Below are 57,671 nucleotides of genomic sequence, written 5' to 3'. Positions count from 1 at the left end.
GGTATGCGATCGGGCAGGCGTTGCTCGAGGACCTGCCCACCGCGATCTTTGCCTCGAACGACCACATGGCGCTGGGGCTGTTGCGGGCCTTCGCCGAGGCCGGCGTGCACGTGCCCGGACAGGTCTCGGTAGTCGGCTTCGACGACGTGACCGGGTCCGATCACTACTTCCCGCCGCTGACCACGGTGCAGCAGGATTTCACCGTGCTGGGCAGGCGTGCGCTGGAGGCGCTGATCGACCTGATCGTGGGGGTTCCGGTGAACACCGAGCAGGTACCTCCGACGCTGGTGCCACGGGCCAGTACCGGTCCGGCGCGCAGGTAAGCTCCACGCGTCGTCGCCGGTCCGGCCCGAACCCGGACCGCGGGCGCGCACTGCGGCGCGCGCCCGCGCAGCGGCTCGCCTCCGCGCCCGAACAGCCCAATTGGATGGTTGTGGCGGCCGTGGGTGCCGGGGTGGCGCTGTACGCGCGCAATTGGATGGTTGTGGCGGTCATGGTCGCCAGGGTGGCGCTGTGCGCGCGATTGGGTGGCTGCGGCGCACGGGGTGCGGGAGCGGCTACCCGCGTGCGACCTGATGTAGCCGAACCGGTGCGTCATGTGTGACGTGCGGCTGGTGCGACGGATCGAGTCCGGAGCGTGATCCTGGAACCTTTGACCGTTGAATCGTTTTATTGCTATGTTCTCGCTCACAACGGTAAACGCTGTCCAGCGGCAGGGTCGTCGCTCGGCGGGAGAGTGCCCGACCGAGTCCCAGGTTCGAATCGCCAGTCGGCCCCGGCCCGCGCTCGACAGATGTCTCACGAAGAGGTGTTCCCAATGGCCAGTCCGACCCGGGCGAATGCAGACCGCGCCTTCGGCGTGGGGCGCGCGTGGGAGTTTGCCGACACGGTCCTGTTCACCGCGCTCCTGAACCTGCTGGTGCTCGTGATGACCCTGGCCGGTGGCGTGCTGTTCGGACTGGCCCCGGCGCTGACCGCGGCGGTCATCTGCGCACGCGCGCGGCTTCGCGGGGAGGTGCACCCCTGGGTGCGCACCTTCGTGCGGCACTGGCGTACCCAGTTCGGCCACGCCAACCTGTTGCAGGCACCTGCGCACCTGGTGCTGGTCCTGCTCGCGGTGAACCAGGTCACCCTGGGTCGCAGCAGCGGTCCGTTGACGATCGCCATCGCGGGTACCGCCGCCCTGACCGTCGTCTACCAGGTGCTGGTGGTGACGATGGATGCCCACTACGAGGTGCGGCGCCGGGACTGTCTGCGCCTGGCCGGGCAGTTCCTGGTGCGCTTTCCCGGGGCGCCGTTGCTGCTGGCGGCCACGCTCGCCCTGATCGGCGTGGGCACCTACCTGGTCCCGGGCCTGCTCCCGGTGCTGTCCGTCGGGGTGGCGCTGTATCTGTGCACCGCGCTGTGCCTGTCCTTCTTCGCAGCCAACGACCGCGGCCTGGCGGCCCAGCCCGCCGGCACTCCCGATCCCGTCGCCACGGGCATCTCGGCTCGAAACACCCATCAGCACCACCCGGCGGACCCTGCCGCGCAGAACCCTGCGCGCACGCCGGCAGCGACACCCACGATCTGACACACCCCAGACGTCAACGACGGCGTCGACGAGAAAGGAAACCCATGCGTTATCGACACACAACAGCAGTGGCCACTGCGGTGGCCGGTGCACTGGTGCTGGCCGCCTGCGGCGGTGGCAACGGCAACGGAGGCGGTGAGAACGGGGAGGCCGGCGGCAGTGGCGAGGCGGCCTCGCTCGACTCGCTGACCATCATGGCTCCGTTCTTCTCCCCGACCGCGCCCGAGCCCGGGGGCGAGATCGAGGAGGCCCTGACCGACCTGACCGGCGTGGACCTGAACATGCGCTGGGTGCCCAACTCCAACTACGGCGACCAGACCAACGTGGTGCTGGCCAGCGATGACATCCCCGATGTGATGGTCATCCAGGACAAGAGCCAGGGCTTCATCCAGACCGCTGAGGCCGGCGGCTTCTGGGAACTGACCGACTACCTGGCCTCCGGGGACTTCCCCAACCTGGTCACCGAGAACCCCGAGGTGCAAGAGGCCTCCGGGGTGAACGGACAGGTCTTCGGCGTCTACCGTGCCCGGGACGTGATCCGCCACTCGATCATCCTGCGGGCGGACTGGATGGAGAACCTCGGTCTGGAGGACCCCGAGACCCTCGACGACCTCGCCGAGATCGCCCGGGCCTTCACCGAGGACGACCCCGACGGCAACGGTCAGGACGACACTTATGGCCTGATCGTTCCGGAGTGGCCCGCGGCAGTGGGCACCGGCAGCCCCTGGGATGCGATCGACGTCTGGCACGGAGCTGGCAACGTGTGGCGCGATGACGGCGGGGAACTGACCGCCACCTGGACCACCGACGAGTGGCGCGACTCGCTGCGCTTCCAGCGCGACCTGATCGACTCCGGCTACGTCAACCCCGACTTCGCCACCATGCCACCGGAGGACTGGAACCAGCGGTTCATGAACGGCGACGGCGGCATCATCATCGACGTGCAGTCCCGTGCGGCCGAGTTGATCAACCTGTACCGCCAGAACGACCCGGACGACTTCGACTCCTACGTTCGTCTGGTCGGACAGGTGGAGGGCCCGAACGGCAAGTTCTCCCTGCCCACCGCCGGCTACGCCGGGTTCCTGGCTGTGCCGCGCTCCTCGATCGAGACCGAGGAAGAGCTCCTCGCCGTGCTGCAGGTCCTGAATGACCTGAACAGCCCGGAGGCGCAGGTCCTGCTGAACAACGGGATCGAAGGCCACAACTTCGAGGTCGAGGACGGGTACGCGGTGACCGACCCCGACATGCAGGAGTTCACCGACTTCGTCACCGGCGCCTGGGCGCAACTGGGCACCAACGTGGCCGGGCAGCACTTCTACACCCCGCTGCCCCAGACCGACTATGACGTGGAGATCTTCGAACTGCGTGAGGAACTCCAGGAGGAAGACCTGCAAGATGCGGTGTTCAACCCCGCCCTCGGGCTGATCTCGGAGACCTACGTCACCAACGCCACCCAGCTCGACACCCTGATCGCCGACGCCCGGATCCAGTACCTGGCCGGGCAGATCGACGAATCCGGGATGGACGAGGCGGTGGAGCGCTGGCGCTCCAGCGGCGGTGAACAGGTGGACGCCGAGGTCAACGAACTCTACTCCCAAGCAGGCTGATCTCCGCTGGTGGGGGCGGGCGCTGGCGCAGTCCCGCCCCCACCAGGCAGACCACCCACGAAAGGACCCGCGGTGAGGGTTGCAACCCAGACGCCACCCGTGGCGATCGCCCCCGGCCCCGCGCCGGCCCGGCGCCGACGCGGCCTGGGCACCACGATGGTGCGCTACCGGTGGCTGTTCCTGTTGATGCTGCCCGGCATCATCTATTTCCTCGTCTTCCGGTTCTGGCCGATGTACGGAGCGCAGATCGCGTTCCGCAACTACGTGCCGTTCCTGGGCATCGAGGGCAGCCCCTGGGTGGGCTGGCAGCACTTCGAGGTGTTCTTCACCAACCCCGACTTCCCCCGCATCCTGGCGAACACCCTCATCATCGCGGCGATGAGCCTGTTCATCGCCTTCCCACTGACGATCGTGCTGGCGTTGCTGCTGAACGAGATGCGGCTGCAGATCCTCAAGCGCACCGTCCAGACGCTGGTCTACATCCCCCACTTCCTGTCCTGGACGGTGGTGGTCTCCCTGACCGGGCTGCTGTTCACCATGGGCACCGGCCCGTTGTCGGCCTTGCTGGACTCGGCACTGGGTGGCACCACGAACTACCTTGCCGATCCGTTCTGGTTCCGGCCCCTGATCCTGCTGCAGGAGATCTGGAAGAACACCGGATGGGGAACCATCATCTTCCTCGCCGCCCTGGCCGGGGTGGACCAGGAGCAGTACGAGGCCGCGATCATCGACGGCGCCGGCCGCTGGCAACGAATGTGGAACATCACCATCCCCTCGATCCAGCCCACCATCATCGTGTTGCTCATCCTGCAGAGCGGGCAGATCCTCAACACCGGGTTCGAGCAGATCTACCTGATGTCCAACGCCCTCAACCGCTCGGTGGCCGATGTGTTCGACACCTACGTGTACTTCGTGGGCATCCAACAGGGCGCCTACTCCTACGCCACCGCCGTGGGCCTGGCCAAGGCGATCGTCGGGTTGATCCTGGTGTTCGGGACCAACTGGCTGGCCAAACGGTTCAACCAGCAGGGGATCTTCTGATGGCACTGCACTCCACCCCCGTCACGCTGCCCGCAGAGCACGACACCTCGCCCGCGGTACCGCAGCGCCCGCGCGCCAACAAACAGCGGTACCGGTTCAACACCCGGGCCGGGAAGGTCTTCGACGTCGTCAACGGCGCCTTCCTGATCGTCGTGGGGTCGGTCGCGATCCTGCCGTTCCTGTACGTGCTGGCCGGGTCCTTCGCCACCGAGTACGAGATCACCACCCGGCCCTTCTTCTTGTGGCCGAGCGAGTTCATCACCACCTCGTACGAGTCGATCCTGGGTTCGCGGGCGTTCGTGCGCTCCTTCATCACCACCGTGGTGGTCACCGGGGTGGGCACGCTGATCCAGCTGGTCCTGACCGCGCTGATGGCCTACCCGCTGTCCAAGGTGGACCTTCCGGGCCGGCGCACCATCTTGTCCCTGGTGGTCTTCACCATGGTCTTCAGCGCCGGCATGATCCCCACCTTCCTCGTGGTGCGGGACCTGGGCATGTTGAACACCTACTGGGCACTGATCCTGCCGATGGCGATCAACCCCTTCAGTCTGATCATCATCAAGAACTTCTTCCAACAGTTGCCCGATGAGCTGGAGGAGTCGGCCAAGATCGACGGCGCCAACGAACTGCGAATCCTGCGCAGCGTGATCGCACCGCTATCCAAACCGGTGCTGGCCACCTTCGGGCTGTTCTACGCCGTGGGGATCTGGAACGACTACATGTCCCCGTTGCTCTACCTGTCCGACCAGTCGATGTGGACCCTGCAGATGGTGCTGCGCCAGGTGACCGCCGCGGCCTCGCTGACCGCTGACGACCTGGCCACCGACGTGCCGCCCCCGGTCGAGGGCATCAAGTTCGCCGTCATCATCGTGGCCACCATTCCGGTGCTGCTGGCCTACCCGTTCCTGCAGAAGCACTTCGCCAAGGGCATCCTGATCGGCAGCGTGAAGGGGTGAACTCGATTCACCTGGCCGGGGACTCCACCGTGGCCCCGGGGCCCCTGGACGGTACGGGTGTGATCGGTTGGGGCGGCGTGCTGCACGAATTCATGACCCAGCCGGTGCACAACCGCGCCGTCGGCGGGGCCACCACCGCCTCCTTCGAAGCAGAAGGACGCTGGGCAGACACCCTCGCGGCGATCAAGCCCGGTGATCTCGTGGTGACCCAGTTCGGGCACAACGACCAGAAGGAGACCGAACTGGCCGCGGCGGGCGGCTACCGGAACAACCTGGCCCGGTTCGTCGAGCAGGTCCGCGCCGCCGGCGGTCGACCGGTGCTGGTCACCAGCGCCGAGCGGTGCCTGTTCGACGACGACGGCGACCTGCGCGTCTCTCACGGCGGCTACCCCGCCGCGGTGCGAAACCTGGGCGACCAGTTGGACGTCCCCGTGATCGACCTGAACGCATTCACCCGGTGGTTGTACACCTGGCTGGGAGAGCGGGGCTGTGCCGACCTGTTCCCGCACGCGGTGCCCGAGGACGGCGAACGCGACACCACACACTTCGGCCTCGCCGGTGCACGTGCGGTGGCCGGGTACGTGGCCCAGCATCTACGGGCCCTGCAGGGCCTGGATGACCAGCATGAACCGATCGGGAAATGGGGAGTGAGTCCATGACCATCCAGCACGTGGACGTACCGTTGCGTTGGCTCGACGATGCGGCACCGGCCAGGTTGCCCGCGGGCGCGACCCTGGGTGTGCCACTGCCACGGGGTGCGATGGCGGCCCCGGAGGGGCTCGCGGTGATCGACGACGACGGTGCACCGGTCCCGGCGCAGACGTGGCCCCTGGCCACGTGGCCGGACGGGTCGGTCAAGTGGGCGGGCATCGGACTGGGCAGCACCGCGGCACCGGCCGCGGCCTACCGGGTGGTCACCGCGGGGGAGCAGGGAGGCGCCGCCCGCCCTGCCCCGGCGAGTCCGGATCCGGCTGCTGAACGCGCCACGGTGCGCGTCGAGCCGGGCGCCGCGGAAATCGTGGTGCACACCGGCCCGTTGCGGGTGGTGGTGCCCCGCTCGGGGGCCGCGCTGGTCGGCGCGGTGCACGTGGACGAGCGCCTGGTCGCGACCGGTGCGCACCTGGTCTCGGCACGCCAGGACCACCCCGAACCTGCCCACCGCGACCGGACCGACGCCGTCGGGCACCACACCGAGGTCGAGGTGGAACAGGACGGGCCGGTCCGTGCGGTCCTGACGCTACGCGGACGCCACCGGGACCAGGTCCGGGATGAGGCCGGGCCCGGGGAGCAGCGCCGTGCCTGGCTGCCGTTCACGGTGCGGCTGTACTTCACCGCCGGGGCGCGGACCTTCCGGATGGTGCATACCTTCACCTATGACGGCGATCCGGAGCAGGACTTCCTCGCCGCCCTCGGGGTTCGCTTCGCGGTGCCGTTGCGGGCCGCGTGCCACGACCGGCACGTCCGCTTCGTCGGGGCGCAGCAGGGGGTGCTTCGCGAGGCGGTCCAGGGCCTGACCGGGCTGCGCCGCGACCCCGGTGAACAGGTCCGCCGGGCGCAGGTGCAGGGCCGGCCCACCCCGGACCCGCAAGAGTGGCAACGCGACGTGGGGGACCTGCTCACGTGGGTGCCGCGCTGGCCGGACTACACCCTGCGGCAACTCGGCCCGCAGGGGTACTCGATCGCCAAGCGCACCGCCGCCGACCGGCCCTGGATCGACGTGGCCCACGGGGACCGCGCCGCCGGGTTCGCCTACCTGGGTGATATCGATGGTGGCCTCGGTGTGGGATTGACCGACTTCTGGCAGTCCCACCCCACCGGCATCGACCTGCGCGGCGCCGACACCGACTCCGGTGAGGTGACCGTGTGGCTGTGGTCCCCGGACGCGGGCCCGATGGACCTGCGCTTCTACCACGACGGCCTCGGTCAGGAGACCTACCCCCAACAACTCGAGGCGCTGGAGATCACCTATGAGGACTATGAGCCCGGCCTGGGCAGCGCCCACGGGATCGCCCGCACCCACGAGTTGGACGTCGTCGCCTACCCCGCCACCCCGGACCTGACGACGCTGACCGCCGACGCGGCCCACACCGGGCAGCGCCCCCGGCTGGTGCCCACCCCGCAGGCGCTGGCCCGGGCCGGGGTGTTCGGGGACTGGGACGTTGCGGACCACTCCAGCCCTGCCCGCGCGGAGTTGGAGCAGCGGCTCACCGCGATCGTGGACTTCTACCTGACTCAGGTCGAAGAGCGGTCCTGGTACGGCTTCTGGAACTACGGCGACGTCATGCACTCCTACGACTTCGACCGGCACACCTGGAAGTACGACATCGGCGGCTACGCCTGGGACAATTCCGAGTTGGCCACCGACCTGTGGCTGTGGTCGATGTTCCTGCGCACCGGCCGGGCCGATGTGTTCCGGAGGGCCGAGGCGATGGCCCGGCACACCGGGGACGTGGACGTGTACCACTGCGGCGACCACCGCGGCCTGGGCACCCGGCACAACGTGCAGCACTGGGGGTGCAGCGCCAAGCAGGTGCGCATCGGATCCCCGGCTTTCCGCCGCCCGCACTACTTCCTCACCGCCGATGAGCACTCGCGCGACCTGCTGCTGGAAAAGGCCGACAGCGACGCGGCCCTGGCCGTGCTGGAACCGACCCGGAAACTGCACGGCGACGACGACGCCGCACCGCTGGACCGTAACCGGCTACGGGTAGGACTGGGCACCGACTGGGGCGCCTTGGCCGCGACGTGGTTGGCGAACTGGGAGATCACCGGCGATGTCGCCGCCAGGGACCGGCTCCTGGGCACGATGGCCGACATCGGAGCCTTTCCGAACGGGTTCCTGCACGGGGAAGCCTTCTACGACCTGGACACCGGGCGCTTCACCGCCCCGGCGCGTGAGGTGGCGGTCTCCCACCTCTCGGCGATTTTCGGGTTGGTGGAGATCTGCTCGGAGTTGATCGACCTGGTGGAGGTGCCCGGGTTCGAGCGTGCCTGGCTGCAGTACTGCCGGCTCTACCTGGCCGATCCTGCCGAGCAAGTGGCCGAGGTGGGACAGGAACTGACCGGCAACAACTTCCCGCAGTGGCACTCCCGACTGCTGGCCTACGCGGCGCACCGGCTCGGTGATGAGGCGATGGCCGACCGGGCCTGGGCGGCCTACCGCTCCGGTGGTGAGCACACCCCGATGGAACTGGGACCGGTGCGCACGATCAGCCCACCGGAGGTGCTCACCGAGGTTAGCGAGGTGTTCATCTCCACCAATGACGCGGCGCAGTCCAGCCTCGCGGCGATCCAGAACCTGGCCCTGATCGGGCACCGGCTCGACTGAGGGCGCGGCTGGCCGCCTGACCGGGGCCAGTGGGCTGCCCGACGAGACCGATTGTCACGATTCAGCAACGAAAACGATTTCTTGAGAAACGTGATGTAGGACACCCCTTGTCAGCCTGAATGGATTCAACCTAGCGTGTGATCACCCCCAACGTCGGGGGCTCCGCGAAAGGAAGTCCAATGGCTGCAACGTTGCAGAACAACAAGAGAACTCTCATCGCACTCAGCGCCGGTCTTTCGGCCGGTCTGGTTCTGGCCGCATGTTCGGACAGCGCAGCAGGAGAGGGGTCGGCGGAGATCGACTTCCTGGTCGACAACCAGCCCCACACCATCGCGCTGGCCGAGGCGCTGGTCGAGGCCTTCACCGCCGACAATCCTGATGTCACCATCTCGGTCGACTCCCGTCCCGGCGGTGGCGACGGCGACAACATCGTCAAGACGCGCCTTTCCACCGACGAGATGGCGGACGTGTTCATTTACAACAGCGGGTCGCTCTTCCAGGCACTCAACCCCGATCAGATGCTCGTGGACCTGAGCGATCAACCGTGGGTGGGGGAGCTGGATGAGGACTTCGTCACGACCGTCAGCACCGAGAACGGCACCTACGGCAACGCCTGGGGCGCCACCTTCGGGGGCGGCATCATCTATAACCGCGCCGTCTATGACGAACTCGGCCTCGAGGTTCCCCAGACCTGGGATGAGTTCATGGAGAACAACGAGGTGATCGCCGAGGCGGGGATGACCCCGGTGATCCAAACCTACGGCTCGACCTACACCTCCCAACTCTTCGTTCTCGCCGACTTCGCGAACGTGGACTCGATGGACCCGGACTGGGCGGAGGAGTACACGGCGAACAACCGCAAGTACGCCGATGAGCCCGCCGTGCAGGCTTTCCGGAACCACGAGGAGGTCTACGAGGCCGGCTACTTCAACGAGAACTTCCCCTCGGCCACCGATGCCGACGGCGCCCGGATGCTCGCCGAGCGCGACGGGGTGCACTACCCGATGCTGTCCAACCTGATCACGCACGTGCGCCAGGACAACCCCGAGGCACTGGAGGACATCGGCTTCTTCGCGATCCCGGCGCAGGAGGCCGAGCACACCCAGGCCACCATCTGGCAGGCCGCCGGCATCTACATCCCGCAGACCACCGAGGGCGCCGAACTGGAAGCGGCCAAGGACTTCGTGGCCTTCATCACCTCCGACACAGGGTGCGAACTCAAGGCGGAGTACCTCTCGATCGCCGGGCCCTTCCCGGGCACCTGTGACCTGCCCTCGGATGCCGCGCCGATCCTGACCGACCTGGAGCAGTACGTCGATGAGGGCCGTACGGCACCGGCGCTGGAATTCCTGTCCCCGGTGAAGGGGCCGAACCTGGAGCACATCATGGTCGAGGTCGGCTCCGGCATCCGTTCGGCTGAGGACGCGGCGGCCTACTACGACGACGACGTGGTGAACCAAGCCCGCCAGCTCGGCCTCGACGGCTGGTGAGTACTGCGGGGACCCGCCCGGGCACCCCGGCGGCCGAGACGCGACGCTCCTGGACCAGGGGGCGCGTGCCGAGGCCGGCCGGGGAGGCCGGCCGGGGCCGGTCATCGGGTGTGTGGCGCCACGCCTATCCGATGTGGTTCTACCTGCCCGCAGGGCTGCTGTACGTCGTCTTCTTCGCCATCCCGACCTTCGCCTCCTTCTACTTCAGCCTGACCCGCTGGACGCTGTTCAGCTCGGAGTTCATCGGGATGGAGAACTACGTGCGGTTCTTCACCGAGCCCCAGTTGCGCCAAGGGTTCATCAACACCTTCATCTTCGGGGTCACCACCTCGGGTGCGAAGGTGGTGATCGGACTGGCCCTCGGGGTGCTCCTGGTCTCGAACATCTTGGCCCGGGGCTACCTGCGCTCGGTGGTGTTCTTCCCGGTGCTGGTGTCCACCATCGGGGTGGGCGTGATGTTCACCGCACTACTGGATCCCTTCGACGGCATGGTCAACTCCATCCTGGCGGCCGTGGGGATCGACGGCCCGGGTTGGTTCACCGATCCGAACATCGCGCTGCTGACCATTGCCGGAGTGGACATCTGGAAGGGTCTGGGCATCGCGACCCTGATCTACATCGCCGGCCTGGTAGCCATCCCGCGGGAGTACTACGAGGCAGCCCAGATCGATGGGGCGGGCGCCTGGCAGCAGTTCCGACGGATCACGTTGTCGCTGGTGATGCCGGCGACCGGGACCGTGATCATCCTGTCCCTCATCGGTGGGCTGCGCACGTTCGATCTCATCTGGGCCACCACCGGTGGTGGCCCGGGCTTCGCCTCCGATGTGATCGCCTCAGTCATCTACAAGCAGTACCAGGCCGGCTTCTACGGTCTCTCCACCGCCGGGAACGTGGTCCTGTTCCTCACTGTGACCGCGATCATGGTGCCGATCACGATCATCATCAACCGCAAGGCGGTGGAGCGATGAGGTCGGCACGCAAGTGGACCGGCGGCATCGTCGCGATCGTCGCCTCGTTGATCATCTTCCTGGTGCCGTTCGTGTTCGTGATCCTGCAGGCGATGAAGACCCCCGCCGAGGCCTCCCGGTTGGAGTTCTCCTGGCCGGAGCAGATGGCGTTCGTGGAGAACCTGATCGAGGTGCTCACGATGCGCAACGGCGTCGTGCTGCGGGCCTTCGTCAACAGCACGATCATCACCGTCGCCGCAGTGACCCTGATGGTGATTGTCTCGGCGATGGTGGGGTACGTGCTGCAGCGGCGGGTGAGCAAGATCAACCCGGTGGTGAACTTCTTCGTCCTGGCCGGTCTGATCGTGCCGCCGGCCGTGGTGCCCACGGTGTGGCTGCTGCAGGCGCTGGGTCTGTTTCGCACCATGCCGGGGCTGGTGCTGGTGCAGGCCACCTTCGGGATCTCCTTCTGCATCCTGTTGTTCCGGGCGTTCGTCGGCACCATCCCGAGAGAGTTGGATGAGGCCGCGGTGATCGACGGGTCCGGCCCGGTACGGCTGTTCTTCACGGTGATCCTGCCGTTGATGAAGCCCACCGTGATCACCGTGATCGTCGTGCAGGCGGTCAATGTCTTCAACGACTTCGTCAACCCCCTCTACTTCCTGCCGGGCGAGCGCAATGCCACGGTCCAGTTGACGCTCTTCAACCTGATGCAGCAGCAGGCGGCCACACAGTGGAACCTGCTCTTCGCCAACACCCTGCTGATCACGATCCCCCCGCTGGTCATGTACATCTTCTTCAACCGCCAGATCGTCGCCGGCATGACATCGGGGGCGGTCAAGGGCTGAACTCACTATCCCCAGCGCGGCGCGCCGGGCGCGTCCGCCCCCACTCCGGATCTTCAGCAAGCAAGCAAGGAAGCGAGCATCACGACGATGTCCATTGAGGTTCTATCTGTCCGCATCGAACGCCGCCGGGACGGCCACTACGCCGACACCTCGACCCCGCGCCTGTCCTGGACGGTGCGCACCGACGTGCCGAACTGGAACCAGGCCGGTGCCGAGGTGCGACTGGACGCCGAGCACGTGGTGGAGCTCGACGGCGCGGACTCCGTCTTCGTGCAATGGCCGTTCGCGCCCCTGCAGCCCCACGGTCGGCACGCGGTGGAGGTGCGGGTACGGGGTGGCGACGGCGAGTTCTCACCATGGAGTGAGCCGGTCACCGTGCGTGCGGTGTTCCTGGGTGAGGGGGAGTGGCGGGCCGAGTTCGTCGGACTGGCCGAGCCGGTCGGTGAGGCGTGCCCCGGGCTGGTGCGGCGGGAGTTCGAGGTGAACGGTGATCTCGCGTCCGCCACCCTGTACGCCACCGCCCAGGGCGTCTACCAGGTCTCGGTCAACGGCAGCGACGTCGACACGGACGTGCTCAAGCCGGGGTGGACGAGTTACCAGTACCGGATCGAACACGAGGCAACCGACGTCACCGACTTGCTCAGCACCGGACGTAACGCCATCGGCATCAGGTTCGCCGGCGGCTGGTTCACCGAGAAGTTCGGGTTCCACGGCGAGGGCCGAGCCTTCTACGGTGACCAGCCGGCCGTCGCCGCCCAGTTGCACCTGCAGTACCTGGACGGCCGCACGGAGGTGCTCAGCACCGATTCGCAGTGGCGCGGCGCAGCCGAAGGCCCGGTGGTGCACAGCGGAATCTACGACGGCGAGCGCATCGATGCCCGCCGCCAGCTGTCGGGCTGGGACCGGCCCGGATTCGACGACGGTGGCTGGCCGGCCGTGGCGGTGCGCCGGAGCGAGGTGGTGCCGGAGCCGATGAGTAGTGAACCGGTGCGTCGCACCGATGAACTCCCCGTCCGGGAGGTGCTGACCACCCCGTCCGGCAAGACGGTGGTGGACTTCGGGCAGAACCTCGTGGGCTGGGTACGGGTGCAGGTGCAGGGAGAGCCCGGGCACGTCATCTCCCTGCGCCACGCCGAGGTGCTGGAGCACGGCGAGTTGGGTGTGCGCCCGCTGCGGCATGCCAAGGCGACTGATGAGTTCGTGCTCTCCGGCGGCCACGACGTTTTCGAGCCGCAGTTCACCTTCCACGGGTTCCGCTACGCCGAGGTGAGCGGGTGGCCCGGCGAGCTCGACCCGAGCGCCCTGACCGCCGTCGTCGTCCACAGCGATATGCGTCGCACGGGGTGGTTCGAGTGCTCCGATGAGCGGGTGAACCGACTGCACGAGAACGTGGTGTGGGGGATGCGGGGCAACTTCCTGTCCATTCCCACCGACTGCCCCCAGCGCGATGAGCGGCTGGGTTGGACCGGGGACATCCAGGTGTTCAGCCCCACCGCCACCACGTTGTTCGACTCCGGTGCGTTCCTGGCTGCCTGGCTGAAGGACGTGGCCGCCGAGCAACGAGGCCTGGGCGGGGTGTGCCCGTTCGTGGTGCCCCAGGTGCTTCCCGATGGCGGGCGTCCCGCGGCCGCCTGGGGTGATGCGGCCACGGTGGTGCCGACGGTGCTGGCCGAGCGCTTCGACGACCGGCGCGCACTGGCCGAGCAATACCCCTCCATGCGCGCCTGGGTGGACGTCATGGCCGAGCGGGCCGGGGAGAACCTGCTGTGGCAGGGCGACTTCCAGTTCGGCGACTGGCTGGACCCGGACGCCCCGCCGGAGAGCCCCGGCGACGCCAAGACGGAAAAGGACCTGGTGGCCAGCGCGCACCTGATCCGCTCGGCCCGGATCGTGGCCGAGACCGCCGAGCTGCTCGGTGACGCCGACGGGGCATCCCGTTACGCCGACCTGGCCGAGCGGGCCCGGCAGGCGTTCCTCGCCGAGTACTCAGTCCCTGGGCATCGGTTGACCTCGGATACCCAGACGGCCTACTCGATGGCGATCTGCTACGAGCTGGTCGACGGCGATGCGCGCCAGGCGATGGGAGATCGGCTGGCCGAGTTGGTGGCAGAAGCGGGCGATACTATCCGCACCGGTTTCGTGGGTACCCCGATCATCTGCGACGCCCTGACGAGGACCGGGCACGCTGACACGGCTGGGCGGCTGCTGCTGCAGACTTCGGTGCCATCCTGGCTCTATGCCGTCACGATGGGGGCGACCACCATCTGGGAACGCTGGGACTCCATGCTCCCGGACGGCACGATCAACCCGGGCCAGATGACCTCCTTCAACCACTACGCCTTCGGAGCGGTGGCGGACTGGCTCTACCGGTGCCTGGCCGGTCTGGCACCGGCGGCACCGGGTTACCGCCGGATCCGGATCGCCCCGACTCCCGTCGCCGGCATCGACGACGCCTCGGCTCGCGTGGAGACGCCCTACGGGATGGCCGAGGCGGGATGGGTCGTCCGGGACGGGATGCTCACGGTGCGCGCCACGGTGCCGCCGAACACCTCCGCCACAGTGGCGCTCCCGGGCGAGGCCGAACGGGAGGTGGGATCGGGCACGCACGAATGGAGCGTTCCCGACCCGCGCCGCAGCGCCTGAACCCGCAGCGCCTGAACGTTGAAGCCTGCCGCCGCATGCCCGAGGACGACGCCCGTCGTCATCGTCGAGTGGCCGGCCCGTCGCCTTGGCCCATGCCCGTCGCCTTCGGTGCTGGGTGGAGGCGATGGGGCCGTGGCGTCGCCGGGACGACGGCGGTGCTCAGCCCAACTCGAGGCGCACCGTGGCGTAGGAGTGCGGGGGCAGGGTGATCCGCACGTGCTGTGCCTCGCCGGTCACCGGGTGCTCGCGGGGGGCCACCTGCTCGGCGTCCCCGGGTGTGTTGTGGGCATGGGGCGCCGCACCGCTGAGCACCTGGGCGCTCGCGGACGTAACGCCCCGCCCACGCAGGTCCAGGGTCACCTCATGGTCGGAACCGGCGTCCAGGTTCGTGAGCGAGACCAATGCCACCCCGTCCTTGACGGAGGCGGAGCTGGAAATGAGGGGCAGTTCCTTCCCGCCCACCTCGCGCACCGGCACCTCACCCAGCAACGGTGCCTCCAGCGCGGCGGCGTCGTGGTGGCCGGCATTCATCGCGAACACGTGGAAGGTGGGTGTACGCACCAGCGCGCCGGAGTCCGGATCGGTGAGGATCATCGCCTGCAGCACGTTGACGGTCTGGGCGATGTTGGCCATCGTGAGCCGGTCTGCGTGGCGGTGGAAGGCGTCGAAGTGCACCGAGGCCACCAGCGCATCGCGCAGCGTGTTCTGCTGGTACAGGAAGCCCGGGTTGGTGCCCGGTTCCACGTTCCACCAGGTGCCCCACTCATCCAGCACCAGCCCGACCTTCTTCTTCGGGTCGTACACGTCCATGACCGCGGCGTGCCCGGCGATGAGTTCCTCCACCCGGGCCGCGGCCGCCATGGTGCGGTAGTACTCGTCGTCGGTGAAGTCGGTGGCGCTGCCCTTGTCCGCCCACTCACCGGACATCGTGTAGTAGTGGAAGGAGACCGCCTGGAAGATGCCCCGGGGCTCCTTCTGGCATCCGAAGCAACTGATCGCCTCCATCAGCGCCCTGGTCCAGGCGTAGTCGTCGTCGGAGGCACCGGCGGCGATCCGGTACAACTCGTTCCCGTCATGGTTGCGCAGGTAGGTGGCGTACTGGCGGGCCAGGTCGGCGTAGGCCTGGGCACGCATGTTGCCCCCGCACCCCCAGGCCTCGTTGCCGATCCCCCAGAACGGGACCTTCCAGGGTTCCTCCCGACCGTTGGCCTTGCGCGCCGCCACGGCCGGGGAGTCCCCGGTACGGGTCAGGTACTCCACCCACTCGCTCATCTCCTGGACCGTGCCGGAGCCGACGTTGCCGTTGACGTACGGCTCGGCGCCGAGCATCTCGCACAGGTCCATGAACTCGTGGGTGCCGAAGTGGTTGTTCTCCTCCACGTTGCCCCAGTGGGTGTTGACCATGCGGGGCCGCTCCTCGCGCGGGCCGATCCCGTCGCGCCAGTGGTACTCATCGGCGAAGCATCCCCCGGGCCAACGCAGGTTCGGGATCCGTAGCTCCCGCAGTGCCCGCACCACATCGGTGCGGATACCGCGCTCGTTCGGGATCTCGGAGTCCTCACCCACCCAGAAGCCGCCGTAGACGCACCGGCCCAGGTGCTCGGCGAAGTGGCCGTACAGGTGTCGGCTGATCACCGGACCGGGCAGGTCGAGGTTGATCACGGCGCGCAGGTTGTTGGTCATCAGTTGAACTCCAGGTAGGTGCCCGCACCGGGGCGTGGTCGAACGTGCAAGAGAATCAGCGGTCAGCGGGTTGATGCGGTTGGTTTGTTTGCGTCCCCAGCGACCGTACTCGTCAGGAGGGCTCGGGCGGGGCATCAACGGGCAGCCAGACCCGCATTGCACCGGCGCCGCGGTTGCCCCAGTGGCCGAACGGAATGAGGCCGGCCTGCACCGACGCATCCCCATCGGCCCCGGACTCGGAAGCCGGGCGATACAGGCCCGGCCGGGCCGGCCGATGGTTGGCCGTCACGCGCATCGGGGCGAGGTCGCCGTCACCGGAGACCTGCGGAGCGTGGGAGGCGTCGACGATCACGTCGTCCACGTCGATCCCCTCCGGCAGATCCGCCTGCTCCAGGCAGTAGACCACCGGCCCGCGCTCGGCTGCCAGGCAGCCCCGCACTGCGTCCACCCGCGGGTGGGCGGCGGTCCAGCGCGGGCTCATGTCCAACTCCAACACACCGCCCACCCCGAGCGGCAGGTGCAGGTAACCGTCATCGCCGGCGGTGACCTCCTCGCCGTCGAACGTGGTCCGCCGCGACCACGACGGAATGCGCAGGGCGAGGTCGGCACCCGGAGGGGCCCCGCCGTCGAGGCTCACTTGCACCCGGCCGCTGCGGGGGTAGTCGGTGCGTACTCGCACTACCCCGGAGCCCAGATGGCCGGGCAGATCGATGTCAGCCGCGGCGTACACGTGCAGCCAGAGTGTGTCCTCGGTGGAGGTGGCCAGGTAGGCGGACAGTTGGGCGATGACCCGGGCGATGTTCGGCGGGCAGCACGCGCACTCATACCAGGAGGTGCGTTCCTTCGGAGCGTTGACCTCGGTGGTGCGATCGGGGCGCATCTGCAGGGGGTTGGAGTAGAAGAAGCGGGTGCCGGAGGCATCGACCGAGGCGCGCAGCGCGTTGTGGATCTCCCGCTCGATGGTCTCGGCATAGGGACCCGGGCCGAAGGCAAGCAGCATCCGCCAGGCCCAGTGCGTGTCGGCGATGGTGGCGCAGGTCTCGGCGTAGGCGCGATCGGGCGGCAGTTCGTAGTCGGATCCGAAAGCCTCGTCCCGGTGCCGGGAACCGAAGGCACCGGAGATGTACATCTTGCGCTCATGCGTACTGCGCCACTGGGCGTCCATAGCCTCGGCCAGTGCCTGCTCGCCCGTCTCCAAATACAGGTCGGTGACCCCGGCATTGAGGTAGAGCTGGCGCACGGCGTGGCCGGCGGCGTCGGTGGCGTTGCGCACCGGCTCGTGATCCTGGAAATAGCGCGCCCCCAGACCTCCGCGTTTGAGTAGGCCGGTGCCGCGCAGGTTGATCATCCGGGTGGCCAGGTCCAGATAGCGGCGCTCCCCGGTGTGGCGGTAGAGCTCGATCAGGGCGGTCTCGATCTGAGGGTGCCCACAGATCCCGTCGGTGCCCTCGGGTCCGAAGGTGCGCTCCAGCAGGTCGGCGAACGCTCGGGCGAGCTCCAGCAGGTCGGCGCGCCCCGCCGCACGGTCCAGGGCGATCGCCGCCTGGATCAGGTGCCCGGCCACGTACATCTCATGGGTCCACTCCAACTCGGCGAACCTCTTGCCCGGGTGCACCCCCTGGATCCACGTCATCACGTACCCATCGGGCTCCTGCACCCGGGCCACCAGCGCGATCACCTCATCGAGCCAGGCGTCGAACTCGGTGGTGCCGGAGCGGGCGATCTCCCAGCCGACGGCCTCGATCACCTTGTACAGGTCGGAGTCGGCAAAGACGAAACCACGGTAGTCCGCTTCCGAGTTCCCCAGCACGCGTCGGAAGTTGTCCAGCACACCTGACTCCTCGAGCTGGCCGATGCAGTGCGGGATCGTGGCTGCGGCATTGCGCTCCTGCCAGCCACCCAGGACCCCGCCGTGGAGTCGGACCGCTGACATCGCCAAGCCCTGATGCACGGCGACCGCGGCACGCGGGGCGGCGGGGGTGAGCGGGCTTGCGGATTCTGCGGGTGCGGCTGTGGTCATGGTGTTGCCCTTTCGAGTGCATGGCAGGTAGCCCGGGAACGGCTGACGGCGTGGGCCGACCGGTCTGTAAAGGTCGCCGGGGGAGTGGTCAGGAGGCAGCGGCCGCACCTGCCGTCGATGGCCACGTCCCGCATCGTCACGCTCATGCACACAGAGTAGGTCGCGGGCCCTCCGGCACCGGCCCGATCACGCGCCTTCGGAAGTCCTGCCTCACGACGCAGTGCCGGCCAGGGCGCTGGACATAGTCACCGCACCCAGTAGCGTGAACGCTCACATCCGCACTCCCGATGGAGAGAGGTCAGCCATGACGGCATCGACCACGCGCAGCCAAACGCCACCGATGGGCTGGAACAGCTGGGACTGTTACGGCACCACCGTCACAGAGTCGGAGGTGCTGGCCAATGCCGACTTCATGGCCGAGCACATGCGCGCCCACGGTTGGGACACCGTCGTCGTGGATATCGCCTGGTACGACCCGACCGCCCGTGCCCACGGTTACAACGCCGATGCGCCCGTGGCCCTGGATGCGTACGGCCGGCCGATGCCCGCGCCGAACCGATTCCCCTCCGCCGCTGACGGCGCCGGGTTCGCCCCGCTGGCGCACGCCGTGCACACCATGGGCCTGCGATTCGGGGTGCACATCATGCGGGGCATCCCGCGGCCGGCAGTGCATGCGGACCTGCCCGTGGAGGGAACCTCCTACACGGCGGCTCAGATCGCCGACACCGGGGCGGTGTGCGAGTGGAACCCGGACAACTACGGTCTCAACCACGACCACCCGGGCACCCAGGCCTACTACGACTCGTTCATCGCCCAGTTGGCGAGCTGGGGTGTGGACTTCATCAAGGCCGATGACATGCTCTGGCCCTATCGCGCAGCGGACATCGAAGCCCTGGCGCTCGCGATCCGGCGCAGCGGCCGCGAGATCGAGTTGTCCCTGTCACCGGGCCGGGACCTGTCGCTGGTCCACGGCGTGCATCTGAGGCAGCACGCCACGATGTGGCGCATCAGTGACGACCTGTGGGACCGGTGGGAGGACGTACGCGACCAGTTCGGCCGGCTGGCCCGGTGGGCGCCCAACTCCGGGCCCGGAGGCTGGGCGGACGCCGACATGATCCCCCTGGGCCGGATCGGGATCCGCGCCGAACGCGGGGAGGACCGACACTCCCGGCTCACCCCGGCCGAGCAGCAGACCCTGATGAGCCTGTGGGTGATCGCCCGATCCCCGCTGATGGTGGGGGCGGACCTGCCCACGTCCAGTCCGGAGACCATCGAGTTGCTGACCAACGACCGGGTCCTGGAGGTGCTGCGGCGGGGCCGGAGTCCCCGGGAGATCCTGCGAGAGCGCGACCTGGTCATCTGGCGGTCGGAGTCCGCCGTGGACGGGCACGTCTACGCCGGGATCTTCCACCTGGGCGATGAGCCCGTCCGCGTGCGCCTACCGGGGTGCCAAATCGGCGCGGACGGCACCGAGGACGTGGTCGAGTTGTGGAGCGGGGCGGACCAGGCGTGGGACGACGACGGCGCCCTCACCCTGGCCCTGGACGCGCACGGTTCGGCGCTGCTGCGCCTCGCCCGCTGACCTGGCGCCGTCAGGGTCTTGCCATCCCTGGTTGTGATCGTTAACATCGAGGTCACCCGGGATGCTGGGCGGCGGTCCCGCCCAGCGACCCGGATCAACTAGCCCGCCATCGTGCGGACCTCCGAGCGATGAGGCCGAGATGAAGGAGGCCCCGTGACCGTGGACAACGAGCGTGCTCTGGCGGTGGGAGTGGACTTCGGCACCCTGTCCGGCCGGGCCGTGGTGGTTCGCGTGGCCGATGGTGCCGAACTCGCCAGCGCCGAGCATGCCTATCGTCACGCCGTGATGGACACCGTGCTCAGCGCCGGCGACGGCCAGTCCCTGCCACCGGACTGGGCGCTGCAGAACGCCGCGGACTACGTCGACGTGCTCAAGAACGCCGTCCCGGAGGCACTGCGCCGGGCCGGCGCGGACCCGGCCGACGTGATCGGGATCGGCACGGACTTCACCGCCTCCACTCCGTTGCCGGTACGTGGCGACGGCACCCCGTTGAGTGAACTCCCGGAGTTCACGAACAACCCGCACGCCTACGTCAAACTGTGGAAGCACCACGCCGCCCAGGCGCAGGCCGACCGGATCACCTCGCTGGCCGCGGAGCGGCGCGAGCCCTGGCTGCCCCGCTTCGGGGGAATGATCTCCTCCGAGTGGCAGTTCGCCAAGGGGCTGCAACTGCTCGAGGAGGCCCCAGAGGTCTACGCCGCGATGGACCATTGGGTGGAGGCGGCCGACTGGATCGTGTGGCAACTGTCCGGAACCTACGCACCCAACCCGTGCGCCGCCGGCTACAAGGGCATCTACCAGGACGGCCGCTACCCCTCGAGCGACTACCTGGCTGCGCTCAACCCCGACTTCGCCACCTTCGCGCAGGAGAAGCTTCCCAGCGAGATCGCCACGCTGGGCGCCAGCGCCGGCCCGCTCACCGCCGAGGCCGCCTCCTGGACCGGACTGCCCGAGGGCATCGCGGTGGCGGTGGGCAATGTCGACGCACACGTGACCCTCCCGGCCGCGAACGCCGTGGACCCGGGCCAACTCACCCTGATCATGGGAACGTCCACGTGCCACGTGATGAACGCGGACGAACTGCGAGAGGTGCCCGGCATGTGCGGGGTGGTCGACGGCGGCGTGGTCGACGGGCTGTACGGCTATGAGGCCGGGCAGAGCGGCGTCGGTGACATCTTCGGCCACTTCGTGGCCACCGGCGTGCCGCGGGCCTACGCCGAGGAGGCCGCCGCACGCGGGGAGAACCTGCACACCTACCTGACCCACCTGGCCTCCCAGCAACCGATCGGCGGCCACGGCCTGATCGCCCTGGATTGGCACTCCGGGAACCGTTCGGTGCTGGTCGATCACGAGTTGTCCGGGATGATCGTGGGTCAGACCCTGGCCACCCGGCCCGAGGACACCTACCGCGCCCTGCTCGAAGCCACCGCATTCGGCACCCGAACGATCGTGGAGGCCTTCACCGACTCCGGGTTGGCGGTGCAGGAGTTGGTGGTGGCGGGCGGGCTGCTGAAGAACACCTTCCTGATGCAGATGTACGCCGACGTCACCGGACTACCGCTGAGCACCATCGTCTCCGAGCAGGGTCCCGCCCTGGGCTCGGCGATCCACGCCGCGGTGGCCGCCGGCGCCTACCCGGACGTGCGGGCCGCGGGAGCGGCGATGGGAGGCCGCACCGTCGGTGCCTACACCCCCGACCCGCAGGCCCATCGGGCCTACAGCGCCCTGTACGCCGAGTACCAGAAGCTGCACGACTACTTCGGTCGTGGCGGGAACGACGTGATGCGAAGGCTCAAGGCCATCCGGCGCCAAGCGCTCACAGCCGACGACGGCGGGAGCGCGGACTTCCCGGAGCTGACTGTCCCCGAGGAGTTGACATGAGCCGGATGGTGCTCGCCGAGTTGCCCGCACAGGTGCAGTCCGCGGTGGCTCGGGTGCGTGAGAACGTGGCCCAGTTGCACGCCGAGCTGGTGCGCTACAACCTCGTCATCTGGACCGCGGGGAACGTGTCCGAGCGGGTGCCGGGCGCCGATCTGTTCGTGATTAAACCCTCCGGGGTCTCCTACGACGACCTGGACGCCGAGTCGATGGTGGTCTGCACCCTGGACGGGAAGAAGATCGTCGACGGCACCCCGGAGAAGTTCGCCCCCTCCTCCGACACCGACGCGCACGCCTACGTCTACCGGCACATGGACCACGTGGGCGGGGTGGTGCACACCCACTCCACCTACGCCACCGCCTGGGCCGCCCGGGGCGAACCGATCCCGTGCGTACTGACCATGATCGCCGATGAGTTCGGTGGTGAGATCCCGGTGGGCCCGTTCGCCCTGATCGGTGACGACTCCATCGGAGAGGGCATCGTGGCCACCTTGTCCGGGCACCGCTCCCGCGCGGTGCTGATGGCCGGCCACGGCCCGTTCACCATCGGGACCGATGCCCGCGATGCGGTCAAGGCCGCCGTGATGTGTGAGGACGTCGCCCGCACCGTGCACATCGCCCGCCAGCTGGGCGATCCGGCCCCCATCGCAACGCACCACGTCGATGCCTTGTTCGACCGCTATCAGAACGTCTACGGAGTCCGGGAGGACACGTGATCGACCCCTTCGCCCAGCGCGAGATCTGGTTCCTCACCGGCAGCCAGGACCTGTACGGACCCGAGACCCTGGACCAGGTTGCCGCCCAGTCCCAGCAGGTCGCCGGGCTGCTCGACGAGGCGGGCCAGGTTCCGGTGCGCATCGTATGGAAGCCGGTGCTCAAGGACACCGCGCAGATCCGCGCGTTGGCGCTGGAGGCCAACGCCGACCCCGACTGCGTGGGGGTGATCGCCTGGATGCACACCTTCTCCCCGGCCAAGATGTGGATCACCGGCCTGGACGCGCTGCGCACCCCGCTGCTGCACCTGCACACGCAGGCCGACGCGGCGCTGCCGTGGTCCACGATCGACATGGACTTCATGAACCTGAACCAGGCCGCGCACGGGGACCGGGAGTTCGGTTACCTCACCGCGCGCCTGGGCACTCCCCGCAAGGTGGTGGTGGGCCACGCGTCGGAGGACCTGGTGCGTGAGCAGGTGGGAGCCTGGGCACGTGCGGCCACCGCGTGGAGCGAGATCTACGGGATGCGGTTGGTGCGCTTCGGCGACAACATGCGCAACGTCGCGGTCACCGAAGGGGACAAGACCGAGGCCGAACTGCGCCTGGGCGTGAGCGTGAACACCTGGGGTGTGCACGACCTGGCCGCCGCCATCGATGCGGTGCCCGAGGCGAGCATCGACGAACTGATCGAGGACTACCTGGCCTGCTACGACGTCGTCGATGATCTGCGGCCCGGGGGAGACCGGCACGAGTCGTTGCGCTACGGCGCCCGCCAGGAGGCGGGCATGCGCACGTTCCTGGAGCAGATCGGGGCCAAGGCCTTCACCACCAACTTCGAGGACCTCGGCCCGCTGCGCCAACTGCCCGGCCTCGCCGTGCAGCGCTTGATGGCCGCCGGTTACGGGTTCGGGGCCGAGGGCGACTGGAAGACCGCCATCCTGGTGCGTGCGGCCAAGGTGATGGGCCACGGTCTGCCCGGGGGCGCCTCGCTGATGGAGGACTACACCTACGACCTGACCCCGGGAGACGAGGTGATCCTGGGCGCGCACATGCTGGAGATCTGCCCGACCCTGACCACCTCGCGCCCCAGCCTGCAGATCCACCCGCTGGGCATCGGGGACCGGGAGGACCCGGTGCGCCTGGTGTTCGACACCGACCCCGGCGAGGGCCTGGTGGTGGCGCTGAGCGACATGCGCGAACGGTTCCGGCTGGTGGCCAACGAGGTGGCCATCGTCGGCGAGCGGGAGCCGATGCCGAACCTGCCCGTGGCGCATGCGGTGTGGGTGCCCAAACCGGATCTGCGCACCTCGGCGCGCGCCTGGCTGATCACCGGCGGTGCGCACCACACGGTCCTGACCACCGCGGTGGGCCGGGAGGTGTTCGACGACTTCGCCGAGATCGCCGGCCTCGAGCTGGTGGTCATCGACGACCAGACCCAGGTGGCCTCCCTGCGCCAGGAGCTGCGCTGGAACGCCGCCTACTACCGGTTGGCCCAGCCGATGAACTGACCGGGGGACACCCGCCCCACCACACTGCTGACCAGGAGGAAGTACCCCATGTCAACCGCACGTTTGAGCGTGGACCCGGCGTTCGTCGTCGGGCCGGTGCGCGAACGCACCTTCGGATCATTCGTAGAACACCTTGGCCGGTGTGTGTACACCGGGATCTATGAGCCGGAGCATCCGACCTCCGATGAGCACGGGTTCCGCACCGACGTGCTGGACCTGGTCTCGGAGTTGGGCACCAGGACGGTCCGTTACCCGGGGGGCAACTTCGTCTCCGGTTACCGCTGGGAGGACGGTGTCGGCCCGAAGGACCAGCGCCCCTCCCGCCTGGACCTGGCCTGGCACTCCACCGATCCGAACACCTTCGGCGTCGATGAGTTCATGGCCTGGACCGCCAAGGCCGGTGTGGAGCCGATGATGGCGGTGAACCTGGGCACCCGGGGCATCCAGGAGGCACTGGACCTGTTGGAGTACACCAACGTGCCCGGCGGGACCGCCCTGTCCGATGCCCGCCGCGCCAACGGGGCCCGGGATCCCTACAAGATCAAGATGTGGTGCCTGGGCAACGAGATGGACGGGCCCTGGCAGATCGGTCACAAGACCGCCGAGGAATACGGGCGCCTCGCTGCCGAGACCGCGCGGGCGATGCGCATGATCGACCCGGATCTGGAACTTGTGGCCTGCGGGTCCTCGAACTCCACGATGCCCACGTTCGGCACCTGGGAGTCGACCGTGCTGGAGCACACCTACCGCCACGTGGACCTGATCAGCGCGCACGTGTACTACTACGAGGACGACGGCGACCTGTCCAGTTTCCTGGCCAGTGCGGCGAACATGGACTACTTCATCGACTCGGTGGCCGCCACCGCCGATGCGGTGCGGGCCGCGGGCAAGCACAACAAGGCGATCAACATCTCCTTCGATGAGTGGAACGTCTGGTATCAGAAGCGTGCCGAGTCCCGCCCGCCGTCCGGCGATGAGTGGCCGGTGGCGCCGGTGCTGCTGGAGGACAAGTACAACGTGGCCGACGCCGTGGTGGTGGGCAACCTGCTCATCTCGCTGCTGCGGCACACCGACCGGGTGCACTCGGCCTCGCTGGCCCAACTGGTCAACGTGATCGCCCCGATCATGACCGAGCCGGGTGGACGTGCCTGGCGCCAGACCACCTTCCACCCCTTCGCCCTCACCGCACAGCACGCCCGCGGCGAGGTACTGCAGGTGGCGGTCGATGCGCCGGTGCTGGAGACCGACAAGTACGGTCCGGTGGACCAGGTCGATGCGGTGGCCACCCGGGATCCGGAGACCGGGTCGGTGTCGCTGTTCCTGGTGAACCGGTCACTGAGTGAGGAGACGCACGTGCAGATGGATCTGCGCGCACTGGGTGACCTGCGGGTGGACAACTGTGTGACGCTGTCCAACCCCGACCACACCTGGTCGGCCACCGCAGATGACGCGACGTCGGTGCTGCCGCGCCGCAATGACAGCGCCGGCGTCTCCGACGGTGCCGTCAACGTCAACCTCCCGCCGGTGTCCTGGACGATGGTCACCCTGGTCTGATCACCCGCCCGCCCCACCCGGGGCGGGTTCAGCCGACGCGGCCCGGGTCGGCCCACGATCGAGCCGACCCGGGCCGTCGTCACGCTCGGGCGGTGGCGCCGGGGACCCGGAGACGGGGGCACCGCTCAGGATGCGGAGACCGGCGCTGCAGAACTCAGCCGGATGCGGGGTCGGAGGAGGCGCGGACCACCAACTGCGGTTGGAAGACCACGTGCTCGGGTGTTCCCGCGGTCATCAGGATGTCGGCGGCGCGGTAGCCGAGTTCGTGGTGCGGCTGGCGAACCGACGTCAGCGGCAGGGCGAGCTCGCTGGCGATGTCGATGTCGTCGTAGCCCACGATCGCCATGTGCCCCACCATCTCGAGGCCGCGGCGGCGCATGGTGCGCTGCACCCCGATCGCGACCAGGTCATTGACGCAGAAGACCGCCGACGGCGCCGCGTCGCCCTGCTCATCGAGCACGCGGGAGATGGCCAACTCGCCGCCGTCGGCGTCCAGGCTCGAGATCGTCAGCTCGGTGATCACCTCGGCCGGGTCCCTGCCCGCCTCCTGGACGGCGAGTTCCACACCGGCGAACCGGTCGCGGCACTGGCGGATGCTGTGCGGGCCGTTGATGAACGTGATCTCCTCGTGCCCCATCGCCAGCAGATGCTGGGCGGCCAGCTTGCCGCCCTCGATGTTGTCCACGGCGACGGAGGAGATGCGAGGGGTAGGTGAGGGGGAGTCGAGCAGCACCACGTCCAGGCCGCGGTCGACGATCGCGAGCAGGTGGTCGATCTCGGTCGTGGAGGGCACCACGAGCAGACCGCTGACGCCGTGCTCCTCGAACAGGCGAAGGTATCGCATCTCGCGCTTGGGGTCCTCATCGGAACTGGCCAGCATCAGGGTGCGGTCATCCAGGGCGATCCGGTCCTCGATACCGCGTGCCATATCGGTGAAGAAGGGGTTGCGGATGTCCAGCAGCACCGCCCCCACCGTGGTGATCGTGCCCGCGCGCAACTGGCGGGCGGAGGCGTTCGGGACGAACGACAGAGCCGCGATCGCCTTTTCTACCCGAGTCCGGGTCGCGTCGGCCACGCGTTCAGGGCGGTTCAGCACGTTGGACACCGTGCCGACGGACACGTTGGCTAACTTGGCGACGTCGGTCACGCTCGGTCGGCGGGCGGTCCGGGGGCCGTGGGTGGTCGTCATCGAGGTCCTGTTCATCGCTGGATTCGCGAGAGTCTACGCCGCTGCGGCACGGTCGAGGAGATCTCGGCGGCCCTGCGTCGCGCGCGCATCAGGCAACGGACCGGCAACAATTTGGCGTAGAACGGTTGCACGGAGGGGAGCGAAGGGCCTAGATTTGACTGAAACGTTTCATAGGCTGACGGGCGCATGGGCTGACGGCCTGGGGCTCCGGAATTAATGAGGATTCGGTGATGAACGACCAGTCGAGCAGGCAGAGCGCCACGACGGCGGCACTGTCCGAGCAAACCGTCGAACTGCCCTCCTGGGCGTTCGGCAACTCAGGGACCCGATTCCGCGTATTCACCACCGAGGGTGTTCCGCGGGATCCCTACGAGAAGATTGCCGACGCCGCCCAGGTGCACAAGTACACCGGCATCACGCCTCGGGTGTCGCTGCACATCCCGTGGGACCTGGTCGATGACTTCTCCGATCTGGCCCGCCATGCCGATGACCACGGCCTGACCATCGGCATGATCAACGCCAACCTCTTCCAGGACGCCGACTTCCGGCTCTCCTCGCTGACCCACTCCGATGAGCGCATCCGGCGCAAGGCCATCGACCACCACATGCAGTGCCTGGACGTGATGCGGGCCACGGGCTCGAAGGAGCTCAAACTCTGGCTCCCGGACGGTACCAACTACGCCGGCCAGGACTCCCTGCGGGCCCGCCAGGACCGCCTGGCCGAGTCCCTGGCCGAAATCTACGCCGCGATGGACTCCGACCACACGTTGGTGCTGGAGTACAAGTTCTTCGAGCCGGCGTTCTACTCCACCGATATCCCGGACTGGGGCACCGCCCTGTTGCACTGCCTGGCCCTGGGCGAGCGCGCCACCGTGGTGCTGGACACCGGGCACCACGCACCGGGGACCAACATCGAGTTCATCGTGATGCAACTGCTGCGCCAGGGTCGCCTGGGTGCCTTCGACTTCAACTCACGCTTCTACGCCGACGACGATCTGATGGTCGGCTCCGCGGACCCGTTCCAACTGTTCCGGATCATGCACGAGATCGTCCAGGCCGATGCGCTCAAGCCCGAAGCGGGGGTGAACTTCATGCTTGATCAGTGCCACAACATCGAGGAGAAGATTCCCGGCCAGATCCGCTCGGTGATGAACGTCCAGGAGGCGACCGCCAAGGCGCTCCTGGTGGATTCCGAGGCACTCACAGCGGCCCAACAGGCCCAGGACGTGCTCGGAGCCCACGGGGTGCTGATGGATGCCTACAACACCGACGTGCGCCCGATGCTCGCCGAACTACGCGCCGGCCAGGGCCTGGACCCCGACCCGATGGCGGCCTTCGCCGCCTCTGGCTATGCCGCCGAGGTCGCGGCCGCACGGGTGGGCGGGACGCAGGCAGGATGGGGGGCCTGATGCGTACCGTCGACGATCTGGTCGCGCGGTCCAACCGGCTGGGTTCGGACCCGCGGATCACCAACTACGCCGGTGGCAACACCTCCGCCAAGGGTTCGGCACCGGACCCGGTCACCGGGGAGGACGTGGAGCTGCTGTGGGTCAAGGGCTCCGGCGGTGACCTGGGCACGCTGACCAAGAGCAACCTGGCAGTGCTGCGAATGGACCGCCTGCGCGCCCTGCCGCAGGTGTATCCGGGCGTGGACCGTGAGGATGAGATGGTCGCCGCGTTCGACTACTGCCTGCACGGCAAGGGTGGGGCTGCGCCTTCGATCGACACCGCGATGCACGCCCTGGTGGAGGCCGACCACGTGGACCACCTGCATCCCGACGCCGGCATCGCCGTGGCCACCGCGGTGGACGGGGAGGACCTCACCCGGCGCATCTACGGCGACGAGGTGGTCTGGGTGCCCTGGCGCCGCCCCGGATTCCAGCTCGGCCTGGACATCGCCGCGATCAAGGAGGAGAACCCGCAGGCGATCGGCTGCATCCTGGGCGGGCACGGTATCACCGCCTGGGGCGAAACCTCCGACCAGGTCGAGGAGCGTTCCCTGAAGATCATCCGGATGGCCGAGGAGTACATCGAGCAGGCAACGGCGGACCTGGCCGGACGCGACGAGCACCCCTTCGGGGCCCAGCGCCCGGGATATGAACCGTTGGCACCGGAGCAGCGCCGTGCGCGCGCGGCCGCGCTGGCACCGGTGATCCGGGGCATCGCCTCGGCCGACCGGCCGCAGGTCGGCCACTTCACCGACTCCGACGTGGTGCTGGAGTTCCTGGCCCGGGACAAACTCACCGCGCTGGCCGAACTGGGCACCTCCTGCCCCGATCACTTCCTTCGCACCAAGGTCAAGCCGCTGGTGCTCGACCTTCCCGCGGAGGCGCCGCTGGAGCAGGCCGTCGAGCGGTTGCACGAACTGCACGGTGCCTACCGCGAGGACTACGCCGGGTACTACCAGCGGCACGCCGATGCCGACTCCCCGGCGATGCGAGGGGCGGACCCGGCGATCGTGCTGGTGCCCGGGGTGGGGATGTTCTCCTTCGGAAAGGACAAGCAGACTGCCCGCGTGGCCGGGGAGTTCTACGTCAACGCCATCAACGTGATGCGCGGCGCCGAGGCGATCTCCACCTACGCGCCGATCGATGAATCCGAGAAGTTCCGCATCGAGTACTGGGCGCTGGAGGAAGCCAAGTTTCAGCGCATGCCCAAGCCCAAATCGCTCGCCACCCGCATCGGTCTGATCACCGGAGGCGCCTCGGGCATCGGCAAGGCGATCGCCCAGCGACTCGTGGCCGAGGGTGCCTGCGTCGTCATCGCCGACCGCGACGCCGAAGCAGCACAGGATCTGGCGACCGAACTCGGTGGCCCGGACGTGGCCGTGGCGGTCGCCGCCGACGTCACCGACGAGGACGCCGTGGCCGATCTGATCGGCCAGGCCGCCCTGGCCTTCGGGGGCGTGGACCTGGTGGTCAACAACGCCGGGCTGTCCATCTCCAAGCCGCTGCTGGAGACCACTGCAGCGGACTGGGACACCCAGCACGACGTGATGGCCCGTGGGTCCTTCCTCGTCTCCCGTGAGGCGGCCCGGGCGATGGTCGCCCAGGGGATCGGTGGGGACATCATCTACATCGCCTCCAAGAACGCGGTGTTCGCCGGTCCGAACAACATCGCCTACTCCGCCACCAAGGCCGATCAGGCCCACCAGGTACGCCTGCTCGCGGCCGAACTGGGCGAGCACGGGATCCGCGTCAACGGCATCAATCCCGACGGCGTGGTCCGCGGCAGCGGCATCTTCGCCGGCGGCTGGGGTGCCCAGCGCGCGGCGGTGTACGGGGTCCCCGAGTCCGAGCTCGGCGCCTACTACGCCCAGCGCACCCTGCTGAAACGCGAGGTGCTGCCGGAGCATGTGGCCGCGGCGGTCGCTGCCCTCACCGGCGCCGACCTGTCCCAGACCACCGGCCTGCACATCCCGGTCGATTCCGGGGTGGCTGCGGCGTTCCTGCGCTGAACCACGCCCGGGGGTAGCGATGAGCAGTACGCCGGCAGTACCGGCATTCGCGGCGGTCGACCTGGGGGCATCCTCGGGGCGGGTGATCCGGGCCGAGATCACCGGCCCCCCCGATCGCCCACAGGTCAAGATGCGCCAGGTGGCGCGCTTCCCCAACGAGGCACGCTATGACGCCACCGGCGTGCTGCGCTGGGACCTGGAGGGACTGTACGAGCAGATCCTGTCGGGCCTGCGGGCCGCGGGCGACGATGGCCCACTGCTCGGTATCGGGATCGACTCCTGGGCGGTGGACTACGGACTGATCGACGACGACGGTGCCCTGCTGGCACCGCCAGTCGCCTATCGCGATGCTCGGGGCGGGCAGGCCGTGTCAGAGGTGCACGCGCTGGCCGACCCGGGTGAGTTGTACGCGATCTCCGGGATCGCCCATCAGCCGTTCAACACGATCTTCCAGCTCGCAGCGGAGAAGCGCACTGGACTGCTCGCCGCACCCACGTCGTCGTCCACCCCGCTCCCGGCCCGGGCGCTGCTACTGCCGGACCTACTCGGCTACCGGCTCACCGGAGTGCAGGCCAGCGAGACGACGAACGCCTCCACCACCGGGTTGTTGGACCAGGACGGGCCGGCCTGGTCGGCTGATCTGCTCGGTCGACTGGGCCTGCCGACCGATCTGTTCCCACCCCTGGTCGAACCCGGCCACGTGCTCGGGCCGTTGACCGAGCAGGCCCAGCAGGCGACCGGGCTGGGCCCGGTGCCCGTGATCGCGGTGGGATCCCACGACACCGCCTCGGCAGTGGCCGGCATCCCGGCCACCAGTTCCGACTTCGCCTACATCTCCTGCGGCACGTGGTCTCTGGTCGGGGTGGAGGTGGGCGAGCCGGTGCTCACCGAGAGTGCCCGGGAGGCCAACTTCACCAACGAACTCGGGTTGGACGGCCGGGTGCGCTTCCTGCGCAACGTGATGGGATTGTGGCTGCTGCAGGAGAGTCAGCGGATCTGGGCCGAGGCGGGTGAGGATGCGGACTTGACCTCCCTGCTCGACGCGGCCGCCCGGGCCGAGCCGCTCCGCACCCTGATCGACGCCGACGATCCGGCGTTCCTGCCCCCGGGCGACATGCCCGAACGGATCCGTACTCACGCCGTCGAGCGGGGCGAACCGGATCCGGTCAGCCCGGCGCAGATCACCCGTACGGTGCTGGACTCGCTGGCCCTGGCCTATCGCCGCAGTGTGCGCGCGGCGGTCGAGTTGACCTCCCGCCCGGTGCGCCGGGTGCACCTGGTGGGTGGTGGTTCCCGGAACGCGCTGCTGTGCCAGTTGGCTGCCGACGCGACCGGGCTGCCGGTAGTGGCCGGCCCGGCCGAGTCCACCGCCCTGGGGAACGTGGTGGCGCAGGCCCGCGCCGTGGGGGTGCTCGAGGGGACTCTGGAGGACCTGCGCAGCGTGGTTGCCGCGAGCGTGTCCACCGCGACCTACACCCCGGCACCGGGGGCGGCCGAGCGTTGGGGCCGGGCGGAGCAACGGCTGCCGCCCTCGACCACCACCTGAGCCACGCCCAGCCCACGCAGAACCCCGCCGAACTCCCACCAACCCACGCCCGACCCACGCCAACCCACGAGCAAGGAGATCCGCGATGACCCGCTACTGCTTCACCTCCCGCGTGCGCCCGGACCGGTTGGATGACTACCGCCGCGCTCATGCCGCCGTCTGGCCGGACATGCTCGCGGCGCTGCGAGACTCCGGGTGGCGCAACTACTCGCTCTACCTGTCGCAGGACGGTCTGCTGGTGGGTCACTTCGAGTCCGAGGATTATCGTGCCGCCCAGGAGGCGATGGCCGCCACCGAGGTGAACGGGCGCTGGCAGGCCGCGATGAGCGAGTTCTTTGTCGACTCCGGCAACCCCGATGAGGGTTTCGTTCTCCTCGAGGAAGTCTTCCACCTCGAGGACCAACTCGCTGCCGCCGGCCTGAGCACCACGCCCGCCGGCGACTGAACCGCACCGCACGCCATCGCCCGCCGCCCACCCCACACCCGCCGCACCCACCATCCGCTCGCCCCACACCCGCCGCACCCACCATCCGCTCGCCCCACACCCGCCGCACCCACCATCCGCTCGCCCCACACCCGCCGCACCCACCATCCGCTCGCCCCACACCCGCCCCACCCGGCAGCCGCCCCACCCCCACCCGGCCGGCGGCGCTGACGTCGCGGCGAATGCCGCGAAGTAGCGGCACCTCTCCGGCGAACTCGATCCATATGCCGCGCAGTCACCGAACCTTATGGGCGGATTCGATCCATATGCCGCGCAGTCGCCGCCGGATCGGTGGGCTGGTGGTGGGCCGGTGGGTGGCGGCGGCGGGTTGAGGGGTGGCGATCTCGGGTCAGCGGGGTGGGGATGGGGATCGAATGTCCACAGCGGGCCGGCGGTTCATCGCCCGCCTGCGCACGACCGGCGAGGCTGCCAGTCATGGAACGCTTACGAGGGCCCGGACCGCCGTCCCTTCCGCGCGTCGTCCTCCGATCCGAACTGGGGAAGGCGGACTTCGCCGACCTGCTCAGTGCCGGCACCATCGCCCGGGTGCGCCACGGTGCCTACATGGTGGTGGATCAGGCACTGACGGAACCGTGGGCGACGCGGCAGCAGTACGCCCTGGCGCGCTGCGTCGCGGTAGTCCGGGCTTCTGCCGAGCCACGCATCCTCAGTCACGAGAGCGCGGCGCTGCTGCATGGATGCCCGCTCTGGCGGACGCCCGAACGGGTCCATCTGATCCAGCCCACGCGTCACGGCGCGAGGCGCGCATCCGACGTGCTCCGGCACACGGTCGATCTGGAGCCTTCCGATGTCACCACGATCAACGGGTTGGCGGTCACCACCCTGCAGCGCACCGTGCTCGACTGTGCCAGGACGCTGCACGCACGCGACGCGCTGGTGGTCGCTGACAGTGCGCTGCGGCTCCTTGCGAAGCCGGATCGCTGGCGGCGTGCGGAATCTCAGGAGCGGATGGAGGGGATCCGTGCGGAACTGGGCGAGCGCCTCGAATCAGGTCGCGCACGCCGTGGCCGGGTCCGGGCCAGGGCGGTGCTGTCGGCTGCCAACGGCTTCGCGGAGTCCCCTGGTGAGTCGGTGCTGCGCTGGATCGCCGTCTCCCGGGGCATCGGTCGGCCGATCGCTCAGTTCCGAACTCAGACTGATCGCGGCACCTACTTCAGCGATCTGGCCTGGTGCTACCGCCGAAGGTCCGGCGGCGGTACAGAGCGCTGGGTCGTTCATGCCGAGTTCGACGGGAGGATCAAGTACCACGCAGAAACGCCAGACGGCGGTGCCGAGGCCGTGGTCGAGGAGAAACTCCGAGAGGACGCCATCCGGGAGGCCGGAGGGGTGGTGTTGAGGTTCGTCTCCGAGGATCTGCATCGCCCGGACGCGACCGCTGAGCGCCTGGTCCGCGCGATGCCCGCCCGACTGATGCGTGGCGCTCGTGCCGTACCGGGCCTGTACCTGCCCGAGTGATCGCCAGGGAGGCGTTGAGGTCGCGGCAAGTGGATTGAGTGAGCGGAATCTTCTGGGAGCACTCAGTCCAGAAGCCGCGTAGTCAGCAGGGTTCCCAGGGGCCGGAAAGCGCTTGCCGGATCTGGTGTCGTCAGGCATGATGGGCCTACCGGTTGCGCCGTGCTGCGCGCGGACCCAGCGCAGATCCACCAGGGTGATCCTGTGCCGCCCTGATCCGGCCTCCGGGCCCCAGCCCCAACCCCAAGGAGTAACGCGTGAATAAAGTGGCACTGGTCACCGGTGGCAACCGGGGCATCGGGCAGGGGATCACCCGGGCACTGCTGGCCGAGGGTTACGCCGTGGCGATTCTGGCCACCCGCGAGGAGCCGTCGGAACTGATGGCCGAACTGCGCGAGTTGGGGGAGGTGTCTTACACCCGTGGCTCGGTAGCGGACCTGGAGGACCACCGCTGCTACGTCGATGACGCACTGGAGCGCTGGGGCCGCATCGACTTGCTGGTCAACAACGCCGGAGTGGCTCCCCAGGTGCGCGACGACATCGTGGTGGCCACGCAGGAGAGTTACGACCGAGTGATGGACATCAACCTGCGCGGTCCCTACTTCCTGACCCAGATGGTCGCGGCCGAGATGATCGCTCGCCGCGAGGGCGACCCGGGCGACCAGGTGCACGGCACCATCATCAACGTCTCCTCCACCTCTGCGGTGACGGTCTCGACCAACCGCGGCGAATACTGCATCTCCAAGGCGGGCATGGCGATGGCCACCCAGCTCTGGGCCGCCCGCCTGGCTCCGGAGGGGATCATGGTCTACGAGGTGCGTCCCGGCGTGATCGCCACCGACATGACCGCCGGTGTGAAGGAGAAGTACGACGCACAGTTCGCCGGCGGGCTGGCCCCCATCCCCAGGTGGGGCACCCCCGCCGACGTAGCCGGCGCCGTGGTCCAACTCGCCGCCGCCCGCATGCCCTACTCCACCGGCGACATCATCAACGTCGACGGTGGCATGCACATCCCCCGGCTCTGAACCGGTAGCGGCACCGCCCGGCCAAAGCCCGCACCCACCCCACAAGCCCGCGCCGATACGCCACCGCGACCTCGGCGCCGACCCCGACAAGGACCACCATGCCCATCGCCGATGCCGACTCCGCGCCCACCCAGACCATCGCCGGCCAGCAGGTTCCGGTGGTCAGCACCAACACGGTGGTGGTGGGCACCGGCTCGGCCGGTTTCGCTGCCGCCGACCGGCTCTGGGAGTTCGGCCAGGACGACGTCATCATGGTGACCGACAAGGTCGGCGCCGGGGCCAGTCGCAACGCGGGCTCGGACAAGCAGACCTACTACAAACTCTCCCTCTCCGGAGAAGAGGCCGACTCGGTGCACGAGATGGCCAGGACGCTGTTCGCCGGCGGGGCGATGGACGGCGACAACGCCCTGGCCGAGGCCGCCCTGTCCGCCCGGGCGTTCCTGCGCCTGTGCGATCTGGGTGTGCCGTTCCCACAGTCCCGGTCCGGGGAGTTCGTGGGCTACAAGACCGACCACGACCCGCGCCGCCGAGGAACGTCGGTGGGGCCCTACACCTCCCGGTCCATGGTGGAGCAACTCGAGAAGAAGGTCGCCCGCAACGGCACCGACATCTACGACAACTGCCGTGTGGTCGACCTGATCGTCGATGACACCACGGACAAGGGCCCCCGGATCGCCGGCCTGTTGTTGCTGCGCACCGACGTTCCGCACGACGGCGAGCGCAGCCCCTACCTGCTGATCCGGTGCACCAACATCGTCTACGCCACCGGCGGCCCAGCCGGGATCTACGCAACGAGGGTCTTCCCCAACGGCCAGTGGGGCGCCTCCGGTGCCGCCTACCGCGGTGGGGTGCGCGGCAAGGGTGTGACCGAGTGGCAGTTCGGCCTGGCCTCGATCAAGCCGCGCTGGAACGTCTCGGGAACCTACATGCAGGTGGTGCCCCGGTTCGTCTCCACCGATGCCGAGGGCAACGACGAGCGCGAGTTCCTCACCGAGACCATCCCCGACTACGGCCGGCTGATCTCGCTGGTGTTCCTCAAGGGCTACCAGTGGCCCTTCGACGTGCGTAAGGCCACCGAGGGTTCCTCCCTGATCGACCTGCTGGTCTACCGCGAGACCGTGCTGCGCGGGCGCCGGGTGTTCCTGGACTTCCGCTCCAACCCGGTGCGCGAGACGTTCGACTACAGCGAGCTGGACCCCGAGCCGTTCGAGTACCTGGAGAAGGCCGGGGTGCTGTTCGGCACGCCGATCGAGCGGCTGCGCAAGATGAACGAGCCGGCCTACCAGTTCTACCTGGACAAGAACCCGTACGTGGACCTCGAGAAGGAGATGCTCGAGGTGGACGTGTGCGCCCAGCACAACAACGGCGGGCTCAGCGTGGACCGATGGTGGCAGTCCAACGTGTCCGGCTTCTTCCCGGTGGGGGAGGCCGGCGGTGCCCACGGGGTGTACCGTCCCGGTGGTTCCGCACTGAACTCCGGGCAGGTCGGGGCCACCCGGGCGGCCCAGTTCATCGCCGCCCGGCGTACCCAGGACCCGGTGGCCGAGCCGACCTTTTCCGCTGCCGCCGAGGCTGTCCTGACCGACGCCATGGATCTCGTCGCCGCTGCCGCCGAGCGCGCCCGCTCGGGTCTGACGGACAACACCGGCACGATGCTCACCGCGGTGCAGGAGTTGATGAGCGCCAAGGCCGGGCCGGTACGCTCGGCCGAGTCGATCGACGAGGCACTGCAGCAGGTGCACCAGTGGCTGACTGAGTACGGCGAGACGATCAGTGCCGATTCCACCTCACGCCGGTCCGTGAACCGCACCTTCCTGGTCCGCGACATCCTCACCACCGCCTATGTGTACCTGTCGGCGATGGCCGACTACGTGGGCAAGGGTGGGCGCTCACGCGGCTCGGTCCTGTACACCGACCCGGGCGGCCACCTGCCCAAGGTCGGCTACGGCACGAACGCCGACGCGGAACTGGACCTGCCCGAGCTCTTCCGCTTCAGTCTGGACGAGGGTGCGCTGGCCGATCAGGTCCAGGAGGTCGCCTGGCTCGCCCCCGATGGCGCACCGGCGCCCGTGGGCCACAACGGCCTGGACCGGCCCGAGGACGACGGCGGGGGAGACTGGGCGCAGATCGTCCAGCGCGAGGAGACCGACCCCGCCGGACGGCCGTTGTTCCGTTGGCGCCCGGTGCGGCCGATCCCGGCTGACGACGACTTCTTCGAGAACGTCTGGCGCGACTTCCGCGAGCACGGCAACATCTACTGACCAGCCGGCGGCCGTGTTGGTGAGACCGGCCGATCGTCCGTGAGACCGGAGCGTTGCGGGGTCCGGTCTCACCGCACCCGACCGGTCTCACCCCACCCGCCTGCAGGCTGCGGTCTCAGCGCCGGGCAACGTCCCGGCGCACAGCCGGGCGACGCCCCGGGGCGCTGGCGGGGAACTGGCGGGGGCGCTGGCCCGGGGGCGAGGTCAGGCCAGGGACCACATGGACAGCCCGGCGGTGGTCACCACCAGGAGACGGCCCTCGTAGGTCCGCTCGGTACGCACCAGTGCGTCCGGGCCCTCAACGCCGGTGACCTCGAAGAGCAACTCCCCGGTTCGCACATCAACTCCGCTCAGGACCTGCCGCCCGGCGGCGGAGTCGAGGGAGAGCAGCGTGCGACCGTCGCTGAGCGATCGCCACGCCACCAGCGGCACCTGTTCGCGCCATACCTGTGCGCCGGTGCGCTCATCGAGCGCGGCGGTCGTGGTGCCCTCCTGCACCAGGACCAGGCCGCCCACCCGTGCCAGGACCGCCGTCATCCCGGAGGTGGATCGGCTCCAGTAGATGTGGTCGGGGCGGCGGTGGGAGAGGGCCTGTAGTTCCCCGTGCGCCAGGTGCAGGGAGACATCGGACATCAGGTCCTCGTCCACGACCAGGTAGTGACTCCACTGGCTGCGTGCCTCGCTGAGTGCTCCCTCGGCATTGAGGTAGCGGAACTCGCTCCCATCCTCGGCCACCAGCAACCACGGGTTCGCGACGTCGGCGGGCGGGCGGCCGACCCAGAGGTCACCGATCTCCTCGGCCACCCGCCCGTCGGCCGCGTTGCGAACGGCGAACGAGGGAACCGAGGGCCCCCCTAGCCCCATCCCGACCATGACGTAGCCCCCGGTGGTGCCCAGCAGGGTCAGCAGCGCGGGAACGTACCAGGCACCGACGAAGCCGAGGTCAACCGACCAACGCCGGGTAGCACTGGAATCCTCCCGCTCCAGGAACGTGCGCTCACCCTCCTGACGCAGGCTGAGCACGTCGCCATCGACGTCCAGCGCGGCGAGAATGCCCGGCCGGTCCTGGCGCATGATCTCCCCGGCCAGGGCATCGATCCGGATCAACTCGGCCTGCGCGGCCTCACCGCTGACGCACAACACGTCGCCGTCGGGTTCGCCCTGGTGGCAGCGCAGGTGCCGGCCCTCGGCCTGCCAGAGCTCGGCCCCATCGGCCACGGCGAAGCCGTGCACGCGGGAGCGATTGGCCAGAATCGCCGTCTCCGGGCCCAGCCACACATCGTGCGGGTCGCTCATATCGACCTGCAGCGGGGTGTACCACTGCTCCGTCGGGGTGGCGATGTGCTCGATGATCCCGGTCCGCCAGTCTGGAGGCGGACGTTCGGCGAGCGCGACACCGGCCAGCACCAGGACGACGGCGACCGCCACCCATGGCAGGGGGCCGGAGAGGCCGGGGAGGGTTCTCGAAGCGTCCGGGGTGCCGAGCCCCGACGCTCGCGGATCGAGCGGCGCCGAGGCGGCGACCTCGAGGTCGAACTCCTCCGCTCGGGCGCGCATCAGGCACTCCCCAGGGACCACACCGACAGGTCGAAGGCGGTGAAGACCGCCAGGTGCGTCTCCTCGACGTCGTAACTGAAATGACGGGATTCGGCGAGCGGTATCTCCCAGGTGACCTCACCGGTGCGCGTGTCGAACCCGGTCAGGACCGAGACGTCCTCGCCGGTCACGTGGGCCAACGTGCTGTCGGCACCCAGGCACGGGCACCGGGGCATCTCCCCGGGGCGGGTCCACCGCAGAGTGCCCTCCTCGGCGTCCAGGCCGTACCAGGAGCCGCCGGACCAGCCCACCATCGTCCCGGCCAGGCGGGCGTGGGCGATCGCCCCGGACTGTTCGGTGCTGAAGGACCAGGCCTGCTCGCCGGTGGCGGCCGTCAGCGCCCGTAGGTCGCCGGTGCTGTCGGAGAAGACCAGGTCCGAACCGGGGTCGTCATCCACACGGAGCAACCCCGACTCCTCACTGACCGTGGTGGGGCGGCCGGACCGGTCGTAGAGCGTGACCTCGTTGTCCCGGCGCACCAACCATTCGCCGTCGTGATTCACACGCACGGCCTCAGTCTCCTCGTGCGGGGTCCCGTCCGCGAGATCCAGCGCCAGGTCGAGTCCGGCGCCATCGGCCAGGCGCGGGGCCTGGATCAGCACCAGATCATCGAGCACAGCCATGGAGACCGCACCGAGGTCGGCTTCGGGTGCGCCGGGTACACGGTGGGTCCAACGATGTTCCCCGGAATCGCCCGAGCGCATCACGCTGATCGCCTCGGCATCGGAGTACACGGTGATGTGTCCGCCGTCGTGGGGGAGTGCGGCCTCGAGCCCGGGTTGCACGGTGCGGCCGGTCTCGCCGGAGGCCATCGTCATCTCGATCAGTTCCGATCGGGCCCCCTGTCGGCTCACGCACGCGATGTCGGCCTCCTCCCGTCCGCACTGCATCTGTGGGGCCCGTACCTCCCAGACGACGTCGCCGGCGTCCAGGTCCACACCCCGGACGAGGGTGGGACTGGCCGCGACCACCCGGTTCTCACCGAGCCAGACGTGCCCGTCCGAGGACCCTCCGGCCTGGATCGGCAGGTGCCACTGCAGTTGCGGCTCGGATTCGAGAGAGGCGACGAGGCCGCGCTCACCCGGTTCGGGGGTGGGGGCGAGCACGACGCCGATGGCGACGAGCACGAGCCCGAGCAGGAAGAAGCCGACGGCGGAACGGGCCGGGCGGGCAGGCTGCGGCGGTGACGTGGCGGCCGGAGGAGGAGCTTCGACATCGAATTCCTCATCCGGGCGGGTCATGGGGCGATTGTGTCAAATCGTCCGACGGCGCATGCCTGGCCGCCCATGGGGCCCGCGCCGTATCGGGGGTGGTGGCACCGGCCGGTCGCCTACGGAGCCCGGGCTGCGCCGTTGTCGGCCCTTACAGGTGGGGTGCCACCAGTTGGGTGTAGCGCCGGGCCATGGTGGCCACGGTCTGCGCGCCCGGAGCGGCCCAGATGTCGGCGTTGAAGATCTCCACTTCGACATCCCCGGTGTAGCCGGCCTCGGACACCCATGAGGTGATGGTGGGGAAGTCGATGTACCCATCGCCCATGAAGCCGCGGGACAGCAGCGCGTCCGCGGCCAGCGGCAGGATCCAGTCGCACACCTGGTAGGAGGCGATCCTGCCGGCGGCGCCGGCGCGGTTGATCTGCTCGCGCAGGTCCGGGTCCCACCACACGTGGTAGGTGTCCACCACCACCCCGACGGTCTCGGCCGGGAACGGCTCGGCTATGTCCAGGCACTGCTTCAGGGTGGACAGCACCGCCCGGTCCGCGGCGAAGATCGGGTGCAGGGGTTCCAGCACCAGGCGCACGTCATGCTCGGCGGCGAAGGGCGTCAGTTCGGCGATCCGCTCCGCCACCCGCGTGCGGGCGGCGACGATGTCCTTGTCCCCGTCCGGGAGCGCCGGCCCGCCGGGTTCGGTCGCGGCGTCCAGGCCGCCGACCACCATGACCAACTCCCGGGTGCCCAGGGTGGCGGCCTCCACGATCGCGGCGCGGTTGTCCTCCAGTGCCGCGGCGATCCCCTCGGGATCGGAGGTGCTGAGGAACCCGCCTCGGCACAGTGATGACACTCGGAGGCCGGCCTCCTTCACGATCCGGGCCGACTCGTCAAGCCCGGTCTCGGCGACCCGGTCCCGCCACAGCCCAACCGCGCCCAGGCCGGCCTCGGTGGCCACCTGCGCGGCCTCCGGCAACGTCAGCGCCTTGGTGGTGGCGGTGTTCAGGGACAACCGGGACAGATCAGCCATGTGTTCCTCCATCGCCACGCTCGCTGCGGGCTCGGCTCGTGCGTGGTGCGGTGCCGGCGGGGTCCGCCCGCCGGCGGGGTGATCAGAGTTCGATCGGGGAGAGTTCCACTCGCTTGCCCTGTGCGCTGGAGGCCAGGCCGGCCTCGGCGAGTTGGACGCCGCGGGCGGCCGAGAGCAGGTCGTAGCGGTGCTCACGGCCGGCAAGCACGTCGCGCAGGAACTCCTCCCACTGCACCTTGAAGCCGTTGTCGAGGTCGGCGTTGTCGGGCACCTCCAGCCACTGGTCCCGGAAGGACTCGGTGACCGGCAGATCCGGGTTCCACACGGGCTTGGGGGTGTGGGCGCGCTGCTGGGCCACGCACTTGCGCAGTCCCGCCACGGCCGAGCCGTGGGTGCCGTCCACCTGGAACTCGACCAACTCGTCCCGGTAGACCCGCACCGCCCAGGAGGAGTTGATCTGGGCCAGGATCGGGTCGCCGGCGGGGGAGGTGACCTCGAAGAACCCGTAGGCGGCGTCGTCGGCGGTGGCGTCGTAGGCCTGCCCCTGCTCGTCCCAGCGGGTGGGGATGTGCGTGACGGTCTTGGCGGTGACGGCGTCAACGGTGCCCAGGATGCCCTCGAGCACGTAGTTCCAGTGGCAGAACATGTCGGTGGTGATGCCGCCGCCGTCCTCGGTGCGGTAGTTCCAGGAGGGTCGCTGGGCGGCCTGGTGGTCACCCTCGAAGACCCAGTACCCGAACTCACCGCGCATCGACAGGATCCGGCCGAAAAACCCCTCCTCCACCAGTCGGCGCAGTTTCACCAGGCCGGGCAGGTACAACTTGTCATGGACGACGCCGGCGGTCACCCCGGTGGCATTGCGCACCCGGGCGAGTTCGATCGCCTCTTCGAGGGTCTCGGCGGTGGGCTTCTCGGTGAAGATGTGCTTGCCGGTCTTCATCGCCGCGGTCAGCGCGGCGTAGCGACGGGAGGTGACCTGGGAGTCGAAGTAGATGTCGATGCTGGGGTCGGCGATCACCGCGTCGACGTCGGTGGTGTAGTGCTGCACGTCGTGCTCGCGGGCGATCTCGGCCAGGGCGTGCTCGCGCCGGCCCACCAGGATCGGTTCCACCTGGACCTTGGTGCCATCGTCCAGCACCACCCCGCCGGCGTCCCGGATCGGCAGGATCGAGCGCAGTAGGTGCTGGCGGTATCCCATCCGTCCGGTGATGCCGTTCATGGCGATACGCAGGGTGGTGGTGCTCATTGATGCCTCCCGATCGGTGCGCAGTACCACGTTCGGAATGCGCTTTCCGCAGAGGGTACGCGGGCGGGGTCAACCCCGTCAAGGCACCGATCCGGCTGCGCGGGTGCTCAGGTCTTCAGGCGCGACGGGGTGGAGTCCCGCAGCACCACGGTGCCGCGCACGCGCACCACGCGGATGCCGTCCTCGCCGGTGTGCGTGGTCACCTCGGGATCGTCCTCACGGTCGGCGTCCGCGTGGTGCCCGGCATCGCTCAGGGGGAGGCCGAGGGCGAGCTGGGTGGCCAGCACCCCGGCCTGGTGCAACGGCACTCGCACGGTGCTCAACGAGGGAGTCACGTCGCGCAACGTGGCGATGTCGTCGAATCCCGCTACACCCACATCGGCGCCTACTCGCACGCCGGCATCGCGGGCCGCGGCCATCGCCCCCACCGCCATCACGTCGTTGACGGCGAACACCGCATCCACCTCGGGGCTACGCAGGTCGACCCGCTCGATGAGTTCGGTCATCGCCGCGTACCCACCGTCGCGGGTGAAGGCCGAAGCGACCACATACTGGGGTGCCCCGGCTTCCGCCTCGGTCGCGTCGTTATCCCCGCCTGTCAGGCCGGAGGTGAAACCCCGCAGTCGTTCCCGGGCGGTCAGATGTCCGGGCGGGCCGGCCAGCACCGCGAAGGAGCGGTACCCCCGCGCCACCAGCGCGGCAGCCAGATCGGCGGCGCCGCTGACGTTGTCGATCGCGACGGTGTCCGCTTCGAGCACCGGTTGGCTGACCATCGCCACCGAGCCCCCGCCGGCCCGGTAGGCGGCCAGCGCCGCCCCCAGTCGCGCGTGCATCAGATCATCATCGTGCCGGCCCCCGGCAATCACGATCGCCCGGGCGCGCTGGCGGTGCAGTACCCCGACCAGGGCGAGTTCGCGTTCGGGGTCGTGCTGGGTGTTGCCGAGCGTGACCATCAGGTCCGACCGCTCGGCCGCGGCGCCGACACCGGAGGCGATCGCGGAGAAGTAAGGGTCGGCGATGTCGTGCACGATCAGACCGAGCGCGGTGGTGCGGCCCCGGGCCATCGCCTGGGCATTGGCATCGGGCAGATAGTTCAGTTCCGCGGCCGCGGCCAGCACCCGCTCGCGCAGTTCGGGACGCACAGTGCGCGTCGCGCTGCCATTGATCGCCCTGGAGGCAGTGGCGAGGGAGACGTCGGCAGCGCGAGCGACGTCCGCGAGAGTTACGGAACCGGCCATGGAGCACAGGGTAAGCGCTTGCACGCCCGGGCGGGAGCCTTGTTCCCAATTTCGCGCTGGGCGGGCTGGTCGGAACACATCGCCAGACGTGCCCCCTTGCCTCGTTGCAGGTGACCCTTACCTCGGCGCGGGTGGCTCCCCGAAACCGACACCTGTCCCGGATCCGGGCACTACCGTAAGGCCAACATGCCGGCCGGGGCCGGCTGCCATCTGTTCGGTGGTGGCCACCGAGGACTCGTGTCCATCGGGGGCACCGGCAGCGCCTGTGGAGTGGACGCAGAACTGGAGGGGACGTGGTCACGATTCGGGACGTGGCCCGCCGGGCCGGGGTCTCCATCGCGACCGTGTCGCGCTCGCTGAACAACCAGGCCCGGGTGAGCGCCGCAACCCGCGAGCGGGTCCTGACTGCGGCTGCAGAACTGGACTACCGGCCCTCGCAGGCGGCCCGAGGTCTGGTTACCGGCCGGCTCGACACCATCGGTGTGGTCTTACCCGATGTCACCAACGGCTTCTTCACCCCGATCCTGGCCGGCATCGAACACCACGCCCAGGAGCGCGGCCTCGGCGTGCTGCTGGCGGACTCGCGGGAGGATGCCAACACCGAGCGGGAACTGGTGCGACGGATGAGTCAACTGGTGGACGGTCTGGTGCTGGTGGCCTCCCGGATGCCTGATGCCGAGATCCTGGAGTACGTCCAGATCCGGCCCACGGTCCTGGCCGGCCGGGTGGTGGAGGGCGTGGACGCGATCGCGGTGGACTCCGGGGTGGGCACGGACCAGATCCTGACGCACCTGGCCGAGTTGGGGCACCGGGACGTGCTGTACCTGCACGGCCCGCGTCAATCCTGGGCGGGGGAGCGACGGGTCGCCGCGGTGCGACGGGCGGCCGAGCGTCTGGGTGTGCGCTTGCACGAGAGTGAACCGATGGCCCCCAACTTCGCGGCGGGACGGGCCGCCACCGAGTACGTGCTGGCCCAGCAGGTGACGGCGGTGATCGCCTATGACGACCTGATCGCCTGGGGCCTGCTCACCGGCCTGGAGGACGCCGGGATAGCCGTTCCCGACCGGCTCAGCGTGGCCGGCTGCGACGACGCCTTGCAGACGGGGATGTCCCGCCCCGCGCTGACCACGGTCACCGCGGACCTGGACCGGATCGGGACCACTGCGGCAGAACTGCTGTTCGATCGGATTGCCGATCCCGGCGCCCCGGTCCGGACCGCGGTGCTCGGCTCGTCGGCAGTGCTCCGCGACTCCACCGGACCGGTACCGGTCTGAGGTGACTGAGCCCGGTCGAGCCGGGCTGACGTGACTGAGCCCGGTCGAGCCGGGCTGACGTGACTGAGTCCGGTCGAGCAGGGCTGGACCGGGCCGGGCTGAGCGGCGCGAGCCCGGGCCGGGCGAGCACTTGCCCTGCGCGGACGGATCCGGACTGCGCCTGCCGTGCGACCTACCTGATGTCGTCACGCCCCCACGCCGGCACCAGAGCCGGCACCGCGCTGCGGTACCGGGCGTAGCGTCGCCCGAACGTCTCGCTCAGGTAGGTCTCCTCCGGCTCGATCACCCAACGTCGCAGGGCTCCCAGCACGGCGGGAAGTGCGAGCAGCGGCCACAGCGATCCGAGCCGCAGGCTCGCGCCCAGGTAGATGAGGGCGTCAGCGGCGTAGATCGGGTTGCGCACGTGCGCGTAGGGGCCGGAGGTGACCAGTTCATCCACCCGCGCCCAGGGCACCACGGTGGTGTGATGGCGCCGCATCGTCAGGAACGCCCAGAGCATCAGCCCCAGGCCGGCTGCGGCCAGGAGCGCGCCGGCGAACCGGCGCCCACGGCTCGCGCGGGGCGAACCCGCGCGCCCGCACCGGACCGGCAGCGGTCGACGCCGGTGCATCCGCGCGGCCAGAGCCAGCGGCACCCCGAACAGTGCCGGCGGCAGCACGCGAACGTGTGCGCCGGAGGTGTCCAGCCACCGCCCCTCCTGCCGCTGCTCAGTCATCCTCGGTGTCCTCATCCACCCAGTCGAAGGTGCGGGTGACCGCCTTCTTCCAGTTCCGGTACAGGCGCTCGCGCTCATCGGCGTCCAGGGTGGGGCTCCAGCGCCGGCCCTCGGCCCAGTTGTCGATCACGTCCTGCTCACCGGACCAGAAGCCCACCGCGATCCCGGCGGCGTAGGCCGCGCCCAGTGCGGTGGTCTCCGAAACCTGGGGCCGCACCACGTCCACACCCAGGATGTCGGCCTGGAACTGCATCAGCATGTCGTTGCCGACCATGCCTCCGTCCACCCGTAACTCGGTCAGCTCCACCCCGGAGTCGGCGTTCATCGCATCCAGCACCTCGCGGGTCTGGTAAGCGGTGGACTCCAGCGTGGCCCGGGCCAGGTGCCCCTTGCCCACGTACCTCGTCAGGCCCACCAGGGCACCACGGGCATCGGGGCGCCAGTACGGAGCGAACAGCCCGGAGAAGGCCGGAACGAAGTAGGCCCCGCCGTTGTCGGGAACGGTAGCGGCCAACTCCTCCACCTCTGCGGCGGTCTCGATCAACCCCAGGTTGTCGCGCAGCCACTGCACCAGGGACCCGGTCACCGCGATGGAACCCTCCAGGGCGTATACCGGGGCGTTGTCCCCGATGCGGTAGGCCACTGTGGTGAGCAGGCCGTTCTCGGAACTGATGGCCTCTTCCCCGGTGTTCAGCAGCATGAAGTTACCGGTGCCGTAGGTGTTCTTGGCGTCGCCGATTTCGAAGCACGCCTGCCCGAAGGTGGCCGCGTGCTGGTCACCGAGGATCCCGGCGATCGGGACCCCCGGCACCCAGGAGTCGTCGTGGCCGGTGCCGTAGACCTCGGCGCTGGAACGGATCTGGGGCAGCATCGAGGTCGGGATGCCCATGTCCGCGGCAATGTCGTCGTCCCACTCCAGTGTGTGCAGGTCCATCAGGAGCGTGCGGGAGGCGTTGGTGACGTCGGTGATGTGCAGCCCACCGGAGGCGCCACCGGTCATGTTCCAGAGCAGCCAGGCGTCGGTGTTGCCGAAGAGCAGATCACCGGCCTCCGCCCGGGCGCGGACGCCGTCGACGTTGTCCAGGATCCACTTCACCTTCGGCCCGGAGAAGTAAGTCGCCAACGGCAGCCCGGTGGTCTCCCGGTACCGGCCCGGCCCCTGGCGCCCACCGAGTTCGTCCACGATCCGCTGGGTGCGGGTGTCCTGCCAGACGATGGCGTTGTGCACGGGTTCGCCGGTGTGCTTGTCCCAGACCACCACGGTCTCGCGCTGGTTGGTGATGCCCACCGCGGCGAGGTCCCCGGCGCGCAGGTCAGCCTTGGCCAGTGCCTGGGCGATGACCTCGCCGGTGTTGTGCAGGATCTCGCCCGGGTCGTGCTCCACCCAGCCGGCGCGGGGCAGGATCTGGTTGTGTTCGAGTTGGCCACCGGCCACGATCTGACCGCCGTGGTCGAAGATGATCGCACGGGTGCTGGTGGTGCCCTGATCGATCGCGAGGACGTGCTCCGCCATGAACCTACCTTTCGCTCAAGAAGCCCACAGTACCGAGGCCCGGACCGCCGCCGACAGCACCACCGGTCGCGCCGGAGGCTGCGGAACGGGCAGAGTAGGGGCGTGAGCGACTCCATGATCCAGATCCGTCCCGCGCTACCGGCCGATGTCCGGGCCATCAAGCGACTCGTGGAGCCCTACGCCCAGCGACGCATCCTGTTGGGTAAGGACCTGGTGGACTATTACGAGTCGGTGCAGGAGTTCTTCGTCGCGGAAACCGATGGTGCGCTGGTGGGCTGCGGAGCGCTGCACGTGATGTGGGAGGACCTGGGGGAGGTGCGCACTCTGGCCGTGGATGAGCGAGTGCTCAAGACCGGCGTCGGGCACACCCTGCTGGAGCGGTTGTTGGAGCGGGCCCGCGAACTGGGCCTGACGCGGGTCTTCTGCCTGACCTTCGAGGTGGATTTCTTCCGCGAGCACGGGTTCGAGCCGGTGGCCGGGGCGGTGGTGGAGCCGGAGGTGTTCACCGAGATCCTGCGCTCTCGCGATGACGGCGTCGCCGAGTTCCTGGACCTGGCCCGGGTGAAACCGAACACCCTGGGCAACACCAGGATGTTGCGCAACCTGTGACCCCGGATCGGTCGGTGACCGAAGCGTGCGGCTGCCGCCGGAGCGTGCCGCCGGCGATATCGTGGAGCCGGACGCCGACGCTCAGCGAGACCGCGCCAGCGGGGCCCGACGACGGAGCGAGGTCCGACGACGACGCTGCACCCGTAGCGGCCGGTGCCTCAGGTGCTGCGGTGCTGGGGCAACGTGCTGAGTGCCCGGTGCAGGATACCCACGCGCACCAGTGCCACCACCACCCCCACCTGGGCCACCAGGATCGCGCCCACGATCGCCCCGGCCAGGGCGGAGACGTCGACGAAGGCCCACACCACGACGCCCAGCACCGCCGCGGCACCGATCACCTTGATCATCGTGGCCAGGTTCTGGATGGTGCGGGTGAGCACCTTGACAGGTTGGCCCGAACCCGCTGCTCGCCGCGAGTCCGAACTTCCGGGAGTGCCAGCACCGGACAGCAGGGCGAACAGCCCTCTGCCCACCAGGACCCCTGCGATCACGCCCAGGACCTGGCCCTGGGCGATCATGCTCACCCCGGCCACCGCCGGCGGGTCCTGACCGTACGGGCCGGCCATGCTCAGTGCGGCCGCACCCAGCCCGGCCAGTACCAGCGGAACCGCCAGCACCGCCAACAGGGCCCGGGTATGGGCCTTGACCGCTCGGGCGATGACTACGTCAGCGGGCATCGCCTCACCCGGTCCGGGTGGGTCCGGTGTCTGGCTGTTCACGGCTCCTGAGCCTAGCCGTTCGGTCCGGCGGATCCGGTCCGGCCGTTGCCCGAGGCACGGTCCGCGGCGGCGTCAGGGACCATGGCCGGGGCACGAGCGCCCAGCGGCTCGGTAGCGGCCGGGGTCATCGGCCGGCTGACTCCGGGCCCGGAAGCGCCGGGAAGGTGGTACCCGCCGGGGCCCTGCTCGGCGAGTCCATCCCGGACCAACCCGGCCAGGGCGCGCTCGAACTGGGTGGCCTCCGGCCACAGGGGCACCAGGTGGTGGACCGGTACCGCGCCCTCACTGGCCCGCAGGGCGGCCATGATCCGACCCCGCACCTGGCGGTCGGTGCCGGCCCATGCCTGCCGGCGTCGCCGGTGGGCGTGGGTGTCCTGCGGGCGACCGGCTGCCAACCAACCGCATCGGTCCCGCACCGGGCAGTCCCCGCACCGCGGGGTCCGGGCGGTGCACACCAGCGCACCCAACTCCATCAATGCGGCATTCCAGCGGGCGGACCTGTCCGCCTCGGCCGGGAGCAGGTCGGCCGCACGCCGGCGTTCGGCGTTGGTGAGGGTGGGCGCCGGCAGCGCGCCCGCACCGACCAGGCGTTCCAGGACCCTGCGAACGTTCGTATCCAGCACCACCGCGCGGCGCCGGTGGGCGAAGGCTGCCACGGCCGCCGCGGTGTACTCACCCACGCCCGGCAACGACCGCAGCTCCGCTTCGGAGGTGGGGACCACGCCGTCGTGCTCTCCCACGATGGCCCCGGCCGCCTGCTGCAATCGCAGCGCCCGGCGCGGATACCCCAATCGGTCCCAGGCGCGCAGGACCGCCGCACTCGGGGCGGCAGCGAGGTCAGCCGGGGTGGGCCAGCTGTCCATCCACTCCACCCAGCGCGGCAGGACCCGGCCCACCGGGGTCTGTTGCAGCATGATCTCGCTGACCAGCACGCCCCACGGGCTGACGTCCGGTTCGCGCCAGGGCAGGTCGCGGCCGTGCTCGCTGAACCAGTCGAGCAGCACCTGATGCAACGGTGATGGGCCCATCTGCCCATCGTCCCATCGCCAGGGGTGTGCCACTATGCCCGCATGGCTAGATCCAGAGGTCGCAGCATGGGAGGACGCCGTACCAGCGGGCGGGCCTCGTCGAGTCGGTCCCGATCGACCAGGTCGCGTTCGGGGGCCTCCCGCCCCAGCAGAGGCCGGTCGAGGTCATCCAGTTCGGGTCGGTCGCGCACCTCGTCACGGTCGAGTTCATCGGGTTCATTCGGCGGCAGCCGCAGGAGTAGCGGCGGAGGCTTGGGCGGTGCCGGTTCGCGTGGCCGCAGCGCCGCGGGCCGCAGTTCCAGCAGTGCGTCCTTCGGCCGGTCCGCGCCCCGGCGCAGGCGCTCCTACAGCCGTTCGCACTACAACCGTGGTTACGGGCATCAGCACGGGTACGGGCGCCGACGCGGTGGCAGCATCCTCGGCGCGGTGGTCGGCGTGATCGTGGTGATCGTGGTGCTGCTCATCCTCTGGGCGATCCTGGTCTGAGCCCACGCCGCTGCGGCTCCGACCGGGTGGGGGCGGTCCGGCTTAGCATGATCGCCGATGGCCCGCAGCACACGACCCGCCTCCGGGACCGGCAGCGCGACGAAACGTCAGCGCCCCGGTTCCGGTTCGCGGCGTCCTTCGGCCGGGTCACGCAGCGGTTCCGGCCAGCGCCGGAGTCCGGCGTCGTCACGCAGCAGTCCCGGTCAGCGCCGTGGGGCGAATCCGCCGAGCGGTCGCCGGCGTAACCCGAACCGGTGGCGGTTCTATGTGTTGCTGGCCCTGCTCGGGTTGATCGTGGCCACCGTGGTGTGGTTCACGGTGGGGCGCGAGGCGTGGGCATCCTTCATGGACGGCCGGAGCGAAGCCGCTCAGGAGCAGCCGGTGACCGATGACGGCACGGGCGGGCGCGAGGACGAAGCCGGTGACACCGGCGACGGTGACACCGGTGGTGCCGATGACGAAAGCGACGACACCGAAGCCGGTAGCGGGCCTGATCCCGCAGGCAGCGGCACCGAAGAGCCGGACGAGGACGCCTTGGCCAACCCGGTGCAGTGTCGCAGCGACGCCATCAGGGTGGAACTGGACCTGGGCGGGTCGCGCCACCCGGCCGGGGAGGCGTTACCGATCTCGGTGTCGGTGGCCAATACCGGTCCGGTGCCGTGCCTGGTGGACCTGGGTCACCAGGCGATGCAGGTCGACGTCACATCCGGCGAGGACGAGATTTGGACCACCGCCCAGTGTCCCCGCGGTGAGGGCACCCGGGACCTGCTGTTGGACATCGATGCCCGCGTGGGGCATACGGTGACCTGGAACGGGCAGCGCTGCGGCTCCGACGGAACGGCACAGGCCGGCACCTACCGGATCAACGTGTCGGTGGCCGGCAGCGATGGCCCGGTGCGGGCCGGGGCGGTCCTGGAACTGACCTGACCGGCCGGCTCCATGACCGGGGTCGGGTGAGCCCGGTCAGACGAATCGCTCCAGCAGGGAGGACTCGGCCTGCCGGGACAATCCCTCACGAACGGTCCGGGCCCGTTGTGACCCCACACCTTCGACCACCTCGAGGTCATCGATCGTGGCCGAGAGCATCCGCTGCAGCGATCCGAAGTGGCGAACCAGGGCCTCGATCACCGAGGGGGGCAGCCGCGGCACCCGGGTCAGCATCCGGTGCCCGCGCGGGGCGATCGCCGAATCCAGCGACTCGCCCTTGCGCCCGCCCAGGCCGAGCACCCGCGAGATCTGGACCAGGTCGATCAGCTCGGTGGAGTCCAGGTCGGTCAGGTCATCCAGCACATCGTCGAGACTGCGGGCGCTGCGGTCGTCCAGGTAATCGCGCACCACAAGTTCCAGGTCCGGACCCACGCCGGAGATCAGTTCGTCGAACTGCAGTGCCAGCAGGCGCCCGTTGGTGCCGAGTTCCACCACGTAGTCGGAGATCTCCGCCGAGATTCGGCGGACCATCTCCAGCCGTTGCACCACCGCCGCCACGTCGCGGACGGTGACCAGGTCCTCGATCTCCAGGGCCGAGAGAGTCCCGGAGACCTCATCGAGCCGGGCCTTGTACCGCTCGAGCGTGGCCAGGGCCTGGTTCGCCCGGGACAGGATGACGTCGGAGTCCTCCAGGACGTAGCGTTGATCGCCCACGTACACGGCCACGATGTGCATCGACTGCGACACCGAGATCACCGGGAACCCGGTCTGCTTGGCCGCGCGTTCGGCGGTGCGGTGCCGGGTTCCGGACTCGGTGGTCTCGATGGTGGAGTCGGGCAGCAACTGCACGGCCGCGCGCAGGATCCGTCCGGCGTACTGGTCCACCACGATCGCGCCGTCCATCTTGGCCAGTTCGCGTAACCGGGTGGAGGAGAAGGGCACATCGAGTTCGAACCCACCCGAACACATCCCGGCGACCACGTCGTCGTAGCCGAAGACGATCAGGGCTCCGGTGCGTCCGCGCAGCACCCGCTCCAACCCGTCCCGTAGTTCGGTGCCCGGGGCGACCGCGCGCAAGGTCTCGCGCATCAGCGCGGGCAGTGCCGTACCGGCCACGTAGCACCTCTCGCAGATCGGCTGATATCGACGGCGACGCCACGTTGTCGCACCGCCGTACCGCGGCTGGCGCGGTGCTGCACAGTGTAGAGGCTGACCACGGTCGCGATGGCGCCGGTGGTGCCGGTGCTCAGGGCGTGTACAGGTCGTTCAGCGCACCGGGCGCGGACGCGGGCGGGCCAGCTCGATCGCCTCGGCGAGGTCGGGTGCCTGCAACACCTGCATCCCGGCCGGCCCTCGCACCGGTTCGGACCCCGGACGGGGGCGGGGCACGATCGCGGTGTGGAAGCCGAGTCGGTGCGCCTCGCCCAGGCGCCGCTCGGTGCCGGTCGCCGCACGCAGTTCACCGGCCAGGCCCACCTCGCCCACCGCGATCATGCCGGCGGTGGTGGGCATCTCCTGCACGGCGCTGGAGACCGCCAGCGCGATGGCCAGGTCCGCGGCCGGCTCCACCGCGCGGGAGCCCCCCACGGTGGACACGTACACATCGGTGTTGGTGGTGGCCAGCCCGCACCGTGCCTGCAGCACCGCCAGGGTCATCGCGAGCCGGGAGGAGTCCACGCCGGAGGTGGTCCGCCGGGCGTGCGGGTTGGGTGTGGGGGCGACCAGGGCCTGGATCTCGATCGGCATCGGGCGCCGCCCGTCCAGGGTCACGGTCACGCACGTACCCGGCACCGGTTGGCGGGCCCCGGACAGGAACAACCCGCTGGGATCGGGCAAGGAGTGGATGCCGGACTCGGTCAGGGTGAAGCACCCGACCTCATCGGTGGGCCCGTACCGATTCTTCAGCGCCCGCACCATCCGCAGTTGGGCGTGCTTGTCTCCCTCGAACTGGCAGACCACGTCCACCAGGTGCTCCAGCACGCGCGGTCCGGCGATCGAGCCGTCCTTGGTCACGTGCCCGACGAGGACCACCGGCACCGCGGCACGTTTGGCCACAGCGATCAGGGCGGAGGCCACCTCGCGAACCTGGGTCACCGAGCCGGCGCTGGACTCCACCTGGGCCGAGGAGATCGTCTGGACCGAGTCCACGATCACCAGGTCGGGGGTGGTCTTGCCGATGTGGGCCAGCACCGAACCGAGGTCGGTCTCGGCGGCCAGCAGCAGTGACGGTTCCAGGGCGCCGATGCGTTCGGCGCGCAGCCGCACCTGGCTGGCTGACTCCTCCCCGGTGATGTACAGCACCGTGGCGCCCGCACGGGCGGTTCGGGCGGCGGTATCGAGGACCAGGGTGGACTTGCCCACACCGGGCTCCCCGGCCAGCAGCACCACCGCTCCGGGAACCAGTCCACCGCCGAGCACCCTGTCGAACTCACTGACGCCGGTGGAGCGGAACCGGGCACGTTGGGAGTCCACCTGCTCGATCGGCAGCGCTGGGGTGCGCACGCTGGCGGCGGCTTTGGTACGGGGGCCGCCCTGTTCGGCCCCGGCCTCGATCACGGTGCCCCAGGCTTGGCACTCCCCGCATCTCCCGACCCACTTGCTGGTCGTCCAACCGCACTCGCTGCAACGGAAGGCGGATCTTGTCGCAGGGGGCATGCCCGGAACTCTACCCATCGGCTCCGACACCCGGGCTCGCGCGCCGAGCCTGTGGGCCCGCCGATGGCGTCGGCGCAGCCGGCGTATCGCCGGGTGCGCGACCCCGGCCCCAGGAGCGCGGCCCGACGGTGGTGCTACTGCGCCAGCCAGGCGGCGAAGGCGTCGAAGGAGTAGGGCCGGCCGAGGAAGTCGGCCACCAGATCCGCCGCGTCCCTGCTGCCGCCGGGCACCAGCACCGTCTCCCGGTACCGATGGGCGATCTCAGGGGCGAACATGTCCTCCCGCTCGAACGCCGAGAACAGGTCCTTGGCGATCACGAGCGACCACATGTAGGTGTAGTAACCGGAGGAGTACCCGTCCAGGTGCCCGAACGCCGCGGCCATGTGGGTCCCGGGGATGTAGGGGAACAACGAGTACTGCTCCTGCAACTGCGCGGTCCGGGCGGTCAGGTCCGCCACCTGATTGACGTGGAAGTCGTAGGACATCGCCGCGTAGAACATCTGAGTGCGCGCGTCGAAGCCCTTGCCGAAGTCATCGGCCCGGCGCATCCTGGCCACCAGGTCCGCCGGGATGGGATCACCCTCGGCGTTCACCGCGAAGGTGGCGAGCACCTCGGCATCCCAGGCCCATTCCTCGAGCATCTGACTGGGGGCCTCCACGAAGTCCCACTCGGTGGCCACCCCGGAGAATCGCACCCACTCACCGCGCCCGGCGAGCACGTGGTGCAGCAGGTGGCCGAACTCGTGGAAGAGGGTCACCACGTCGTCGTGCTCCATCAAACCGCGGGAGAAGTTGCAGGCGAGCACCCCCTCGGGCAGCTGCACCCCGGCCACGCCCGGCACGAGGTCGAACTGGGCGGCGTGCTTGAACTTGCCCTCCCGGGGGTGCAGGTCCAGGTAGATCCGGCCCAACGACTGCCCGGGTGTCTCTTCGCCCGGACGGCCTTGCTGCCCGCCCGCCGAGACGCCGTCGTCGGCAAGTCCGGTGCCGCCGTCGTCGGGACTCCCGTCGGCGGGGCCCGCAGCGTCCTGCCGCAGGTACACGTCGTACACCGCCACGTCCTCGTGCCAGACCGGCACCTGCACCGGCCGGTAGACGAGACCGAACAACCGGCCGGTGACCTCCAGCAGCCCCTGGCGTACGCGCGTGAAGTCGAAGTACGTGCGCACCTGCCCCGAGTCCACCCCGAAGCGTTCCTTGCGGACCAGTTCGGTGTAGTAGGTCAGGTCAGCCGCATCGATCGTGGTGGCGCCCGGCCGGTCCTGGCGCAGCCGGTCCAGGAGCACTTCTCGGTCCCGTTCGCCTGACTCTGTGGCCGCAGCCGCGATGGAGTCGATGAACTCTTTGATCGCCGTGCCGGCGCCGATCATCTTCACCTCGGCGTCGTAGTCGGCCCAGTTCGCATAACCCACCAGGCGGGCGTACTCGGCGCGCAGGGCGAACAGTTCCTGCAGCAGTTCATCGCCCGCCGGCCAGCCCCGGTTCAGGAACTCGATCCGCAGTTCCCGGCGGGCGTCGGCATCGTGGGCGAAGGTGGCGAACGGAATGACGTCGGGGTAGTCGGTGGTGACCTGCACCAGCCCGTCCGTACCGGCGGGGTGGGCATCGACCCAGTCCTGCGGCAGGCCGGCCAGGCGGTCGGGGCTGAGCCGGATGGAGCGCACGTCCTGGCGGATGTTCTTGCTGAAGTCCTGGCTGATCACCACCAGGCGCTCGGAGATCTCCCGCAGTCGCTGCCGGGTGGCTTCGTCCCGGTCCACCCCCGCCCGGCGGAAGTCCTGCAGCACCTTGGCGTGCAGCCGCGCAGCCAACCGGTCCAGGCCGCAGGCGTCGAGTCGCTCGAAGACGGCGAACAGGTCGGTGTCCAGTTCCAGTTCGGTGGTGAGTCGCTCCACGTCCTGCAGGGTGTCGTCCCCTCGGCTGCGGGCCTGCTCGGAGGTGTGCATCTCACTGAACACCGAGGCGATCGAGGCCAGGTTGGAGATGGTCCGCTCGATCTCGTTCCACCTGCGCAACACCTCGGTGGCATCGAGGCCGGCGGCTGCCTTGAGGTCATTGACCAGGCTTCGTGCGCGGGCCAGGTCGTGCGTGGCGCGCTCCTGCAACCAGGAGGGCGCGTCGGCGTCGGCGGGCAGGGTCAGGGAGTTCGGCGTCGTCACACCGACCGAGCGTAGCTGCCCGGGAGGATGCCCCGACGGTGCTGCGCGGATCCGGCAGCGGCGGCGCGGCAACGGCGCGGGTGCGCTGTTGGGACGCACCTGAGCCGTGCGGGTGCGTACTCTGGCTGTCATGTCCGGCCGACACGTTGATTCTCCCGAACCCGCAGGCGGCGCAGGTGAGGCTGCGCACTCCGGTGCCGGGACCAGCGGCCGGACGGCTGCGCACTCCGGCACCGCCGGAGCGGGGACTGGCGGCACCACGGCCGGCCGCCGGGTGCAGAAGCCGGGCCGGGGCCGGGTGCTGTTGATCGTCGTGATCGTGGCCCTGGTCGTGGTGGCGGCGATCGTGACCGTGCTGCTGATCCAGAACCAGCGCCAGAGTCAGGCCGAGCCGGAGGTTCCGGACCCGGTCACCACCACCCTGCCGACGCCGACCCCGGCCGGGGACCCGATGGAGGTCAGCGAGGACAGCCAGCTGGTGCAGGCGTTGCCCACCACGGTGCTGGACCACGTCCTCACCGAACTGGCGGCCGATCAGGATGCCTTTGCCGAGCACGAGGCTCTGGAGGGCTGGTTCCTCACCTACAGTGCGCCCGGCTCGGACATCGAGGTGCACGTGCTGCAGTGGGAGAGCGCCGATGAGGCCGCCGCCCACGCTGAGGACGTGGCCTCCGGACCGGAGGGACTGTCCGACGGCGAGGGCCGGCGCAGCGGGGACGTGGCGGTGCAGGGGGAGTCGGTGGGCCGCTACGAGATCGGGGTGCTCGCCGGGGAGCAGCAGCCCGCCGAGCCGTCCACGCCGGCCGAGGACGACTCCGAACCGCTCGCCACGCCGGAACCGCTGGGGCCGGGAATGGCCGTGTGGAGGAACGGCACGGTGGTGTTCGTGGCCACGGGTGACGCGGGACGGCTGGCCCAGTTCTACGACAACTATCCCTTCTGATCACCTCCGGCGATCCGGGCGGTGGGACAGCATGAAGACGGAGGAACCATGAGTTGCAAGGTGGCCTTGATCGGCACCGGGGTGATGGGGCAGGCGGTGCTGCGTTCGGTGGTCGAGCACACCGGGGCCGACCAGGTGCGCGTGCACGACGTGCGAACCGAGGCCGGCCGGAAGGTGGCGCAGGAGCACAAGGTGATGTGGGCCGAAACGGTCGGAGCCGCCGGGGCCGGCGCAGAGGTCGTGATCGTGGCCGTCAAACCACACGACGTGTCCGGCGTGCTCGCCGAGCTCGGCCCGGTGCTCACCGACAGCACGGTGGTGGTCAGCATCGCCGCCGGAGTGAGTACCGCAAGGATGGCCGAACACCTTCCCGAGGGCACCGTCACGGTGCGCGTGATGCCCAATACCCCGGCCCTGATCGGGCAGGGTGTCAGCGTGCTCAGCCCGGGCCCGCACGCCACCGAGGAGCACCTTGGTCTGGTGCGCGACCTGATGGCCGGCACCGGCTTCGTGACCAGCGTGGCCGAGAACTACCAGGATGTGGTCACCGCGATCAGCGGCTCCGGTCCGGCCTACGTGTTCTACCTGATCGATGCCCTGGCCGAGGCTGCGGTGCTGGGCGGGCTCGGCAGGGACCTGGCGCTGGAACTGGCCCGGCGCACGGTGGCCGGTGCCGGTGCGATGGCCGCGGAGTCGGCGGACCACCCGGTGGTGCTCCGCGAGCGCGTCTCCTCGCCGGGTGGCACCACCATGGCTGCGCTGGCCGAACTCGACGACCGCGCGGTGCGGGCCGCGGTGGTGGCCGCCGCGCAGCGTGCGTGGGAGCGGGCCGGGGAACTGGGGCAGGGCTGATGACCGCCCGGGTGCAACTGCCCTGGAGTCCGGAGCTGCTGACCTACAACTTCGGCCCGGGCCATCCGATGGCGCCGGTTCGCACCCGGCTGGCATTCGCGCTGCTGGAGCACCTGGGCCTGCTGCAGAGCCCGCAGGTGCACCTGATCGAGGCGACTGCGGCCGACGACGCGATGCTGGGCACCGTGCACGAGCCCGGGTACATCCAGGCGGTGCGCCGGGGCGGGCGGGGAACACCGGATGAGCAGCGCGGCCTGGGCACCATGGACAACCCGCTGTTCGAGGCGATGCATGATTCCTCGGCCCTGATCGCCGGGGCCTCGGTGGCGGCAGCGCGCGCGGTGTGGACCGGGCAGGTGCCGCACGCGGTGAACATCGCCGGCGGGTTACACCACGCCATGGCCGGACGGGCCGGAGGCTTCTGCATCTACAACGATGTGGCGATCGCGATCCGCTGGCTCCTGGACCATGGCGCCGAGCGGGTGCTGTACGTCGACGTCGATGCCCATCACGGCGACGGGGTGGAGGCGGCGTTCTGGGATGAACCGCGCGTGGTGACCGTCTCGGTGCACCAGAACGGGGAGACGATCTTTCCCGGCACCGGCTTCGCCCAGGACATCGGTGGGCCGAACGCGCAAGGGCATGCCGTGAACGTGGCATTGCCACC

General features: G+C 69.4%; 45 protein-coding genes (2 of these 45 only partly in view). 30 read left to right on the top strand and 15 right to left on the bottom strand.

What is annotated here, in order from left to right; all coding sequences use genetic code 11:
* The 11 genes from ACO0LV_RS03220 to ACO0LV_RS03170 all read left to right on the top strand — a co-directional run.
* On the top strand, nucleotides 1–323 hold the 3' end of the coding sequence (locus ACO0LV_RS03220; protein ID WP_424786425.1) for a LacI family DNA-binding transcriptional regulator. The gene continues 691 nt to the left of window position 1, outside the view; the window shows 323 of its 1,014 coding nt (coding positions 692–1,014); its start codon lies beyond the left edge, outside the window; it ends in the stop codon at nucleotides 321–323.
* A gap of 494 nt (nucleotides 324–817) precedes the next feature.
* Complete coding sequence (locus ACO0LV_RS03215; RefSeq protein ID WP_424786424.1) at nucleotides 818–1,573, top strand: YesL family protein; 756 nt, start codon at nucleotides 818–820, stop codon at nucleotides 1,571–1,573.
* A gap of 44 nt (nucleotides 1,574–1,617) precedes the next feature.
* Nucleotides 1,618–3,180 carry an extracellular solute-binding protein gene (locus ACO0LV_RS03210; RefSeq protein ID WP_424786423.1) on the top strand — a complete coding sequence of 521 codons (1,563 nt, stop codon included), beginning with the start codon at nucleotides 1,618–1,620 and terminating at the stop codon, nucleotides 3,178–3,180.
* Nucleotides 3,181–3,252: 72 nt separating this feature from the next.
* Nucleotides 3,253–4,221, top strand: coding sequence for an ABC transporter permease (locus tag ACO0LV_RS03205; RefSeq protein WP_424786422.1), 969 nt, complete (start codon nucleotides 3,253–3,255; stop codon nucleotides 4,219–4,221).
* The gene (locus ACO0LV_RS03200) at nucleotides 4,221–5,177 is read left to right on the top strand and encodes a carbohydrate ABC transporter permease (protein ID WP_424786421.1); all 957 of its coding nucleotides are present in this window, start codon (nucleotides 4,221–4,223) and stop codon (nucleotides 5,175–5,177) included. Before ACO0LV_RS03205 ends, ACO0LV_RS03200 begins: the two co-directional genes overlap by 1 nt.
* Nucleotides 5,174–5,836: a rhamnogalacturonan acetylesterase gene (locus ACO0LV_RS03195; RefSeq protein ID WP_424786420.1), complete on the top strand. Its 663-nt coding sequence runs from the start codon at nucleotides 5,174–5,176 to the stop codon at nucleotides 5,834–5,836. Before ACO0LV_RS03200 ends, ACO0LV_RS03195 begins: the two co-directional genes overlap by 4 nt.
* Nucleotides 5,833–8,505, top strand: a complete 2,673-nt coding sequence (locus ACO0LV_RS03190) for a Tat pathway signal sequence domain protein (protein ID WP_424786419.1) — start codon at nucleotides 5,833–5,835, stop codon at nucleotides 8,503–8,505. Before ACO0LV_RS03195 ends, ACO0LV_RS03190 begins: the two co-directional genes overlap by 4 nt.
* Nucleotides 8,506–8,684: 179 nt before the next feature.
* Nucleotides 8,685–9,995: an ABC transporter substrate-binding protein gene (locus ACO0LV_RS03185; RefSeq protein WP_424786418.1), complete on the top strand. Its 1,311-nt coding sequence runs from the start codon at nucleotides 8,685–8,687 to the stop codon at nucleotides 9,993–9,995.
* 131 nt (nucleotides 9,996–10,126) lie between these two features.
* Entirely contained in the window at nucleotides 10,127–10,963 is an 837-nt protein-coding gene (locus tag ACO0LV_RS03180; RefSeq protein ID WP_424786417.1) for a carbohydrate ABC transporter permease, read from the top strand.
* A complete protein-coding gene (locus ACO0LV_RS03175; RefSeq protein ID WP_424786416.1) occupies nucleotides 10,960–11,790 on the top strand; it encodes a carbohydrate ABC transporter permease in 831 nt (276 codons plus the stop codon). Before ACO0LV_RS03180 ends, ACO0LV_RS03175 begins: the two co-directional genes overlap by 4 nt.
* 87 nt (nucleotides 11,791–11,877) lie before the next feature.
* Nucleotides 11,878–14,433: a family 78 glycoside hydrolase catalytic domain gene (locus tag ACO0LV_RS03170; RefSeq protein ID WP_424786415.1), complete on the top strand. Its 2,556-nt coding sequence runs from the start codon at nucleotides 11,878–11,880 to the stop codon at nucleotides 14,431–14,433.
* Nucleotides 14,434–14,592: 159 nt separating this feature from the next.
* Here ACO0LV_RS03170 and ACO0LV_RS03165 read toward each other — a convergent pair whose 3' ends face one another.
* Together ACO0LV_RS03165 and ACO0LV_RS03160 are read right to left on the bottom strand one after the other, a co-directional pair.
* Complete coding sequence (locus tag ACO0LV_RS03165) at nucleotides 14,593–16,116, bottom strand: alpha-N-arabinofuranosidase (protein WP_424786414.1); 1,524 nt, start codon at nucleotides 16,114–16,116, stop codon at nucleotides 14,593–14,595.
* A 112-nt stretch (nucleotides 16,117–16,228) separates the two neighbouring features.
* Nucleotides 16,229–18,136 (bottom strand): glycoside hydrolase family 127 protein, encoded by a 1,908-nt coding sequence (locus ACO0LV_RS03160; protein ID WP_424786413.1) that lies wholly within the window; start codon nucleotides 18,134–18,136, stop codon nucleotides 16,229–16,231.
* Between the two features lie 304 nt (nucleotides 18,137–18,440).
* Between ACO0LV_RS03160 and ACO0LV_RS03155 the strand changes: the two genes are divergently transcribed.
* The 5 genes from ACO0LV_RS03155 (at nucleotide 18,441) to ACO0LV_RS03135 (ending at nucleotide 25,374) form a co-directional block, all read left to right on the top strand.
* Nucleotides 18,441–19,718, top strand: coding sequence for a glycoside hydrolase family 27 protein (locus tag ACO0LV_RS03155; RefSeq protein ID WP_424786412.1), 1,278 nt, complete (start codon nucleotides 18,441–18,443; stop codon nucleotides 19,716–19,718).
* Between the two features lie 153 nt (nucleotides 19,719–19,871).
* Nucleotides 19,872–21,599 carry a ribulokinase gene (gene araB, locus ACO0LV_RS03150; RefSeq protein ID WP_424786411.1) on the top strand — a complete coding sequence of 576 codons (1,728 nt, stop codon included), beginning with the start codon at nucleotides 19,872–19,874 and terminating at the stop codon, nucleotides 21,597–21,599.
* A gap of 5 nt (nucleotides 21,600–21,604) precedes the next feature.
* Nucleotides 21,605–22,312: an L-ribulose-5-phosphate 4-epimerase gene (locus ACO0LV_RS03145; RefSeq protein WP_424786655.1), complete on the top strand. Its 708-nt coding sequence runs from the start codon at nucleotides 21,605–21,607 to the stop codon at nucleotides 22,310–22,312.
* Nucleotides 22,309–23,820, top strand: coding sequence for an L-arabinose isomerase (gene araA / locus ACO0LV_RS03140; protein WP_424786410.1), 1,512 nt, complete (start codon nucleotides 22,309–22,311; stop codon nucleotides 23,818–23,820). Before ACO0LV_RS03145 ends, araA begins: the two co-directional genes overlap by 4 nt.
* A gap of 48 nt (nucleotides 23,821–23,868) precedes the next feature.
* Nucleotides 23,869–25,374 carry an alpha-N-arabinofuranosidase gene (locus ACO0LV_RS03135; protein WP_424786409.1) on the top strand — a complete coding sequence of 502 codons (1,506 nt, stop codon included), beginning with the start codon at nucleotides 23,869–23,871 and terminating at the stop codon, nucleotides 25,372–25,374.
* A gap of 154 nt (nucleotides 25,375–25,528) precedes the next feature.
* Here ACO0LV_RS03135 and ACO0LV_RS03130 read toward each other — a convergent pair whose 3' ends face one another.
* A complete protein-coding gene (locus tag ACO0LV_RS03130; protein WP_424786408.1) occupies nucleotides 25,529–26,563 on the bottom strand; it encodes a LacI family DNA-binding transcriptional regulator in 1,035 nt (344 codons plus the stop codon).
* A gap of 230 nt (nucleotides 26,564–26,793) precedes the next feature.
* Between ACO0LV_RS03130 and rhaI the strand changes: the two genes are divergently transcribed.
* The 7 genes from rhaI (at nucleotide 26,794) to ACO0LV_RS03095 (ending at nucleotide 36,809) form a co-directional block, all read left to right on the top strand.
* Complete coding sequence (gene rhaI / locus ACO0LV_RS03125) at nucleotides 26,794–27,972, top strand: L-rhamnose isomerase (protein ID WP_424786407.1); 1,179 nt, start codon at nucleotides 26,794–26,796, stop codon at nucleotides 27,970–27,972.
* A complete protein-coding gene (locus tag ACO0LV_RS03120) occupies nucleotides 27,972–30,020 on the top strand; it encodes a bifunctional aldolase/short-chain dehydrogenase (protein ID WP_424786406.1) in 2,049 nt (682 codons plus the stop codon). Before rhaI ends, ACO0LV_RS03120 begins: the two co-directional genes overlap by 1 nt.
* A 19-nt stretch (nucleotides 30,021–30,039) precedes the next feature.
* Nucleotides 30,040–31,566 carry a rhamnulokinase gene (locus ACO0LV_RS03115; protein ID WP_424786405.1) on the top strand — a complete coding sequence of 509 codons (1,527 nt, stop codon included), beginning with the start codon at nucleotides 30,040–30,042 and terminating at the stop codon, nucleotides 31,564–31,566.
* A gap of 85 nt (nucleotides 31,567–31,651) precedes the next feature.
* Complete coding sequence (locus tag ACO0LV_RS03110; RefSeq protein WP_424786404.1) at nucleotides 31,652–32,011, top strand: L-rhamnose mutarotase; 360 nt, start codon at nucleotides 31,652–31,654, stop codon at nucleotides 32,009–32,011.
* A gap of 474 nt (nucleotides 32,012–32,485) precedes the next feature.
* Complete coding sequence (locus tag ACO0LV_RS03105; protein WP_424786403.1) at nucleotides 32,486–33,526, top strand: hypothetical protein; 1,041 nt, start codon at nucleotides 32,486–32,488, stop codon at nucleotides 33,524–33,526.
* A gap of 254 nt (nucleotides 33,527–33,780) precedes the next feature.
* The gene (locus ACO0LV_RS03100) at nucleotides 33,781–34,548 is read left to right on the top strand and encodes a 3-ketoacyl-ACP reductase (RefSeq protein ID WP_424786402.1); all 768 of its coding nucleotides are present in this window, start codon (nucleotides 33,781–33,783) and stop codon (nucleotides 34,546–34,548) included.
* Between the two features lie 98 nt (nucleotides 34,549–34,646).
* On the top strand, nucleotides 34,647–36,809 hold the full coding sequence (locus tag ACO0LV_RS03095; RefSeq protein WP_424786401.1) for an FAD-binding protein: 2,163 nt from the start codon (nucleotides 34,647–34,649) through the stop codon (nucleotides 36,807–36,809).
* A gap of 204 nt (nucleotides 36,810–37,013) precedes the next feature.
* On the opposite strand, the gene ACO0LV_RS03090 is transcribed toward ACO0LV_RS03095, so the two are convergent.
* The 5 genes from ACO0LV_RS03090 to ACO0LV_RS03070 all read right to left on the bottom strand — a co-directional run bounded on the left by ACO0LV_RS03090 (nucleotide 37,014) and on the right by ACO0LV_RS03070 (nucleotide 43,124).
* Nucleotides 37,014–38,366: a hypothetical protein gene (locus ACO0LV_RS03090; protein WP_424786400.1), complete on the bottom strand. Its 1,353-nt coding sequence runs from the start codon at nucleotides 38,364–38,366 to the stop codon at nucleotides 37,014–37,016.
* Nucleotides 38,366–39,646: a PQQ-binding-like beta-propeller repeat protein gene (locus tag ACO0LV_RS03085; protein WP_424786399.1), complete on the bottom strand. Its 1,281-nt coding sequence runs from the start codon at nucleotides 39,644–39,646 to the stop codon at nucleotides 38,366–38,368. Before ACO0LV_RS03085 ends, ACO0LV_RS03090 begins: the two co-directional genes overlap by 1 nt.
* Before the next feature lie 121 nt (nucleotides 39,647–39,767).
* Nucleotides 39,768–40,640 (bottom strand): sugar phosphate isomerase/epimerase family protein, encoded by an 873-nt coding sequence (locus ACO0LV_RS03080; protein WP_424786398.1) that lies wholly within the window; start codon nucleotides 40,638–40,640, stop codon nucleotides 39,768–39,770.
* 82 nt (nucleotides 40,641–40,722) lie between these two features.
* Nucleotides 40,723–41,886 carry a Gfo/Idh/MocA family protein gene (locus ACO0LV_RS03075; RefSeq protein WP_424786397.1) on the bottom strand — a complete coding sequence of 388 codons (1,164 nt, stop codon included), beginning with the start codon at nucleotides 41,884–41,886 and terminating at the stop codon, nucleotides 40,723–40,725.
* Between the two features lie 107 nt (nucleotides 41,887–41,993).
* On the bottom strand, nucleotides 41,994–43,124 hold the full coding sequence (locus ACO0LV_RS03070) for a LacI family DNA-binding transcriptional regulator (RefSeq protein ID WP_424786396.1): 1,131 nt from the start codon (nucleotides 43,122–43,124) through the stop codon (nucleotides 41,994–41,996).
* A 293-nt stretch (nucleotides 43,125–43,417) separates the two neighbouring features.
* Here ACO0LV_RS03070 and ACO0LV_RS03065 point away from each other — a divergent pair, with 293 nt between their 5' ends.
* Nucleotides 43,418–44,398, top strand: a complete 981-nt coding sequence (locus tag ACO0LV_RS03065) for a LacI family DNA-binding transcriptional regulator (protein WP_424786395.1) — start codon at nucleotides 43,418–43,420, stop codon at nucleotides 44,396–44,398.
* 172 nt (nucleotides 44,399–44,570) lie between these two features.
* On the opposite strand, the gene ACO0LV_RS03060 is transcribed toward ACO0LV_RS03065, so the two are convergent.
* Nucleotides 44,571–45,113 carry a methyltransferase family protein gene (locus tag ACO0LV_RS03060; RefSeq protein ID WP_424786394.1) on the bottom strand — a complete coding sequence of 181 codons (543 nt, stop codon included), beginning with the start codon at nucleotides 45,111–45,113 and terminating at the stop codon, nucleotides 44,571–44,573.
* Nucleotides 45,106–46,626 carry a glycerol kinase GlpK gene (glpK, locus tag ACO0LV_RS03055; protein ID WP_424786393.1) on the bottom strand — a complete coding sequence of 507 codons (1,521 nt, stop codon included), beginning with the start codon at nucleotides 46,624–46,626 and terminating at the stop codon, nucleotides 45,106–45,108. Before glpK ends, ACO0LV_RS03060 begins: the two co-directional genes overlap by 8 nt.
* 114 nt (nucleotides 46,627–46,740) lie before the next feature.
* Here glpK and ACO0LV_RS03050 point away from each other — a divergent pair, with 114 nt between their 5' ends.
* On the top strand, nucleotides 46,741–47,235 hold the full coding sequence (locus ACO0LV_RS03050; RefSeq protein WP_424786654.1) for an amino-acid N-acetyltransferase: 495 nt from the start codon (nucleotides 46,741–46,743) through the stop codon (nucleotides 47,233–47,235).
* Between the two features lie 158 nt (nucleotides 47,236–47,393).
* On the opposite strand, the gene ACO0LV_RS03045 is transcribed toward ACO0LV_RS03050, so the two are convergent.
* Both ACO0LV_RS03045 and ACO0LV_RS03040 read right to left on the bottom strand, forming a co-directional pair.
* Nucleotides 47,394–47,954, bottom strand: a complete 561-nt coding sequence (locus ACO0LV_RS03045) for a hypothetical protein (RefSeq protein ID WP_424786392.1) — start codon at nucleotides 47,952–47,954, stop codon at nucleotides 47,394–47,396.
* Nucleotides 47,955–47,965: 11 nt separating this feature from the next.
* Nucleotides 47,966–48,982, bottom strand: coding sequence for an A/G-specific adenine glycosylase (locus tag ACO0LV_RS03040; protein WP_424786391.1), 1,017 nt, complete (start codon nucleotides 48,980–48,982; stop codon nucleotides 47,966–47,968).
* A gap of 252 nt (nucleotides 48,983–49,234) precedes the next feature.
* Between ACO0LV_RS03040 and ACO0LV_RS03035 the strand changes: the two genes are divergently transcribed.
* Nucleotides 49,235–49,468, top strand: coding sequence for a hypothetical protein (locus ACO0LV_RS03035; protein WP_424786390.1), 234 nt, complete (start codon nucleotides 49,235–49,237; stop codon nucleotides 49,466–49,468).
* 267 nt (nucleotides 49,469–49,735) lie between these two features.
* The gene (locus ACO0LV_RS03030) at nucleotides 49,736–50,395 is read left to right on the top strand and encodes a hypothetical protein (RefSeq protein WP_424786389.1); all 660 of its coding nucleotides are present in this window, start codon (nucleotides 49,736–49,738) and stop codon (nucleotides 50,393–50,395) included.
* A 36-nt stretch (nucleotides 50,396–50,431) separates the two neighbouring features.
* Here the strand turns inward: ACO0LV_RS03030 and disA are convergent, their stop codons facing one another.
* The 3 genes from disA to ACO0LV_RS03015 all read right to left on the bottom strand — a co-directional run bounded on the left by disA (nucleotide 50,432) and on the right by ACO0LV_RS03015 (nucleotide 55,209).
* Nucleotides 50,432–51,484: a DNA integrity scanning diadenylate cyclase DisA gene (gene disA / locus ACO0LV_RS03025; RefSeq protein ID WP_424786653.1), complete on the bottom strand. Its 1,053-nt coding sequence runs from the start codon at nucleotides 51,482–51,484 to the stop codon at nucleotides 50,432–50,434.
* A gap of 177 nt (nucleotides 51,485–51,661) precedes the next feature.
* A complete protein-coding gene (gene radA / locus ACO0LV_RS03020; protein WP_424786388.1) occupies nucleotides 51,662–53,050 on the bottom strand; it encodes a DNA repair protein RadA in 1,389 nt (462 codons plus the stop codon).
* 134 nt (nucleotides 53,051–53,184) lie between these two features.
* Nucleotides 53,185–55,209, bottom strand: a complete 2,025-nt coding sequence (locus ACO0LV_RS03015) for a M3 family metallopeptidase (protein WP_424786387.1) — start codon at nucleotides 55,207–55,209, stop codon at nucleotides 53,185–53,187.
* Between the two features lie 130 nt (nucleotides 55,210–55,339).
* On the opposite strand from ACO0LV_RS03015, the gene ACO0LV_RS03010 reads away from it, so the two are divergent.
* The 3 genes in view from ACO0LV_RS03010 to ACO0LV_RS03000 are tightly spaced (at most 48 nt apart) and all read left to right on the top strand, a layout consistent with a single transcriptional unit that may run on beyond the window.
* On the top strand, nucleotides 55,340–56,152 hold the full coding sequence (locus ACO0LV_RS03010; RefSeq protein ID WP_424786386.1) for a hypothetical protein: 813 nt from the start codon (nucleotides 55,340–55,342) through the stop codon (nucleotides 56,150–56,152).
* Between the two features lie 48 nt (nucleotides 56,153–56,200).
* Entirely contained in the window at nucleotides 56,201–57,004 is an 804-nt protein-coding gene (gene proC / locus ACO0LV_RS03005; protein WP_424786385.1) for a pyrroline-5-carboxylate reductase, read from the top strand.
* Nucleotides 57,004–57,671 carry the 5' portion of an acetoin utilization protein AcuC gene (locus tag ACO0LV_RS03000; protein ID WP_424786384.1) on the top strand. The gene runs 514 nt beyond the window's last position, so 668 of the gene's 1,182 nt are visible here — the first part of the coding sequence; the start codon lies at nucleotides 57,004–57,006; the stop codon falls past the right edge of the window. The genes proC and ACO0LV_RS03000 overlap by 1 nt, the downstream gene beginning before the upstream one ends.

It is taken from the genome of Pseudactinotalea sp. Z1739, assembly GCF_049725055.1.
Lineage (GTDB): Bacteria > Actinomycetota > Actinomycetes > Actinomycetales > Beutenbergiaceae > CALKWS01.
Note: the sequence above shows the minus strand (reverse complement) of the source record. Positions and strands in the feature narration are given on the sequence as shown.

Coding starts and splice junctions, on each gene's coding strand:
- ACO0LV_RS03215 (WP_424786424.1), top strand. CDS start 818: ATGGCCAGTCCGACCCGGGCGAATGCAGACCGCGCCTTCGGCGTGGGG.
- ACO0LV_RS03210 (WP_424786423.1), top strand. CDS start 1,618: ATGCGTTATCGACACACAACAGCAGTGGCCACTGCGGTGGCCGGTGCA.
- ACO0LV_RS03200 (WP_424786421.1), top strand. CDS start 4,221: ATGGCACTGCACTCCACCCCCGTCACGCTGCCCGCAGAGCACGACACC.
- ACO0LV_RS03190 (WP_424786419.1), top strand. CDS start 5,833: ATGACCATCCAGCACGTGGACGTACCGTTGCGTTGGCTCGACGATGCG.
- ACO0LV_RS03185 (WP_424786418.1), top strand. CDS start 8,685: ATGGCTGCAACGTTGCAGAACAACAAGAGAACTCTCATCGCACTCAGC.
- ACO0LV_RS03180 (WP_424786417.1), top strand. CDS start 10,127: ATGTGGTTCTACCTGCCCGCAGGGCTGCTGTACGTCGTCTTCTTCGCC.
- ACO0LV_RS03175 (WP_424786416.1), top strand. CDS start 10,960: ATGAGGTCGGCACGCAAGTGGACCGGCGGCATCGTCGCGATCGTCGCC.
- ACO0LV_RS03170 (WP_424786415.1), top strand. CDS start 11,878: ATGTCCATTGAGGTTCTATCTGTCCGCATCGAACGCCGCCGGGACGGC.
- ACO0LV_RS03165 (WP_424786414.1), bottom strand. CDS start 16,116: ATGACCAACAACCTGCGCGCCGTGATCAACCTCGACCTGCCCGGTCCG.
- ACO0LV_RS03160 (WP_424786413.1), bottom strand. CDS start 18,136: ATGACCACAGCCGCACCCGCAGAATCCGCAAGCCCGCTCACCCCCGCC.
- ACO0LV_RS03155 (WP_424786412.1), top strand. CDS start 18,441: ATGACGGCATCGACCACGCGCAGCCAAACGCCACCGATGGGCTGGAAC.
- ACO0LV_RS03145 (WP_424786655.1), top strand. CDS start 21,605: ATGGTGCTCGCCGAGTTGCCCGCACAGGTGCAGTCCGCGGTGGCTCGG.
- ACO0LV_RS03135 (WP_424786409.1), top strand. CDS start 23,869: ATGTCAACCGCACGTTTGAGCGTGGACCCGGCGTTCGTCGTCGGGCCG.
- ACO0LV_RS03130 (WP_424786408.1), bottom strand. CDS start 26,563: ATGACGACCACCCACGGCCCCCGGACCGCCCGCCGACCGAGCGTGACC.
- rhaI (WP_424786407.1), top strand. CDS start 26,794: ATGAACGACCAGTCGAGCAGGCAGAGCGCCACGACGGCGGCACTGTCC.
- ACO0LV_RS03120 (WP_424786406.1), top strand. CDS start 27,972: ATGCGTACCGTCGACGATCTGGTCGCGCGGTCCAACCGGCTGGGTTCG.
- ACO0LV_RS03115 (WP_424786405.1), top strand. CDS start 30,040: ATGAGCAGTACGCCGGCAGTACCGGCATTCGCGGCGGTCGACCTGGGG.
- ACO0LV_RS03110 (WP_424786404.1), top strand. CDS start 31,652: ATGACCCGCTACTGCTTCACCTCCCGCGTGCGCCCGGACCGGTTGGAT.
- ACO0LV_RS03105 (WP_424786403.1), top strand. CDS start 32,486: ATGGAACGCTTACGAGGGCCCGGACCGCCGTCCCTTCCGCGCGTCGTC.
- ACO0LV_RS03095 (WP_424786401.1), top strand. CDS start 34,647: ATGCCCATCGCCGATGCCGACTCCGCGCCCACCCAGACCATCGCCGGC.
- ACO0LV_RS03090 (WP_424786400.1), bottom strand. CDS start 38,366: ATGCGCGCCCGAGCGGAGGAGTTCGACCTCGAGGTCGCCGCCTCGGCG.
- ACO0LV_RS03085 (WP_424786399.1), bottom strand. CDS start 39,646: ATGACCCGCCCGGATGAGGAATTCGATGTCGAAGCTCCTCCTCCGGCC.
- ACO0LV_RS03080 (WP_424786398.1), bottom strand. CDS start 40,640: ATGGCTGATCTGTCCCGGTTGTCCCTGAACACCGCCACCACCAAGGCG.
- ACO0LV_RS03075 (WP_424786397.1), bottom strand. CDS start 41,886: ATGAGCACCACCACCCTGCGTATCGCCATGAACGGCATCACCGGACGG.
- ACO0LV_RS03070 (WP_424786396.1), bottom strand. CDS start 43,124: ATGGCCGGTTCCGTAACTCTCGCGGACGTCGCTCGCGCTGCCGACGTC.
- ACO0LV_RS03060 (WP_424786394.1), bottom strand. CDS start 45,113: ATGACTGAGCAGCGGCAGGAGGGGCGGTGGCTGGACACCTCCGGCGCA.
- glpK (WP_424786393.1), bottom strand. CDS start 46,626: ATGGCGGAGCACGTCCTCGCGATCGATCAGGGCACCACCAGCACCCGT.
- ACO0LV_RS03050 (WP_424786654.1), top strand. CDS start 46,741: ATGATCCAGATCCGTCCCGCGCTACCGGCCGATGTCCGGGCCATCAAG.
- ACO0LV_RS03040 (WP_424786391.1), bottom strand. CDS start 48,982: ATGGGCCCATCACCGTTGCATCAGGTGCTGCTCGACTGGTTCAGCGAG.
- disA (WP_424786653.1), bottom strand. CDS start 51,484: ATGCGCGAGACCTTGCGCGCGGTCGCCCCGGGCACCGAACTACGGGAC.
- radA (WP_424786388.1), bottom strand. CDS start 53,050: ATGCCCCCTGCGACAAGATCCGCCTTCCGTTGCAGCGAGTGCGGTTGG.
- ACO0LV_RS03010 (WP_424786386.1), top strand. CDS start 55,340: ATGTCCGGCCGACACGTTGATTCTCCCGAACCCGCAGGCGGCGCAGGT.
- proC (WP_424786385.1), top strand. CDS start 56,201: ATGAGTTGCAAGGTGGCCTTGATCGGCACCGGGGTGATGGGGCAGGCG.